At 61.5% G+C, this 41,490-nt stretch carries 36 protein-coding genes, 4 tRNA genes and 1 pseudogene; 18 read left to right on the top strand and 23 right to left on the bottom strand.

Translation table 11 applies throughout. From position 1 onward, the window contains the following. Positions 1-252: 252 nt before the first annotated feature. From sugE to rdgC, 3 genes are all read right to left on the bottom strand, one after another. Positions 253-570 carry a quaternary ammonium compound efflux SMR transporter SugE gene (sugE, locus tag M5B99_RS26690; protein WP_248806864.1) on the bottom strand — a complete coding sequence of 106 codons (318 nt, stop codon included), beginning with the start codon at positions 568-570 and terminating at the stop codon, positions 253-255. 116 nt (positions 571-686) lie between these two features. Continuing rightward, positions 687-1,652: a bile acid:sodium symporter family protein gene (locus M5B99_RS26685; protein WP_248806863.1), complete on the bottom strand. Its 966-nt coding sequence runs from the start codon at positions 1,650-1,652 to the stop codon at positions 687-689. Between the two features lie 293 nt (positions 1,653-1,945). Further along, positions 1,946-2,866, bottom strand: a complete 921-nt coding sequence (gene rdgC / locus M5B99_RS26680; protein ID WP_103499789.1) for a recombination-associated protein RdgC — start codon at positions 2,864-2,866, stop codon at positions 1,946-1,948. Positions 2,867-3,026: 160 nt separating this feature from the next. On the opposite strand from rdgC, the gene M5B99_RS26675 reads away from it, so the two are divergent. From M5B99_RS26675 to M5B99_RS26650, 6 genes are all read left to right on the top strand, one after another. Beyond that, positions 3,027-3,102: transfer RNA gene (locus tag M5B99_RS26675), tRNA-Val, on the top strand. A gap of 19 nt (positions 3,103-3,121) precedes the next feature. Beyond that, positions 3,122-3,198: transfer RNA gene (locus M5B99_RS26670), tRNA-Asp, on the top strand. A 316-nt stretch (positions 3,199-3,514) separates the two neighbouring features. After that, positions 3,515-4,654, top strand: coding sequence for a mandelate racemase/muconate lactonizing enzyme family protein (locus M5B99_RS26665; protein WP_248806862.1), 1,140 nt, complete (start codon positions 3,515-3,517; stop codon positions 4,652-4,654). A 46-nt stretch (positions 4,655-4,700) separates the two neighbouring features. After that, complete coding sequence (locus M5B99_RS26660; protein WP_248806861.1) at positions 4,701-5,996, top strand: MFS transporter; 1,296 nt, start codon at positions 4,701-4,703, stop codon at positions 5,994-5,996. Positions 5,997-6,162: 166 nt separating this feature from the next. Continuing rightward, positions 6,163-6,238: transfer RNA gene (locus tag M5B99_RS26655), tRNA-Val, on the top strand. A 19-nt stretch (positions 6,239-6,257) separates the two neighbouring features. Beyond that, a tRNA-Asp gene (locus M5B99_RS26650) sits at positions 6,258-6,334 on the top strand. A 151-nt stretch (positions 6,335-6,485) separates the two neighbouring features. On the opposite strand, the gene M5B99_RS26645 is transcribed toward M5B99_RS26650, so the two are convergent. Both M5B99_RS26645 and M5B99_RS26640 read right to left on the bottom strand, forming a co-directional pair. Further along, on the bottom strand, positions 6,486-7,622 hold the full coding sequence (locus tag M5B99_RS26645; protein WP_248806860.1) for a catalase family protein: 1,137 nt from the start codon (positions 7,620-7,622) through the stop codon (positions 6,486-6,488). Between the two features lie 37 nt (positions 7,623-7,659). Then, positions 7,660-9,465, bottom strand: coding sequence for a di-heme-cytochrome C peroxidase (locus tag M5B99_RS26640; RefSeq protein ID WP_248806859.1), 1,806 nt, complete (start codon positions 9,463-9,465; stop codon positions 7,660-7,662). Between the two features lie 267 nt (positions 9,466-9,732). Between M5B99_RS26640 and M5B99_RS26635 the strand changes: the two genes are divergently transcribed. From M5B99_RS26635 to M5B99_RS26620, 4 genes and pseudogenes are all read left to right on the top strand, one after another. Next, positions 9,733-10,464 (top strand): FKBP-type peptidyl-prolyl cis-trans isomerase, encoded by a 732-nt coding sequence (locus M5B99_RS26635; RefSeq protein WP_248806858.1) that lies wholly within the window; start codon positions 9,733-9,735, stop codon positions 10,462-10,464. A 279-nt stretch (positions 10,465-10,743) separates the two neighbouring features. Further along, positions 10,744-10,923, top strand: a pseudogene (locus M5B99_RS26630) (hypothetical protein); the annotation flags it as partial. A 113-nt stretch (positions 10,924-11,036) separates the two neighbouring features. Further along, positions 11,037-11,378: a helix-turn-helix domain-containing protein gene (locus tag M5B99_RS26625; protein WP_248806857.1), complete on the top strand. Its 342-nt coding sequence runs from the start codon at positions 11,037-11,039 to the stop codon at positions 11,376-11,378. Beyond that, positions 11,375-11,746, top strand: coding sequence for a hypothetical protein (locus M5B99_RS26620; protein ID WP_040065236.1), 372 nt, complete (start codon positions 11,375-11,377; stop codon positions 11,744-11,746). Before M5B99_RS26625 ends, M5B99_RS26620 begins: the two co-directional genes overlap by 4 nt. 194 nt (positions 11,747-11,940) lie before the next feature. Here the strand turns inward: M5B99_RS26620 and M5B99_RS26615 are convergent, their stop codons facing one another. Together M5B99_RS26615 and M5B99_RS26610 are read right to left on the bottom strand one after the other, a co-directional pair. Continuing rightward, positions 11,941-13,743, bottom strand: coding sequence for a bifunctional diguanylate cyclase/phosphodiesterase (locus tag M5B99_RS26615; protein ID WP_248806856.1), 1,803 nt, complete (start codon positions 13,741-13,743; stop codon positions 11,941-11,943). Positions 13,744-13,878: 135 nt separating this feature from the next. After that, positions 13,879-15,963: a carboxy terminal-processing peptidase gene (locus tag M5B99_RS26610; protein WP_248806855.1), complete on the bottom strand. Its 2,085-nt coding sequence runs from the start codon at positions 15,961-15,963 to the stop codon at positions 13,879-13,881. Positions 15,964-16,145: 182 nt separating this feature from the next. On the opposite strand from M5B99_RS26610, the gene M5B99_RS26605 reads away from it, so the two are divergent. Continuing rightward, positions 16,146-17,108, top strand: a complete 963-nt coding sequence (locus tag M5B99_RS26605; RefSeq protein WP_248806854.1) for an NAD(P)H-quinone oxidoreductase — start codon at positions 16,146-16,148, stop codon at positions 17,106-17,108. A gap of 169 nt (positions 17,109-17,277) precedes the next feature. On the opposite strand, the gene M5B99_RS26600 is transcribed toward M5B99_RS26605, so the two are convergent. From M5B99_RS26600 to M5B99_RS26575, 6 genes are all read right to left on the bottom strand, one after another. Then, positions 17,278-17,931 carry an HAD family hydrolase gene (locus M5B99_RS26600; RefSeq protein WP_248806853.1) on the bottom strand — a complete coding sequence of 218 codons (654 nt, stop codon included), beginning with the start codon at positions 17,929-17,931 and terminating at the stop codon, positions 17,278-17,280. 34 nt (positions 17,932-17,965) lie between these two features. Next, a complete protein-coding gene (locus M5B99_RS26595) occupies positions 17,966-18,955 on the bottom strand; it encodes an ABC transporter ATP-binding protein (protein WP_248806852.1) in 990 nt (329 codons plus the stop codon). Then, entirely contained in the window at positions 18,952-19,752 is an 801-nt protein-coding gene (locus tag M5B99_RS26590; protein ID WP_248806851.1) for an ABC transporter permease, read from the bottom strand. Before M5B99_RS26590 ends, M5B99_RS26595 begins: the two co-directional genes overlap by 4 nt. Continuing rightward, positions 19,739-20,602 (bottom strand): ABC transporter permease, encoded by an 864-nt coding sequence (locus tag M5B99_RS26585; RefSeq protein WP_248806850.1) that lies wholly within the window; start codon positions 20,600-20,602, stop codon positions 19,739-19,741. Before M5B99_RS26585 ends, M5B99_RS26590 begins: the two co-directional genes overlap by 14 nt. Continuing rightward, entirely contained in the window at positions 20,581-21,387 is an 807-nt protein-coding gene (locus M5B99_RS26580; RefSeq protein WP_248806849.1) for an alkaline phosphatase family protein, read from the bottom strand. Before M5B99_RS26580 ends, M5B99_RS26585 begins: the two co-directional genes overlap by 22 nt. A 134-nt stretch (positions 21,388-21,521) precedes the next feature. Next, positions 21,522-22,589 carry an ABC transporter substrate-binding protein gene (locus M5B99_RS26575; protein WP_248806848.1) on the bottom strand — a complete coding sequence of 356 codons (1,068 nt, stop codon included), beginning with the start codon at positions 22,587-22,589 and terminating at the stop codon, positions 21,522-21,524. 373 nt (positions 22,590-22,962) lie between these two features. Between M5B99_RS26575 and M5B99_RS26570 the strand changes: the two genes are divergently transcribed. Then, positions 22,963-23,676, top strand: coding sequence for a UTRA domain-containing protein (locus M5B99_RS26570; RefSeq protein ID WP_248806847.1), 714 nt, complete (start codon positions 22,963-22,965; stop codon positions 23,674-23,676). Between the two features lie 443 nt (positions 23,677-24,119). Here M5B99_RS26570 and M5B99_RS26565 read toward each other — a convergent pair whose 3' ends face one another. From M5B99_RS26565 to minC, 7 genes are all read right to left on the bottom strand, one after another. Beyond that, positions 24,120-26,291 (bottom strand): mechanosensitive ion channel family protein, encoded by a 2,172-nt coding sequence (locus tag M5B99_RS26565; protein WP_248806866.1) that lies wholly within the window; start codon positions 26,289-26,291, stop codon positions 24,120-24,122. Between the two features lie 63 nt (positions 26,292-26,354). After that, positions 26,355-26,531, bottom strand: coding sequence for a hypothetical protein (locus M5B99_RS26560; RefSeq protein WP_248806846.1), 177 nt, complete (start codon positions 26,529-26,531; stop codon positions 26,355-26,357). Between the two features lie 267 nt (positions 26,532-26,798). Then, complete coding sequence (locus M5B99_RS26555) at positions 26,799-28,088, bottom strand: M18 family aminopeptidase (protein ID WP_248806845.1); 1,290 nt, start codon at positions 28,086-28,088, stop codon at positions 26,799-26,801. A gap of 211 nt (positions 28,089-28,299) precedes the next feature. Beyond that, a complete protein-coding gene (locus M5B99_RS26550) occupies positions 28,300-28,935 on the bottom strand; it encodes an RluA family pseudouridine synthase (RefSeq protein WP_248806844.1) in 636 nt (211 codons plus the stop codon). A 185-nt stretch (positions 28,936-29,120) separates the two neighbouring features. Continuing rightward, complete coding sequence (minE, locus tag M5B99_RS26545; protein ID WP_007898843.1) at positions 29,121-29,375, bottom strand: cell division topological specificity factor MinE; 255 nt, start codon at positions 29,373-29,375, stop codon at positions 29,121-29,123. A 3-nt stretch (positions 29,376-29,378) separates the two neighbouring features. Beyond that, positions 29,379-30,191: a septum site-determining protein MinD gene (gene minD / locus M5B99_RS26540; protein ID WP_100940886.1), complete on the bottom strand. Its 813-nt coding sequence runs from the start codon at positions 30,189-30,191 to the stop codon at positions 29,379-29,381. 202 nt (positions 30,192-30,393) lie between these two features. Next, a complete protein-coding gene (minC, locus tag M5B99_RS26535; protein WP_100940885.1) occupies positions 30,394-31,131 on the bottom strand; it encodes a septum site-determining protein MinC in 738 nt (245 codons plus the stop codon). A 121-nt stretch (positions 31,132-31,252) separates the two neighbouring features. Here minC and M5B99_RS26530 point away from each other — a divergent pair, with 121 nt between their 5' ends. Next, positions 31,253-32,185, top strand: a complete 933-nt coding sequence (locus tag M5B99_RS26530; protein WP_248806843.1) for a lipid A biosynthesis lauroyl acyltransferase — start codon at positions 31,253-31,255, stop codon at positions 32,183-32,185. Positions 32,186-32,255: 70 nt separating this feature from the next. Then, complete coding sequence (locus M5B99_RS26525) at positions 32,256-33,437, top strand: patatin-like phospholipase family protein (RefSeq protein WP_248806842.1); 1,182 nt, start codon at positions 32,256-32,258, stop codon at positions 33,435-33,437. 179 nt (positions 33,438-33,616) lie between these two features. Here the strand turns inward: M5B99_RS26525 and M5B99_RS26520 are convergent, their stop codons facing one another. Together M5B99_RS26520 and M5B99_RS26515 are read right to left on the bottom strand one after the other, a co-directional pair. Continuing rightward, a complete protein-coding gene (locus M5B99_RS26520) occupies positions 33,617-34,405 on the bottom strand; it encodes a VacJ family lipoprotein (protein WP_248806841.1) in 789 nt (262 codons plus the stop codon). Further along, on the bottom strand, positions 34,398-35,696 hold the full coding sequence (locus tag M5B99_RS26515) for a serine/threonine protein kinase (protein WP_248806840.1): 1,299 nt from the start codon (positions 35,694-35,696) through the stop codon (positions 34,398-34,400). Before M5B99_RS26515 ends, M5B99_RS26520 begins: the two co-directional genes overlap by 8 nt. A gap of 237 nt (positions 35,697-35,933) precedes the next feature. Here M5B99_RS26515 and M5B99_RS26510 point away from each other — a divergent pair, with 237 nt between their 5' ends. Continuing rightward, a complete protein-coding gene (locus tag M5B99_RS26510) occupies positions 35,934-36,314 on the top strand; it encodes a hypothetical protein (protein WP_248806839.1) in 381 nt (126 codons plus the stop codon). A gap of 7 nt (positions 36,315-36,321) precedes the next feature. On the opposite strand, the gene M5B99_RS26505 is transcribed toward M5B99_RS26510, so the two are convergent. Continuing rightward, positions 36,322-37,881 (bottom strand): beta (1-6) glucans synthase, encoded by a 1,560-nt coding sequence (locus M5B99_RS26505; protein WP_248806838.1) that lies wholly within the window; start codon positions 37,879-37,881, stop codon positions 36,322-36,324. 331 nt (positions 37,882-38,212) lie between these two features. Here M5B99_RS26505 and M5B99_RS26500 point away from each other — a divergent pair, with 331 nt between their 5' ends. The 3 genes from M5B99_RS26500 (at position 38,213) to M5B99_RS26490 (ending at position 41,312) form a co-directional block, all read left to right on the top strand. Beyond that, positions 38,213-39,061 carry a glycine betaine ABC transporter substrate-binding protein gene (locus tag M5B99_RS26500; protein ID WP_248806865.1) on the top strand — a complete coding sequence of 283 codons (849 nt, stop codon included), beginning with the start codon at positions 38,213-38,215 and terminating at the stop codon, positions 39,059-39,061. A gap of 284 nt (positions 39,062-39,345) precedes the next feature. Further along, a complete protein-coding gene (locus tag M5B99_RS26495) occupies positions 39,346-39,657 on the top strand; it encodes a DUF485 domain-containing protein (protein ID WP_248806837.1) in 312 nt (103 codons plus the stop codon). Next, on the top strand, positions 39,654-41,312 hold the full coding sequence (locus M5B99_RS26490; RefSeq protein ID WP_248806836.1) for a cation acetate symporter: 1,659 nt from the start codon (positions 39,654-39,656) through the stop codon (positions 41,310-41,312). Before M5B99_RS26495 ends, M5B99_RS26490 begins: the two co-directional genes overlap by 4 nt. Positions 41,313-41,490: the final 178 nt, after the last annotated feature.

Raw genomic sequence — 41,490 nt, 5'->3', positions numbered from 1 at the left:
CGAAGCTTTTGGTGGTATCGAGGGCCTCTTCGCGGATGAATCCTGCTCCCACAATGGTGTGTCTAGCCGAGAGTTTGCTTACGACTGGATATCCGATGTGGGAGCGGAGCTTGCCCGCGAAGCTTTTTGCGGCCCCTCGGGCCCCACATTTTTGCGATTGAAGGAGCCGGCTTGCCGGCGATGGCGGCCGATCAGGTAATGCAAAGCCCACTGACCTCATCGCCGGCAAGCCGGCTCCCACAAGGGATCATGTCAGGCGGCCGAGATCTTCAGGCCGACCAGCCCGGTAATGATCAAGGCCACGCTCGCCAACCGGAACAACGCCATGGACTCGCCGAACAAGATGATCCCGGCGATCACCGTGCCCACCGCGCCGACCCCGGTCCAGATTGCATAGGCGGTGCCCAGCGGCAATTCCTTCATGGCCAGGCCCAGCAGGCCGAGGCTGATGGCCATGGCCGCGACGGTGAGGGCAGTGGGCAGCGGCCGGCTGAAGCCGTCGGTGTACTTGAGACCAACAGCCCAGCCGACTTCGAAGAGACCGGCGAAAAACAGAATGATCCAGGACATGAAAACCTCCATCTATGGATGGGGTCGTCCCCGGATGGATACTGCGCTCAAGCCGCAAGGTCGTCCCTGCGCTGCGCACTATAGTGCCCATTCCTGTCCGGAGGATCAAGTTTCCTTCAGTCCAGGACACGGTCAGCGGCTTGTTCGCGGTCCTGCTTTTCGCTCATGCGGCGGAACCAGGTCGAGAGCAGGGCGCCGGAAATATTGTGCCAGACACTGAACAGCGCGCTGGGTACCGCCGCCAGCGGTGAGAAGTGTGCGCTGGCGAGGGCGGCACCCAGCCCCGAGTTTTGCATGCCGACTTCCAGCGCCAGCGACTTGCGCTGGGCCAGTGGCAGCTTGAACAGGCGCCCGGTGAAGTAACCCAGCAGGTAGCCGAAGCTGTTGTGCAGCATCACCACGATCATGATCAGCAGGCCGGATTCGGCGATCTTCGCCTGGCTGGCGGCGACCACGGCGGCGACGATGATCACGATGCTCACCACCGACACCAGCGGCAGGAACTCCACCGCATGGCGGACCCGCTCGCCCAGCAGGCGTTGGGCGACGACGCCGAGCACAATCGGCAGCAGCACCACCTGCAGGATCGACCAGAACAGCTCGCCGAACGATACCGGCAACCAGGCCGAGGCCAGCAGCCAGATCAGCGCGGGCGTCAGCAGCGGGGCGAGCAGGGTGGTGACGGCGGCGATGGCCACCGACAGCGCGAGGTCGCCGCGGGCCAGCCAGGTCATGACATTGGACGAGGTGCCGCTGGGACAGCAGCCGACCAGGATCACCCCGACGGCGATTTCCGCCGGCAGTTGGAAGGCCCGGCAGAGCAGCCAGGCGACGCCGGGCATGATGATAAAGTGGGCGATCACGCCCAGGGCCACGCGCCAGGGATGGCGGGCGACTTCGGCGAAATCGTCAAGTTTGAGGGTCAGGCCCATGCCGAACATCACCAGGCCGAGGAGCGGCACGATGGCGAATTTCAAGGCGATGAACCAGCTGGGTTGGAGGAACGCCAGCACGGCGAAAACCAGCACCCAGTAGGCGAAGGTATTGCCGACGAAGCGGCTGAGTGTGGCCAGTGCGCGCATGGGGGTTTCCTTGTTATGTGTGTGATGCTGAGCGAACTTGTCCCAACCACCCGATCTCAAGCCAGGCCGAAATTTGTGGCGAGCGGGTTTGTCGGGACGCCGCGCCGCCGCTCTCGGCTGCGAAGCAGCCGTAAACCGGTTATCTCGGTCTACCTGATAGATCACATTCGCCGGTTTTAGGGCCGCTTCGCGTCCCAGCGCGGGCAAGCCCGCTCGCCACAAGACCGTGCTCGGTTTCAAGTTTCCTTATCGATCGAGCGGGTCTCTGTGGGAGCGGAGCTTACCGCGTGCGATCAGATACCCTGCGGCATTTCCTCGCCACCCAGGGCCTCGAACAGCTGCGGCAGGAACTCGCCGAAGGTCAGCATCATCAAGGTAAAGCTGGCATCCAACTGGCCCAGGGCTTCTTCGCCGCCGTCCTGTTCGGCCTGATCCTGCAGCAGGTCTTCGAACTTCAGGCGCTTGACCACCATCTTGTCGTCGAGCACAAAGGACAGCTTGTCCTGCCAGGCCAGGGACAACTGAGTCACCACCTTGCCGGTGCTCAGGTGCAACTGGATTTCCTCGCCGGTCAGGTCCTGGCGCTTGCAGCGCACAATGCCGCCGTCTTCATGGGTGTCACGCAGCTCGCATTCGTCGAGGACGAAGAAATGCTCCGCGGTCACCTGGGTCTTGACCCAGTCGGTCATGATCGCGCTCGGCGCGGTTTTCACCGTCAGTGGACGCACCGGCAGCGTGCCGAGCACTTCACGCAGGGTCGACAACAGGTCTTCGGCGCGTTTCGGGCTGGCCGAGTTGACCAGGATCAGGCCCTGTTTCGGCGCGATAGCGGCAAAGGTCGATGAGCGACGGATAAACGCCCGCGGCAGGAACGCCTGGATGATTTCATCCTTGAGCTGGTCACGCTCCTTCTTGTAGACCTTGCGCATCTGTTCGGCTTCGATCTCCTCGACCTTTTCCTTCAGTGCATCACGCACCACGCTACCGGGCAGGATGCGTTCTTCCTTGCGCGCGGCCACCAGCAGGAAATCGCCGCTGACATGCACCAGCGGGGCGTCTTCTCCTTTGCCGAAGGGCGCGACGAAACCGTAAGTGGTCAACTCCTGGCTTGCACAGGGGCGGGCCGGCTTGCTCGCCAGTGCGGTCTCCAGCGCCTCGGCATCAAAAGGCAGATCTTGGGTCAGGCGGTAGATCAGCAGGTTCTTGAACCACATGGGGTGCATCTCTCCTTTATACAAAGGAGGGCATTATTCTCTTCATGGCCCCATAGGCCAACCCTCAGCTAAGTCTTTGGAAGACCTGAGAAAAATATTAAAAAAAGTGCTTGCCAGAGTGGGGCGTGCTCCGTAGAATGCGCGCCACACCGAAAGCGAAGGGTGATTAGCTCAGCCGGGAGAGCATCTGCCTTACAAGCAGAGGGTCGGCGGTTCGATCCCGTCATCACCCACCATTCGTGATCAGTGTTACGCGCAGCGGTAGTTCAGTCGGTTAGAATACCGGCCTGTCACGCCGGGGGTCGCGGGTTCGAGTCCCGTCCGCTGCGCCATATTCGATGATCTGGACCACTGAACGCCAGGTCATCACAGAAAGCCCGCCTAGTGCGGGCTTTTTTTTTCCGAATGTCTTTCGGAACCCTCATCCGTCGTGGTTTCAAGTGCTTATTCAAGTACGCCACCGGCTCGCGCTTTTCGATTCCTACGTGCTCAACCCTGACCTGTCCGCCAATGCTGGCCTTTCCGATTCCATTATTCGGATAACTCGCATGATCCATTCCTTCTGGTCTTCTTGATGTTGTACGATAACGTAACACTGCGCCTCGCCAGTTTATAACATCAACAAAAAAAGCTTTGGGAGACCTGCCTGTGATTATTCGCAGTATCGAGATCATTCGCCTGAGCATTCCGTTCTCCGCGGGCACCACCGAGCGCAAGAACCTTGGGCCGGCCAGGGATGACGATGTCTTCAATGCCGCGTCGCCACGACATCGGCGCATGGAAAGCCTGATGCTCAAGGTCACCACCGACACGGGCCTGAGCGGTTGGGGCGAGGCTTTTGGCCATGGCGCCAATCCGGTGACCTTCAGGGCATTGACTGAGGTGGTGGCGCCGATGTTCATCGGTACCGCGCTGGCTGACCGCGTACAGAGCCTGGAAGTCGCACGTCGCGCCTTGCATGGTTTCGGCTCGACCGGGCCGATGGTGTATGCCTTGTCCGGTATCGACATCGCCTTGTGGGACCTGGCCGCGCAGGTGGCCGGCCAGCCCCTGCATCAGTTGCTGGGCGGCACGCCGCGCGAGCTTGAGCTGTATGCCAGCCTGGTCAGTTATGGCGGCGATCCCGACGAAGTGTTTGCTCAGGTCAAGCGCGCCCAGCAGCAGGGCTTTGCCAAGATCAAACTGCATGAAACCACCTATGCGGCCATCGCGGCGGCCCGTGCGGCGTTGCCTGTGTCGGTCGGCGAGTTGATGGTGGATGTCAATTGTCCCTGGACCCGTGCCCAGGCGTGCGACATGGCCGAGCAGTTGCGTGTGCTTGAGCTCGGTTGGCTGGAGGAGCCCGTCTGGCCGCCCGACGATGTCAGTGGCCTGGCTCAGGTGCGTTGTCATGGCGTGGCGATTTCCGCGGGTGAAAACGCCGCCGGGGTGAACGGTATTCGCGCCCTGGTCGAGCAAGGCGCGGTGGATGTCTTGCAGCCCAGTGTCGCCAAGGTCGGGGGCATCAGCGCGATGCTGGAGATCTTTGCGATTGCCCGCGAACACGCTGTCCGAGTCGTGCCCCATTGCTTCTACTTCGGCCCCGGGCTGCTCGCTGTCGCCCACCTGTGCACGCTGTTGCCGGCGGACGTGGCGTTGGAAGTCCCCTTCATCGAGTTCGAACGCCTGCTGTACCCCGAACTCGCTTTCAAGCCACGTATGAGCCTACCCGACGTGCCAGGCCTTGGCTTTGTGCCTGACGTCGAGGTGCTTCGGACCTATTGCACGGACCACGCGCTGATCAGTTGAACCGCCAAACGCAGTCACCTTCCAAAAATAATAAAGGCCATAAAAAATGAAAGGCAACTATCGCTGGAAAATCGCCGGGCTGCTGTTTTTTGCCGGCATGCTCAACTACCTGGATCGCGCCGCACTGTCGGTGGTGGCGCCACTGTTGAAAACCGAACTGCACATCGACGATGCCCAGATGGGCTTTATCTTCAGCAGCTTTTTCATCGGCTACTGCGCCCTGTGTTTTGTCGGCGGTTGGGCGGCTGACACCTACGGCCCGAAAAAGGTCTTCGCCTGGGCGGCGGGCGTCTGGTCGTTGTTCTGTGGTTTGACTGCGGTCATTACCGGGTATGTCCACCTGCTGATTTTCAGGGTGTTGTTCGGCATGGGCGAGGGCCCGATGGGCACCACCACCAACAAGGCGATCACCCACTGGTTCCCGCGGGAAGAGGCCGGGCGGGCGCTGGGGTTCACCAACTGCGGCCAGCCACTGGGCGCTGCTTTGGCCGGGCCGATTGTCGGCCTGGTGGCGTTCAATTATGGCTGGCGCGTATCGTTCGTGGTAATTGCGCTGCTGGGAGCGCTGTGGCTGCTGGCCTGGCTGTTGATGTTCAAGGACACGCCCGAGCAGCACCCGAAGGTATCGGAGGCTGAGCGCGAGTTGATTCGTGTCAGCCGTACCGAGGTCCTGGTCGAAGGCGTGCAGGAAGGCCGCAGCCTGCTCAGCTACATTTTTTCCGCTCCGGTGCTGGCCGTTGCGACCGCATTTTTCTGCTTCAACTATGTGCTGTATTTCTTCCTGACCTGGCTGCCCAGCTACCTGATGGACTTCCAGCACCTGGACATCAAGCGCATGAGCATCATTGCCGTGATCCCCTGGCTGGGGGCGGCCTTGGGTTTTCTGGGCGGTGGTTTTGTCACCGATGCATTGGCCAGGAGGCTGGGTAACGTGATCCTGGCGCGCAAGTGCGTGTTGATCGTTGGTCTTGGGGTAGCGGCCGGCTGCGTGATGATCACCACCCAGGTGTCGTCGTTGAGCATGGCGGTCGCCAGCATCACGGTGTCGAGTATTTTCCTGTTCGTCACCCCGCAGATCTGCTGGGCACTGATCCAGGATATCGTGCCGAAGAATCGTGTTGGCGGTACCGGTGGTTTTGTTCATTTGCTGGCCAATCTCGCGGGCATCATTGCGCCGTCCCTGACCGGCCTGGTGGTCCAGTACGGCGGTGGTTACAACGTCGCGTTCGTGATCACCGCCGGGGTGTGCGGGTTGGGCATGCTGGTGGTCATCCTGGCGGTACGCGGGCATGCTCCGGCAACCGGAAGCTTGCGCGCCGGCCCTTCGGCCGCATTGAAATAAGGTATTGGCGACCAGGTCCGGCAGGGCGCTGGCCTTCGGGTTGCGCCGGTCTTGTCCGGGTTTTTTTCCGGTCCGGGCTGCGAAAAATCCAGGTACTGAAAAAAGATTATCTAAATCAGTGCGTTATGATTTTTTTGTGGCATAATGCGCCGGCACCGAAACGAAAGGGTGATTAGCTCAGCTGGGAGAGCATCTGCCTTACAAGCAGAGGGTCGGCGGTTCGATCCCGTCATCACCCACCATTTCGCTTCAACGCTACGCGCAGCGGTAGTTCAGTCGGTTAGAATACCGGCCTGTCACGCCGGGGGTCGCGGGTTCGAGTCCCGTCCGCTGCGCCATCTTCAAATGATCTGGAGCACTGAACGCCAGGTCATCACAGAAAGCCCGCCTTGTGCGGGCTTTTTGTCGTCTGGCGTTTGTAGAGGGCATCCGGCGAACACCATTTGTGGCAAGCCCGTTCGCCACAGGGACGTGTCAGCAGGGAAGCTTTCATTGCTCGGCGTTGCGGCTATGCCGGTAATCGCTGACCGCGTCATACACCGCTTTACGCAGCCGGTTGATCCCACCAATCGGCCGGTGCGCCTCCAGCCCGTGCCAGGGGCTGAACGACTGGTTGTCACAGGCGATATTCTGTTCCAGCGTATCGAAATCCTGGGCCGGAATCCGGATCCGCGCCACGGTCTGGAACGGCGCATCGCTCTCCTTCCATTCGATGCTGGTGTCTTCGATCGGCATATACAGATGGGTATTCTGCCGCTGGATCTGCAAGACGAAACAGGCCGGCACACGGTCTGTGGATAACTGTTGGGCCAGGGCGCTGCGCAGGAAGTTCGGCAGGTCCTCATTCTGTTTCGGTAGGGCATATTCCGGGCAGCTCTGCGGATCTGGGGCCACGCGGAACTTGGCGTTGTCGTTGCCGAACTTGTACGGTGAGACCGAAAAATAGGTGGTCTGCGTCGGACTGGCCGGCGCCGGTGCCAAGGTCGCCAGGGCGATAAACAGATGGCGCACCTGCCAGGTGCTCGGCTTCCAGCTCGGGAAAAACGCCAGCACCTGTTTGCCGTCCGCCTGGGCGCCGATGTTCTGCTGGTACTCGGCGACATCGCTGACGAAGAAGTTCGGATGACTGAACATCACGAAATCCTGTTCGTTGCGTCCCTGTTGTCCCGGCAGCAATTGTTTGCCCGGTACATCGAGCAACTTCAGCGCCATGCCCCGGGCATCGCGAATGCTGTCGAACTGCGGATAGGCGTTGCCATTGGACAGGCGGATCAGCGCCTGCCAGGTCTTGCCCGGTTCGGCAAACACGCCCTGGCGCAGGTCGTTGCTCAGATCAGTCGGCACCTGGACCTCGGCCTTCACGCAGCCGTGGGCCTTGGCATGGGCATCGCGCAGGTAACGGGTGCCCTCGCGATGTTGGTCGACGATGCGCACGGCAGTCTGGATGATGTCCTGGGTCATGGCCGATTCGCCGGGCGGAATCTGCTCCTCGGCGGACACCGGGCCACTGTGGCGCCAGGCGTACCAGCCGCTGGCCAGGGCCCAGCCGACCAGGCCGAGGCCGATCAGGGTCAGCAGGCTCTTGCCCAGAAAGGCGCCGAGGCGCAGCCAGAGTCGGGTCAGCATGTAGACATCCTTTTGATGTGAATGCGAGGGGGAGGGGTCATGGCAGTTGCGACTCCAGCGGGCCGCCCAGTACTTTCAGGTATTCGAGCAGGGCCCAGCGCTCTTCGGGCTGCAGCAAACGACCGATCACACCATTGCCACGCTTGCCGGCGCGGAATTCGTGGCCGCTGTTGTGGTTGCCGCTGATTCGGGTGTCGTACAGGAATCCATTGGCAAAGGCCTCCTGGCGATAACCGAGATGACGCGGGTCGTATTCGAAGGTGCCGCGATAGAAGCTGCTGGCGCGCTCGTCCTGGGGTGAGAGCAGTTGATACAGCGTAGGCACCGAGCCGTTGTGCAGGAACGGCGGAGTGGCCCATACGCCGGCCAGCGGCCGGGCCTTGTAGGCGCGTTGTTCGAGTACGCCGATGGGCAGGCCGAAGCCGTCCATGGCCGGGCGTTCTTCCGGCGTGACCTTGGCCTCGCGATAGGCGCGCTCTTCGACGAAAGCGGTGACATAGGCCAGGCCCTTGGCCACCGACAACTGCGTCAGGTCCAGCGGCGCCTCGGGTGTCGGGTGCAACTGCACCGGCAGTTTGGCCAGCTCGGCCGGGTTCCATTGCAGTGCGCTCAGGTCGTAGCGATTGTCGGCGATGTTATTGGCGGTATTCGGGTCGGTGCCGATCGTCGCGACCGGGATGGACACCAGGTGTTTCACCGGGCGACCGTTCTCCTCGGTCAGGGGGGGCACGTGGCAGCCGGCGCAGTTCTCCGCGAACAGCCCGCGGCCCTTGGCGGCCAGCACCAGGTCGACCTTGCCGAACAGATCCTCCGGCCAGTGCGGTGGTTGCAGGTGCTTGAGGGTTTCCTCGATCCGTTGCAGGTCTCGCACGCGCACGCCGGAAGGGTAGCGATCCGCCCCTTGTAGCGGCTGGCCGTTGCCGTCGAAGAAATTCAGGGTCGCACCGACTCCCAGCGCTTCACCGATATTACGTGCCATGGGCTGCTGCGCCGAGGCGGTCCACTGCACCCAGTCGAAGGTCCAGATATCCCAGAGCTGCGGGTAATCCACGGGGGCGTTGGCGATACGGTAGTTCTTCTCGGAAATGGCATCGCCGAAGCTGGCGTTGGCGATTCGGCCGAAGGCGTCGGTACGGCCCGGGCCTTCCTGGGTCGGATAGAGGCCGCGATGGGTATCGTTCCAGGCGGTCTTCAGGAAGGTGTCCAGCGACTGCTTGAAGTCCCCGCGCAACTGATCGTACTGGGCGTCATAGTTCTCCCCCAGGACCTTGTGGGCAAAGCGCTTGAACTTCCAGGGGTTGTAATAGGTGGCGGCGAGGCTCGCCACCATGGCCTGGCCGAAACTGCCGCCGCGCACCGTCGGTACGCTGGAAGGCAGCACATGCTGGGCCGAGCCGCCGTCGATCCGCAGCGCCTGGCCTTGGTAGCGCAACTCGCCGGTATGGCAGGCGGCGCAGGTGATATCCAGGTACTGCTCGTGGCTGCCGGGGTTCTGGTGGCGGGCGAAACCCACCGGCAGATTACCGAGGTTGTTCGCGCTGGCCTTGCGCTTTGGGTCGATCAGGAAGCCGAACCGCGCCAGATACGCGGGCTCGGCAAAGCGCTGTTCGGAAAACGGCAGTTCCAGCGCCGTGAACCAGTCATAACGCAGTCCTTTGACCTGGGTCCCCTGGGGGGTGTAGTAGTAGGTTTGCCGGTCGGCCTCGCTCCATTGCTCCAGGTAGCGCACCTGGGCCGGTACGTAAACCGGCAATTTCGGATTGACGATGTAGTACAGGATCACCGCGATGCCGAGGCAAAACAGGAGAATCACTGCCAGTAATACACGGTAAAAAATGCGCAAGATAACCATCCTTGTCGAGTTGTTTCCTTCTTATGCCTGAGCCGTTGCCTAGCATCAAGTAGCCATGATGGCCGTGACTGCTGGCCCGTGGCGCCGCGGCCATCTCCATGCAGACGTAAGCAGACTGTCAGGGTTTTGTAAAATGGCTCAAACACCTGAACTTATTGGCTGTTTGCCGCTCTCATGCCGGTAGCCATTGGTCGTGGCGGCCTGATAAGCTCGCGGCTTTATACGATTGCCCTTTAGGCGCATGAACAAGGAAATAGCATGAAACAGCATCGGTTGGCGGCGGCGGTAGCCCTGGTAGGCCTGGTACTCGCGGGTTGCGACTCGCATTCCAGCGTAGAGCTGAAAACCCCGGCGCAAAAAGCCTCCTACGGTATCGGCCTGAACATGGGCAAGAGCCTGGCCCAGGAAGGCATGGACGACCTCGATTCCAAGGCCGTGGCCCAGGGTATCGAAGATGCCGTCGGCAAGAAGCCGCAGAAGCTCAAGGACGACGAACTGGTCGAAGCCTTTGCCGCCCTGCAGAAGCGCGCTGAAGAGCGCATGGCCAAGTTGAGCGAAGAGTCGGCGGCTGCCGGCAAGAAATTCCTCGAAGAAAACGCCAAGAAGCCAGGTGTCGTCACTACCGCTTCCGGCCTGCAGTATGAAGTCGTCAAGAAAGCCGACGGTCCTCAGCCCAAGCCGACCGACGTAGTCACTGTTCACTACACCGGCAAGCTGACCAACGGCACTACTTTCGACAGCTCCGTGGATCGCGGCAGCCCGATCGACCTGCCGGTCAGCGGCGTGATTCCAGGTTGGGTCGAAGGCCTGCAACTGATGCACGTCGGCGAGAAGTACAAGCTGTATATCCCGAGCGACCTGGCCTACGGTGCACAAAGCCCAAGCCCGGCAATCCCGGCCAACTCGGTTCTGGTCTTCGACCTGGAACTGCTGGCCATCAAGGATCCCGCCAAGGATCCCGCCAAGGAAGATGCCGCCGCCAAAAAATAAGGCGCCGGCTCATGACAACGCCCCGTTTTCGGGGCGTTGTCGTTTCTGAACAAGACACGCTGTAAGAAAACGAACATCTATAGGTCGGTATAGTCTTAATATTCAGCTAGCCGGCCTAATCGTAGACTGACGCCAAGTCAATGAAATAATGGCTTTTTTTCAGTGAGTAAAAAACGCCCGATCTGAGCTGGGCCCTTGTAAAGCGGGGCTTTCAGCGTTGAAAAGTGGCTCTGTTCACAAGGTTATCCACAAGTTGTGTGGATAACCTGGCGTCGCTGTCCGGTGTTGGGCATGCTCGACGACATCGCGCTACTGGCCTGGGTGATGAATAGCCTGGACCAGGAGCTGACGGCTTTGCGCCGCTGGCTCGAACGCCAGGCGCCGCAACAACTGCGGGCGATCGAGCATTTGCCGGACACGCCCGAGCAGTTGCAGCTGCAACGTCACGAAAAGAATTGATCTCGATCCATTCCCTTGAAGAACACACACCCTAGCGACCTTGGTGGCTGTTAAGATTAAGCTACAAGGAAAGCGCCGACTCGCTATGTGTAAAAGTCCTACGGGGTATGGTGATGGATCTTCAAATAATTACACGTGACGGAGAACCGGAATATGCGGTTCTACCTTGGGTTCAGTATCAAACGTTACTCCAGGCTGCCGGTTTGAGCAGCCAGCAAGCTCCTCAATCTCCCCCAGCAAGCCCGGCGCCGCCGGCTGATACCTTGCCGGCCTTCGAGCAGTTGCGCAGCCTGCGCGAAGCCAAGGGCCTGGCGCTGGAGGCCCTGGCACGCACGGTGGGCATCAGCCCTTCGTACCTGGGGATGATCGAAAGCGGTGAGCGTGAGCCCGACGCCGCGATTCGTCGCAGTCTGGCCTGGGAATTGGGTGTGGCGGGTTGGAGGGATGCATCGTGAGCGTGCGCATCAGTCGTCAGCACTGGGATGGGCTGCTGGGTGAGCTTGACCAGGCGCGTCGCCAGCGGCATCTGTTGACCTATCGTGCCTTGCTGGAGCGCTTGCAGTTGCCCAGCCCGGCCATGCAAACCCTGACGGCGGCCCTGGAGCACCTGGCGGCCCTGGATGCCAAGGCCGAACAGCCGTTGCGCAGTTCGCTGGTGATCAGTCAGGGCGCGAGCCGTTTGCCACGTACCGGTTTCTTCGAGTGTGTCGAGCGGTTGGGGCGTTTTTCCGGCCCGTCCGACGGCGTGGCCGCGGCGTCCTGGCATGCTTCGGAAGTGGTGCGGGTGTTCGAGTACGATTACCCCGAGTCGGCCGAGGCCTGACCCTAAAGGTATTTGAGACGAGCACGCCCCCCTGTGGTGAGCGGGCTTGCCCGCGCTGGGGGGGGCGAAGCGCCCCTGAAACCTGCATACGCGGTGTATCAGAAGTACCCGGGACTCTGGTTTTGCGACTGCTTCGCAGTCGAGCGCGGGCAAGCCCGCTCGCCACAAGGTGGATCGCGTGAGCCGGAGGCGACTTAGGGCTTGGCCCAGGTCGGAGCCGTCTGCAAGTCAGCCGCCGGGGCGATGATCGTCTCGCTGTCGATCACATGAATGCTGTAGCCCGGCACATTTTTCGCGTGATGCTTGGCCTGGGAGGCCAGCTCGGCCAACTGCGCGGCATCCAGTCGCCCACAGGATTCGGGCTTCAGGTGCACCACGCCGATGGACAGTGACAGCAGTGGGAACTCCTGGCGCTGACCCTGGCGGTTCGAGGCGATGAAGCAGCCGGCCTCCAGGTGCTCGGCGCGGTAGAAGCGCCGGCACTGGTTCTGGAAGTCCTCCAGCAACTGATTCAGACGTTTGCGCCAATCCTCTTCACCCAGTACCAGCAGGAAATCATCGCCGCCGATATGCCCGACGAAATCCCGGCTCGGGTCGACGCGGTCGTTCAAACACTGCGCCAGGCACAGCAGCACCTCATCCCCACGACCGTAGCCGTAGATATCGTTGAACGGCTTGAAACTGTCGATATCCACATAGCAGATCACCGATTCGCGCGCCTGTTGCAGCAGCCGGGTCAGGCATTGCTGGATCGGCACATTACCCGGCAGCAGGGTCAGCGGATTGGCATAGCGGGCTTGCTGGATCTTCAGTTCGGTAATCAGTTTCAATACATCGATGACCCGGCCCAGGCCCAGGTACTGGCCGTTCTGGGTGATGATGAAGTCTTCTTCGATCCGCTGCCGGGCCCGGCTGGTGAGCAAGCGGCTGACCTGCTGCAAGGACTGGCTCGACTCGACCGCCAGGAAGTCATCGCTCATCAGCCGACTGATCGGCTTGCGGGCAAACAGCTCGGTGGCGAAGGGCTTGAGCAGGGCCTCCGAGAGCGAATGCCGGTGGACGATACCGCACGGGTGATTGTGCCCATCCAGCACCGCCAGCGAGTTGAGATTGGCCTGGCGGCGGAAGGCTTCCAGCACATCCGCCGTCGAGGTGCTCAGGGCCACCGCCGGTTGTACGCTGAGCAGGGCACTGAGGTCGCCGGCCTCTTCGTTGAGGGCCAATGAGGTCGCCTCGAGCTTGGGCAACAGCGTGCGTGCTTCCTGTGGCGGCTGTTCCTGGGGCCGGCAGAGCAGGTAGCCCTGGACCAGGTCGACGCCCATCTCGGTGAGCACCGCCAGCTCCTCCGGCAGCTCGATGCCTTCGGCGATCACCAGGGCCCGTGAGGCCTTGGCGATTTGCAGGATCGAGCCGACGAATTCGCGCTTGAGCCCGTCCTGGTGAATGCCGTCGATAAAGTGCCGGTCGATCTTCACATAGTCCGGGCGCAGCTCCGACCACAGGCGCAAGCTCGAATAGCCGGCCCCCAGGTCGTCCAGGGCGATGGAGAAACCCATGGCGCGATAGTGATGCAGGGCGTTTTGCAGCAGTTGGAAATCGTCGGTCGGGGTCTGCTCGGTGAGCTCGATCACCACATTGCTCGGGTCGATGCCGAAGTCCTGCAACAGCTGCAGTGTGCGCCCGGGTTGGTGGGTCGGTTCCAGCAAGGATTCCGGCGATACATTGAGAAAGAGCTTGCCCGGCAGTTTCTGTTCGCTGAAACGTCGGCAGGCGCTGAGGCGGCAGAGCATTTCCAGCTCGCTGAGGCGACCGGCCTGGCGGGCCACGGCGAACAGGTTGATAGGCGAGTGCAGCGGACTGTTGGACGGGCCGCGACTGAGGGCCTCATAGCCGATGATCCGTCGTTCGGACAGCGAGATGATCGGTTGGAACAAGCTGTGCAGACCATTCTGAGCCAGGATTGAACTCAGGGCGTTCAGCTGTTCGGTCATGGTCATGGCTGTCTCGGTCGATAAAAAAAGGACCGGGCCCGACTCTTTTACAAGAGCCATGCCCAGTCCTTTATTTCACGACAGAATGATGACTATTTGATGACGCTCAGAAGCGCCTTCGCATTAAATCGCCATCATCTTTCAATGTTTCGCCACCGCCGTGTTCAAACGCAGGTAGTCCAGCAGAATACGCCCGGTTTCGCTCAGGTAGGCGTCGTCTTCCGGCTTGGTTTTCTTGTCCGGATCTGGCGGCAAGGCGTCCTCGTCTTCTTTCTTCAATTCCTTGAGCGGGTCTTCGCCCTTGGCCTTGCGACGGGCGTTCTCCATGGCCAGTTGCTTGGCGTCGATGTCGGTGCGCTGGGCACGACGCTCGGCCTCGTTCAGGCTCACGGTTTTTTCCTTCATCAGCTTCTCGGCCAGGGCCAGCTTGTCGCGAATGAAGATGAACTCCGCATCCTTGGACGCGCGCGCCTCGTGGTCAGCCTTGAGCTGGGACAGGAACGGTTTGAACGGATCCATCGCCGGCTTGATCGAAGGCCGGATGGTGTCCCATGGCATGGCTTCCGGCAGCGCGCTTTCGCCGATTTCCTTGGTGTCGATGATCGACGGGAAATTCACGTCCGGCAGCACGCCCTGATGCTGGGTGCTCTGCCCGGAAACCCGGTAGAACTTCGCCAACGTCAGTTTCAGCTCGCCATGGTTGAGCGGCTGGATGGTCTGCACGGTGCCTTTGCCGAAGGTCTGTCCGCCGATGATCAACGCGCGGTGGTAGTCCTGCATGGCGCCGGCGAAGATCTCCGAAGCCGACGCGGACAAGCGGTTGACCAGCAACGCCATCGGACCTTTGTAGAAGGCGCCCGGGCTTTCGTCCTCGAGCACGTCGACCTTGCCTTCGGCGTTACGCACCAGCACGGTCGGACCCTTGTCGATAAACAGGCTGGTCAGCTCGGTGGCTTCCTGCAGGGAACCGCCGCCGTTGTTGCGCAGGTCGATGACCACGCCGTCGACGCCTTCCTTCTGCAACTCGCCGAGCAGTTTCTTCACGTCGCGGGTGGTGCTCTTGTAGTCCGGATCGCCGGCGCGGAACGCCTTGAAGTCCAGGTAGAAGGCAGGGATATCGATCACCCCGAGCTTGTATTCCTTGCCATCCTGCTTGAGGTGCAGGATCGACTTGCTCGCCGCCTGGTCTTCCAGCTTCACCGATTCGCGGGTGATGGAGACGATCTTGCTGGTCTGGTCGTTTGGCGCATTGCTGGCCGGAATCACTTCCAGGCGTACCACCGAACCTTTCGGCCCGCGGATCAGCTTGACCACTTCGTCCAGGCGCCAGCCGATCACGTCGACCATTTCCTTGTCACCCTGGGCGACACCGATGATCTTGTCGGCCGGCGCGACCTGCTTGGTCTTGTCCGCCGGGCCCGACGGCACCAGGCGCACGACCTTGACCAGGTCATTGTCGCTCTGCAGCACGGCGCCGATGCCCTCCAGGGACAGGCTCATGTTGATGTCGAAGTTTTCCGCGCTATCCGGAGACAGATAGTTGGTGTGCGGGTCGTAGGACATCGCAAAGGTGTTGATATAGGCCTGGAAGATATCTTCGGAGCGGGTCTGGTCGAGGCGCGCCAGCTGGTTCTTGTAGCGCTTGACCAGCAGGTCCTGGATCGCCTTGGGATCCTTGCCGGCGATCTTCAGGCGCAGCACTTCGTCCTTGACGCGTTTGCGCCACAGGTCGTCGAGCTCGGCGGTGGTCTTCAGCCACGGGGCGTCCTTGCGATCGATCAGCAAGGTTTCCTGGGTGGTGAAATCCATCTTGTCGACGCCCTTGCTCAACTCGGCAAGGCTGAAGTCCAGACGCGATTTGACCCGGTCCAGGTAGCGCTTGTAGATGGTGAACCCGGCATTCAGGTCGCCGCTCTTGAGGAAGTCGTCAAATTGGGTTTTCCATTTGTCGAATTCGGCGATGTCGCTGGCCAGGAAATAACTGCGCGACGGGTCGAGCAGCTTGAGATAGCTCTCATAGATGATCACCGAGCGAGCCTTGTCCAGCGGCGGCTTGCTGTAGTGATTACGCTTGAGCAACTCGACGACGTTCAGGCTGGCAATCACCTCGTCGCGGTCAGGCTGAAGATTGTCCCAGCTATTGGCTGCGAACGTATTGGCCGAGAACGTGGAAATGCCAAGGCCAATGAAAAGAGCGAGTGCGGTGCTGGGGAACAGATGCTTCATGCTGATTCGACGCGGGGGCAATTGATAACGCATATTAGGCCGTCTTTAAAGTCGCCGGTTCCGTGGGGCTGCGTACCAAAACTGCGTTTGCGAGTTTTCGTACAAGCCTCGGGCCGGTCGCATAATGCAAAAAGCCCGGCGCTACAGCTACGGGCTCAGTCCAGACTCACTATGGAGGCACTGTGAAAGCATTGCAAGGCGTTGAAGGTCAAGTGGAGTGGGTTGAAGAGCCGAGTCCGACGTGCGACGTGGGGCAGGTTCGGATCCGGGTGGCGGCCGCAGGGCTCAACCGCGCCGATTTGTTGCAAAAAGCCGGGCTCTATCCGCCGCCGCCCGGGGCCAGCCAGGTCCTGGGACTGGAGTGTTCCGGGGTGATCAGCGAAGTCGGGCCGGGGGCGTCCTGGCAGGTCGGCGACCGTGTCTGCGCACTGCTGGCCGGCGGCGGCATGGCCGAGGAAGTGGTGGTCGACGGGCGGCATGTGCTGCCGGTGCCGGAAGGCCTGAGCTTGCTGGAGGCGGCGGCGCTGCCTGAGGTCTATGCCACGGCCTGGTTGAATCTGTTCCAGTTGGCCGGGCTTAAACCGGGTGAAAAAGTGCTGTTGCACGCCGGTGCCAGTGGTGTCGGTTCGGCGGCGATCCAGCTGTGCAAGGCCTTCGGCAACCCCTGCTGGGTGAGTGTCGGTTCGGCCGAGCGGCTGGCCTATTGCGAGGCGCTGGGGGCCCAGGGTGGGGTGGTGCGGGGTGACGATATCGAGGGTTTGAGCGACTTCGGGCCCTTCGATGTGATCCTCGATCCGGTGGGCGCGAACTACGCCGCGCTGAACGTGAAACTTTTGTCAGCTGACGGGCGGTGGGTGCTGATCGGCCTGATGGGCGGGCGCGAAACCCAGTTGGACCTGGCGAAGATCCTCGCCAAACGGATCCAGTTGCTGGGCTCGACCTTGCGCAGCCGCGACGATCAGTTCAAGGCCGATCTGTTGCGTGACCTGGGTGAGCATGTCTGGCCATTGTTTGCCGAGAAGCGCTTGAGCCCGCAGTTGGCCAAGGTCTTCCCGATCAAGGATGCCGAGGCGGCGTTTGAAGCGCTGGCGAGTAATCAGGTGGCGGGGAAGCTGGTGCTGGCGATCGACGCGGCGCTGGGCTGAGCCGCTACCTTTCCCCGATGCGTATTGCCGTGGGAACTGGGCTTGATGGATATACTGTGGGAGCCGAGCTTGCCCGCGAAGCTTTTAGCGATCTCGCGGCCCCCTTCGCGGGCAAGCTCCGCTCCCACATAAGCTCCTTCCCACCCAGGCCTGCACTCACAAGGAGCGCCTATTTCCAGTGATGCACCGGCCAACCGGCCTTTTCCGCCTGCTCGCGCAGCACCGGGTCCGGGTTGACCACATTCGGGTAGTCAACCTTGAGCAACAACGGCAGGTCGTTGCGTGAGTCCGAATAGAAACTCGCGCCTTCCAGATTCTCACCTTCGGCATCCAGCCATTCCAGCAAGCGCACGATCTTGCCTTCGCGGTAGGTCAGGGTGCCGACGGTATGGCCGGTGTAGACGCCGTGCAGTACATCGAGGTCGATGCCCAGTACTTCGTCGATGCCAACGCGATCGGCGATCGCCTTGACCAGGTGAATACCGGACGCCGAGATCACCAGGATCCGGTCACCTGCCGCACGGTGGGCGGCAATGGCCTTGCACGCATCGCTGTAGATCAGCGGCTCGATCACATCCTCGACCCAGGGCTCTACCAGGTGCGCGATTTCTTCCGGGGTGCGCCCGGCCATCGGCTCCAGGCTGAACAGCATGTAGTCTTCCATGGCCAGTTCGCCCCGGCTGTAGGCGTCCATCAGCTCGTTGTTGCGCTGCATGAACGTCTCCGGGTCGACCCAACCCAGGCGAACCATCTGCTCGCTCCAGAGCGTGGCGCAGTCACCGTGGATCAGGGTGTCGTCCAGATCAAAAATTGCCAAGGCCATCAGTACCGCTCTCTCTTCAAACGCTCCAAGGACATCAGGCTACCTCACATAGCGCACTGGGATCGATAGACAGCGACAAACGCCGGCCTTCGGGGTGCAGGTCGGCGGCCGAGCGATTGAGCACGTCCACCACCAATTCCACGCCGCGGGCCTCGATCCGATACCGGATAACGTTGCCCAACAGGCTGTGACCGCGGATCAGCGCGTCCAGCTCACCCTCGGCCCGCAGCTCGATGGCTTCCGGACGAATGGCGATGCGGCTGTTGATCGGGCGCTGCAACAGACGGCTGGCCGCATCGGCATCGAGCAGGTTGTAGTTGCCGATAAAGCCGGCGGCAAACACGTCGACCGGCGCGGTATAGAGCGATTCGGCATCGCCGCTCTGGACGATCTTGCCCTGGTTCATCAGGAAGATCCGGTCACTCATGGTCAGGGCTTCTTCCTGGTCATGGGTGACGAAAATCGTGGTCAGGCCCAGTTCGCGCTGGATTGCCCGGATCTGTTCGCGCAGGTGTTTGCGAATCCGCGCATCCAGGGCCGACAGCGGCTCATCGAGCAGCAACAGGCGCGGGCGGGTCACCAGCGAGCGGGCCAGGGCCACGCGCTGGCATTGGCCGCCGGAGAGTTGATGCGGGTAGCGCGCGGCAAAGTCGTGCAGTTCCACCAGCTTGAGGGCCTCGATGACGCGCTTGTGGCTGTCGTCGGCATTGACCTTCTGCATCTTCAGGCCAAAGGCGACGTTCTGCTCCACGGTCATGTTGGGGAACAGCGCGTAGCTCTGGAACACCATGCCGATCGCGCGTTTCTGCGGGCTCAGCGGGACGATGTCCTGGCCGTCGAGGAGGATCTTGCCGCTGTCCACCGGGGTCAGGCCGGCGATGCAGCGCAGCAGGGTGGATTTGCCGCAACCGGACGGGCCGAGCAGGGTGACGAATTCACCCTTGGCGATCTCGCAGTTGATGTCGCTGAACACCGTGGTGCCGGCGTAGGTTTTTTTCAGGTTCTGGACACTGATGAAGCTCATTGGCTTTTGTCCTTGTTCAAGCGGTTGGCAACCCAAGTGAGCACCAGCACGAAAAGAAAGTAGGAGATCACCAGGGCACTGGTGAAGTGGCCGCTGCTGTTGCGCATGTTGTTCAGGTACACCTGCAGGGTTTCATAGCGGGTACCGACCAGGATGTTGGCGAACACGAACTCGCCGAACAGGAAGGAGAACGACAGCAGCAACGCGACCATCAGGCCCTTGCGCAGGTTCGGCAGCACCACCAGGAACGCCGCCTGCCAGGTGCTGGCACCGAGCAGGTGGGCGGCGTCCATCAGGTCGCGCAGGTTGATGGCTTGCAGGTTGTTGGTGATCGCCCGGTACATGAACGGCAAGGCCACGGTGAAGTAGCAGCCGATCAGGATCCACGGCGTGCCGACCATCGCGAATGGTCCGGAACCGTACAGCTGCAGCAGCCCCACCGAGGACACCACCGGCGGCACCGCGAAGGGCAGCAGGATCAGGATGTTCATCAGCGCGTCGAGCCGGGGGAAGTGGTAGTGGACCACGAACAGCAGCGGCAGGATCAGCACCACCGACAACACCAGCGAGCCGACGCAGACGATCAGCGACTGGCCGAAGGCATTGAGGAAGCGCGGATCGCTCCACAGTTGCAGGTACCACTTGAAAGTGAAACCGCTGGGCAGGATGGTCGCCGACCAACTGCTGGCCATCGAGTACACCAGGGTGCCGGCCAGCGGCAGCAGCAGAATCAGGAACAGCAGGTAGACCACCGCGCGGTGGTACAGGGCGGCGGAGCCGGGTTCAGCGCGAGACATGGTAGCTCCTCTTCAACAACCACTGGTGGATCACGGTCACGAAGGTCATCAGGCCCACCAGCACCACCGCCAGCGCGCTGGCCATGTTCGGGTCGAGGCTGATGTCGCCGGAGACCATGGCGGCGATACGGATCGGCAACACGTTGAAGTTGCCGGTGGTCAGGGCATACACCGTGGCGTAGGCGCCGAGGGCGTTGGCCAACAGGATCACGAAGGTCCCGAGCAACGCCGGGGTCAGCACTGGCAGGCCGATATGTCGCCAGAACTGCCAGCCGTCGGCACCGAGCAACGCGGCGGACTCGCGCCAGTCTTCGCGCAGGGCGTCGAAGGCCGGGTAGAGCAGCAACACACCGAGGGGAATCTGGAAGTAGGTGTAGAGGATGATCAGGCCGGTTTTCGAGTACAGGTTGAAATCCTGAATGATCCCGGCCTGTTTCAACATGATGGTGATGGTGCCGTTGAAACCCAGCAGGATGATGAAGGCGAAGGCCAGCGGCACGCCGGCGAAGTTGCTGGTCATGTTGGCGAAGGCGTTGACGAAGTCCCGCAGGCGCGAGTCGACCCGGCGCAGGGAGTAGGCCCCGAGCACGGCGATGAGCATGCCGGACATGCTGGACCAGAAGCTGATTTCCAGGCTGTACTGGATTGCCTGGAGGTAGAACTTGGAGCTGAAGATCTTGCTGAAGTTGGCCAGGCCCCAGCCGTCGTCTTCCGATTGCAGGCTGTTGATCAGCACCCACACCAGCGGCGCGATCTCGAACACGATAAAGAACAGGGCAAAGGGCACCAGGCAGAGCACCGCCAGCCATTTGCCACGGGTGAGTGAATTCACTTCAACAACTCCCGGCATACAGGTTTGTCATGGGGAACGCCGAGCAGTTCGCAGATCGTGCCGCAGAGCTGTGTCTGCCGGGGCGTGGCGTCGGGATTGAAACTGAAGGCAGCGCCGAGGACGAACAGTGGCACTTCGCGTTCTTCGGCCAGCAGGCCATTGTGCGAGCGGTCGTTGTTCATGCCGTGGTCGGCGGTCACCAGCACCTGGTAGCCGGCGTCGAGCCAGCCTTGCAGGTAGTCGGCGAGGATGATGTCGGCCGAACGCGCGCTGTTGCGATATTGCGCGGTGTCGAGGCCGTGCTTGTGGCCGGCGTCGTCGATGTTCATCGGGTGCACCAGCAGGAAGTTCGGCGCGTGCTGCAGGCGCAGGCTTTCGGCATCGGCGAACAGGTGGGAATCGGGGTAGTGGTCGACCCAGTAGAAATGGCCGTGCTGGATCGCCAGGTTGTCGTCCCGGGTGTGACGGTCACGGGCGGCGACGAAGGGCGTGCGGTTGTACAGCTCGCTGACCCAGTGATAGGCCGCCGCCGCGGTGGTCAGGCCGGCGTCGCGGGCGTAATGGAACACGCTGCGCTGGTTGGACAGTCGCGCGACGTGGTTGTGCACGATGCCGCTGCTGATCGGAGCCACACCGGTAAGAATGCATTCGTAGAGCGGTCTTGAGAGCGAGGGCAGCTCGCATTCCAGTTTGTACAGCGCCGCGCGTCCTGCGCCTGCGTAAGCCTGGAGATGGCCCATGGCATGGCGGGCGACCTCGTAGTTCAGGCCATCGAGCACGACCAGGATAACGTTGTGCTGCATAAGCCGGGTCTCCATCTGGGATAAAAGCCTAACGATCAGTCAAGCCGCTGTGGGAGCCGGATTTATCCGCGAAGCTTTTGGCGGCCTTGAGGACCCCTTCGCGGATGAATCCGGCTCCCACAGGGGAGATGGCGTTATTGCATGTTGATGATGACTTCTTCCTGCCACTTCTGTGGCAGCGCCTTGGAAGTCTTCTCCCAGGCATCGGCATCCTTGATCGGCGTGACTTTCTTGTACTGCTCGTTAGGCAGCAGCTTGGCTTTCACGTCTTCCGGCAGGGTCAGGTGCTCGGCACGGATCGGACGGGCGTTGCCGCGCGCCAGGTTGATCTGGCCGGCGTCGCTGAAGATGTACTCACGCGCCAGCTTGGCCGCGTTCGGGTGCTTGGCGTATTTGTTGATGATGGTGGTGTAGCCGGAGATCACCGAACCGTCCGATGGGATCAGCACCACATAGTCATCCGGGTTGGTCATCTTGGCCTTGTAGCTCAGGCCGTTGAAGTCCCAGACCACACCCACTTCGACTTCACCCTTTTCCATGGTGGCGATGGTCGGGTTGGCGAGCGACAGGCGACCCTGCTTGGCGATCTCGGCAAACATCAGCAGTGCTGGCTGGATGTTCTTCTCGTCGCCACCGTTGGCCAGGGCAGCGGCCAATACACCGTTGGCGGCCTGGGCAGCGGTGCTCACGTCACCGATGGAGACCTTGTATTTACCGGTCTTGAGGTCAGCCCAGCTTTTCGGGGCGTCGGAACCGTGCAGCAGCTTCTTGTTGACGATGAAAGCGATGGTACCGGTGTAGGCCAGCGCCCAGTTGCCGTCCTTGTCCTTTGCCCAGGCCGGAACCTGTTCCCAGGTGCTGGGCTTGTACGGTTGGGTCACGCCCTGCTTGACCGCGATCGGGCCGAAAGCGGCACCGACGTCGCCGATGTCGGCGCTGGCGTTGTCTTTCTCAGCCGCGAACTTGGCCACTTCCTGGGCCGAGCTCATGTCGGTGTCGATGTGCTTGAGGCCGTACTTGTCGCTCAGGTCTTTCCAGGTGCCGGCCCAGTTCGCCCAGTCATCGGGCATGCCGACGCTGTTCACGGCGCCTTCTTGCTTGGCGGCGGTTTCCAGTGCTTTCAAATCGGTGCCAGCAGCCATGGCCGAGGTGCACAGGGCAATGGTCGAGCCTAACAGTGATGCCAGGAAAAGCTGTTTCATCCGAAGCTCCTTTGGGCGTTTTCAACGCGGCGATTTTTATCGAGGTAGTGCGGTGGTTTGGATCGTTATTGGTCTAGGTCAGCAATACCTGAGCCAATTTAAGCTTGCTGGATGACACTTTGATGTCGGCATCAGTCCTGCAAGGTTTTTTTGCGGCAGTCTTCATGGCTGTCGAGTTAAGCGTAGACCATTGTTAACTGTCTGATATTAAAGGGATTGATCCTAGTGGAACGAGCGTCCATATGCACCGTTTCGTCGCTTTGTCACATATCAGTCATCTGTATTGCCTAGGCTTGAGGCAACCCACGGAAGCCGTGATCTACTGCGCTTCTGCCCTGAAACAGTGCTGGTCTAGTCCAGATAGGTAACGTTGATGCGTGATGAGGCACCAAAGGCGGTGAAAGCCATCGGTCAGGCCCTGTATGAGCAGATCGGACACGGCTTGTTGCCACCGGGGAGCAAATTGCCCGCCGAGCGCAAACTCAGTGAGTTGTTCGGTACCACCCGGATCACCGTGCGGGAGGCCTTGTTGCAACTGGAGGCCCAGGGGTTGATCTATCGCGAGGAGCGTCGCGGCTGGTTTATTTCACCGCCGCGCCTGGCCTATAACCTGATGCAGCGTAGCCACTTTCACGCAATGGTCAGCGCCCAGGGGCGGGTACCGTCGACCCAGGTGATTTCGGCGCGCTTGCAACCGGCGTCAGCGGCGGTGTGTGACTGGTTGCAACTGCCGGCGTTGTCCAGCGTGATCCAGATCTGCCGGGCACGCCGGATCGACGAGCGACTGGTGCTGTATGTCGAGCATTACCTGAATCCGCAGTACTTCCCGGGGATTCTGGAGTTCGATTTGAACCAGTCGATCACCGAGCTGTATGCGCGGCATTACGACCTGCATTACGGGCGGGTCAGGTTCGAGATCGTGCCGACTTCCTTGCAGGTGGAGGCTGCGGCGGCGTTGCGAGTGTCAGTGGGTAGCCCGGGGTTGCGGATTGCCCGGGTCAACTATGACCAGCATGGGCGGCTGATTGACTGCGATCTGGAGTTCTGGCGCCATGATGCGATTCATGTCGGGGTGGATGTGGTCTAGCCCGCAGGCGGGCGGGCTTGTGTGGGAGTGGAGCCAGGGTGGGAGTGGAGCTTGTGTGGGAGCGGAGCTTGCCCGCGAAGCTTTTAGCGATCTTACGGTCCCCTTCGCGGGCAAGCTCCGCTCCCACAGGTTCAGTTGTGTGCTCAGGATTTCAACTGAGTACTCAGGATTTCAGTTGTGTGCTCAGGATTTCAACTGAGTACTCAGGATTTCAGTTGTGTGCTCAAGATTTCAACTGAGTACTCAGGATTTCAGTTGTGTGCTCAAGATTTCAACTGAGTACTCAGGATTTCAGTTGTGTGCTCAGGATTTCAACTGAGTACTCAGGATTTCAGTTGTGTGCTCAGGATTTCAACTGAGTACTCAGGATTTCAGTTGTGTGCTCGGGATTTCAACTGAACGCTCAAGATTACAGCTGTGCCTTCAAGATTTCTGTGGTGGTTTCAGGATTTGGGCGGCAGTTCCGTTTCCGGACCGCTCCCGGTAGTCACCACCTGCACACTCAACCGCGGCGTCGCCAGGTCCAGCCCGGCTTCGTCCATGGTGCGTTTGAGCGCCAGGTTGAAGGCCCGTGAAACCTCCCACTGCTTGATCGGCGCGGTCTTGAAGCGGGCGCGCAGGATCGCGCTGCCGGACTCGAAACTCTCCACCCCCTGGATCTCCAGCGGCGACCAGATATTGCGCCGTTGCAGCGGATCGGTGCGCATCTTCTGGCCGACATCGCGCATCAGCTTGATCGCGTTGTCGATGGCCATGTTGTACGGGATCGCCACCCGGAAGATCGCGTAGCCGAACTCCCTCGAGTAGTTCTTGATGCTCTTGATCTCGCTGAACGGAATGGTGTGGACGATCCCGTCGATGTCTCGCAAGCGCACCGTGCGGATGGTCAGCCCCTCCACCGTGCCGAGGTGGCCGCCGACATCGACGTAGTCGTCGATGGCCAGCGAGTCCTCGATGATGATGAACAGGCCGGTGATCAGGTCCGCCACCAGCGACTGCGCACCGAAACCGATCGCCAGGCCGATCACGCCGGCACCGGCCAGCAATGGCGTGACGTTCATGCCCATGTTCGCCAGGGCGACGATCAGCGCGATGATGAAAATGGCCACGAACAGTACGTTGCGGATCAGCGGCATCATGGTCTGCGCCCGGGCATTCGCCAGGCCCTTGCGCGAGCGGGTCAGGGCGTGGTGCACGGCGGTGTCGCTGAGAATCCACACCAGCCAGGCGAAGATCAGCGTGCCGCCGAGGCTGAACAGCTTGACGCTGACATCATGCCCTTCACCCTCGGTGAAGCGGAACAGCGACATGCCCCAGACCCGCAGACCCAGTTCGATAAACACCAACCACACCAGCAGGTGCGCCAGGGTGTAGCCGAAGTTGGTCAGGCGCTCGGAGTACAGGGCGTGGCGCTTGTGGCCGCGATGGGGCTTGAGGGCGTGGCGGCGCACCAGCCCGTTGATCACCATGCACAATACCACCAGCACGGTGCAGATCAGCGACTGGCGCAGGGCGGTGCTGGTGTCACCGGCGGAGAGGAAGGTGGCGAACAACGAGATCACCACCAGGATCAGTGCCGGGACGAACCAGAAGGTGCCGAGGATCGACAGGGTGTCGCTCAGGGCGCGGCGGTTCAGGCGCCGGGACAGCGGCTGGTTGCGGATCAGGTGGGCGATGGGCCGGCGGAAGCGCATGATGAACAGTCCGCTGGACAGCGCCGCCATGACATTGGCGAAGGTCGCGGCGGTATGGGCCAGGTGGCCGCCGAGGCTGGCGATCATCCGTGGGTCGCTGAGGGCCTCGCCAAAGGCGGCGAAGCTGCCGATCAGCCACAGCGGTCGGAATGCTCGACGGCGGAGGATATACAGGGCCTGATGGCGATGCTGGCCGTCGAGCACGGAGAAGGCGATCACGCAGATGGCCGAGAAGCAGGTGCCGACCACCAGGGCATAGGCCAGCACCATCGCCAGGTTCTTGCCCAGGGACGAGGGCAGGGCGTAGCTCATGTAGACGGTGATGATCAGGGCGATCAGCCAGGGCCCGAGCTTGCGCAGGGCGAAACGCAGCAGGTCGACGGTACGTGGGTGTTGCGGCAGTTCTTCGCTGAGGCCGAAGCGCAGGCGGACCTGGCGCCCGAGCCAGATCATGGCCCAGGCGAGGAAACTCCAGAGTGCGAGGATCAGGGCGAAGGCAAAGACCATCGGCAGCCATTCGCTGGCCGGTAGCATCAGGTCCATCAGTTCGCCCTTGGCCAGGTCGAATTCTTCCGACCAGCGATTGATCGGGCTGTCGTCCCCGGAGAACTGCTTTTCGAAGCCGGAGAGAGTGCTGCCGATCAGCCCCAGCACGCCTTCCTGGGTGGCCGGTTGGGCTTTCCTGGTGCTGTCGCGCAGCTTCTTCAGATCACTCAGCAACTTGCTGCGCTGCTGGTCGTTTTCCAGATTCTTGATCACTTCATCCAGCGATTGCGCCAGGGGTTCGCTGGGGGCCGGTTGGGTTTTTTCCGCGCTGGCCAGGAGACTCGGCAGGCCGGCCGCGTCAGCGCTGACCAGCGGCAGGAGTGTCATCAGGCAGATGAAGAAAACGGCGGGCAAGGCGAGGAGGCGGGCAAACACTGGGCAGTCAACCATGGATGATACGGGTCGACGAAGTGTACGTCAGGCGTGGGGGCAATGCATTTAATCGCTCAGTTGGGCGAGGATCTTGTAGACCACGGTGGCGAGGATGAACAGCATGCCGACCCAGATCAACAGGACCCCGGCGTTGCGCTCGCGAAAGTTGAAGCCGATGGCCAACATCAACATACCGCCCACGATGGGAATGAGCATGGTGTGGAAAGCGAAGGGTGTGATCATGGCGACGACCTGGTCGAGGGGAATACCTTGAGTCTAGGTCGGTTTGGCGGGGGGAGGGGTGGATGTGTATTAGAAGAAATACAGGAGGTGAATGAGATCGTGAGTGAGGCTGTGTGGCGAGCGGGCTTGCCCGCGCTGGGGGGCGAAGCCCCCCCTAAGACCGGTCACCGCGATATACCTGATATGACGCGGTCGCGGGTTTTTTGGGTTGCTGCGCAACCCAGCGCGGGCAAGCCCGCTCGCCACAGGGGGCGCCAGGTCGAGCGATCAGGGCAGCTCGCGGCTGGCGTAGAACGCGCTCAAGACTTTCACCAGGTGCGCGAGGTCGTGGCTGCCGGCCAGTTCGCGGATCGAGTGCATGGCGAAGGTCGGCAGGCCGATGTCCACCGTGCGCACCCCCAGATGGCTGGCGGTGATCGGGCCGATGGTCGAGCCGCAACCCATGTCGCTGCGCACCACGAAGCTCTGCACCGGCACTTCCTCGGCCATGCACAGGTGGCGGAAGAACCCGGCGGTTTCGCTGTTGGTGGCGTAGCGCTGGTTGCTGTTGACCTTGATCACCGGGCCGGCATTGAGCTTCGGACCATGGTTGGCATCATGCTTGTCGGCATAGTTGGGATGCACGCCGTGGGCATTGTCCGCCGAGACCAACAGGGATTTCTGGATGGTCCGCACGAACTCATCACCTTCCGGCAGCAGGCGGCGCAAAGTCTGTTCCAGCATCGGGCCGTCGGCACCGCAGGCGGAGCAGGAACCGACTTCTTCATGGTCGTTGCAGACCAGTACGCAGGTTTCCTCGCTGTCGGCGGTGAGCAGCGCCTGCAGGCCGGCGTAGCAGGACAGCAGGTTGTCCAGGCGCGCGCCGGCGATAAAGTCGCCGTTCAGGCCGATGACCGCGGCGGCCTGGGTGTCGTAGAAGCTCAGCTCGTAATCCAGCACCACGTCGGCGTTGAGGCCGTGCTCGCGGGCCAACTGTTCGGTGAGCACGGCACGGAAGTCCACTCGCTCATCGCCGGCAAACTGGGCGAGGATCGGCGGCAGTTCGTTCTGCGCATTGATCGCCCAGCCCTGGTTGGCCTCGCGGTTGAGGTGGATCGCCAGGTTGGGGATGGTGGCGATGGGCAGCTTGAAGTCGATCAGTTGGCTTTCGACCTTGCCGTCGCGGCGGAAGGTCACGCGTCCGGCCAGTGACAGGTCGCGGTCGAACCAGGGGGCGAGCAGGGCGCCGCCGTAGACTTCGACCCCCAGTTGCCAGAAGCCCTGACGTTGCAGTTCCGGCTGCGGCTTGACCCGCAGACACGGGCTGTCGGTGTGGGCGCCGACCAGGCGGATGCCGCCGAGCAACGGCGAGGCCCGGCCGAGCTTGATGGCGACAATCGAAGAGTCATTGCGGGTGACGTAGTAGCGACCGTTGGCCTCGGTGTGCCAGGTCTCGCGCTCGTCGAGACGCTGGTAACCCGCCGCTTCCAGGCGCTGAACCAGGCTGGAAGTGGCATGGAACGGGGTAGGGGAGGCCTTGAGGAAGTCGATCAGGCCTTGGTTCAACTCTTCGCGCATAAATAGCTCCAGACAGCAGTGCCGGAAGTTTACCGTATCTTGTAGGAGCCGGCTTGCCGGCGATGAGAGCCTTGAGGTTTGCATCGCCCTCACGGGCCCCATCGCCGGCAAACCAGCGCCTACAGGGGCCGGGGCACTACCGAAAATGTGTGCCGGGGCGCCGAAGCAGGGCTTGCCCCGATGCCGTTCCCAGGGAAGGGAGGCTAGGGTTTCAGAACGGGGCCGGGCACTCGAAGCGCAGGCGTTCGCCGCTTTGCGGGTGAGTGAAGCTCAGCATGCTGGCGTGCAGGCACAGCCGTGGCCAGGCGGCCAGGGCCTGTGGATGGGCATACAAACCATCGCCCAGCAGGGGGTGGCCGATGGACAGCATGTGCACACGCAACTGGTGCGAACGCCCGGTGATCGGGGTCAGTTCCACGCGACACCAGTCGCCGCAACGCTCCAGGATTTTCCAGTAGGTCAACGCGTGTTTGCCGAACTCGTGGTCGACCACGTGGCGTGGCTTGGTCGGCGGGTCGTAGCGCAGGGGCAGGTCGATGCTGCCGCTGTCCAGTTCCGGTTGGCCCCAGCAGAGTGCGGTGTAGGCTTTTTCGGTTTCCCGGTCGTGGAACTGTCGCGACAGTTCGCGGTGGCTGTCCGGATCGCGGGCCAGCAGGATGATCCCGGAGGTTTCCCAGTCCAGTCGGTGGACGATACGGGCTTCGGGGTAGCCGTTCTCCTGCAGGCGGGTAATCAGACAGTCCTTGTTGTCATCGGCCCGGCCCGGGACGGAGAGCAACAAGGTTGGCTTGTTCACCACCAGTACGGCGGCGTCCTGATGGAGGATGTGGATATTGGACAGCGGCATTAAAACAGTCTCGTAACAAACGCCAACGGCGGCCCGGAGCCCGCGCCTTCCTGCAGGAGCAGAGCTTGGCTCGCGAATGGATTTCACAGTCGACTCAAGTGACGACTGATTGACCGCTTTCGCGAGCAAGCTCTGCTCCTACAAAAAGCACAGGCTCCGGGCCGCCGTGGCTCCGGCCGGATCGATCAACGATCGGGCAGGGTGATATTGAGTTCCAGGATCGAGCAGCTGCCCTGGTTTTCCAGCGCCACATGCACGTCGTCGGACCCGATATTGACGTACTTGCGGATGACTTCCACCAGTTCCTTTTGCAAGGCCGGCAGGTAATCCGGGGTGCTGCGTTGGCCGCGTTCGTGCGCCACGATGATCTGCAGACGCTCTTTCGCGACCGACGCGGTGCTTACTTTTTTGCTGGCACGAAAGAAGTCAAAAAGGTTCATTGCTTAGTTGCCTCCAAACAGGCGCTCGAAGAGTCCTTTCTTCTTCACATCGAGGAAGCGATGTTCCACGGTCTTGCCCAGCAGGCGGTCGACCGCGTCGCTGTAGGCCTGGCCGGCATCGCTCTGGTCGTCGAGAATCACCGGCACACCCTGGTTGGAGGCCTTGAGCACCGCCTGGGATTCGGGGATCACGCCCAGCAGGGTCACCGCGAGGATGTCCTTGACGTCTTCGACGCCGAGCATCTCGCCGTTGCTGACGCGCTCGGGGTTGTAGCGGGTCAGCAGCAGGTGTTCCTTGATCGGCTCTTCGTTGTTCTCGGCGCGGCGCGATTTGCTCGCCAGCAGGCCGAGCATACGGTCGGAGTCACGCACCGAGGACACTTCGGGGTTGGTCACGACGATGGCTTCGTCGGCGAAGTACATGGCCAGATGGGCACCGGTCTCGATACCCGCCGGGGAATCGCAGACGACGAACTCGAAATCCTCCTTGAGGGCCATCAGGACCTTTTCCACGCCTTCCTTGGTCAGCGCGTCCTTGTCCCGGGTCTGGCTGGCGGCCAGCACGTAGAGGTTTTCCAGGCGCTTGTCCTTGATCAGGGCTTGCTGCAGGTTGGCTTCGCCCTGGACGACGTTGACGAAGTCATACACCACGCGACGCTCACAGCCCATGATCAGGTCGAGGTTACGCAGGCCGACGTCGAAGTCGACGATCACTGTCTTGTGGCCCCGCAGCGCGAGGCCGGTACCGATGGCGGCGCTGGTGGTGGTCTTACCCACACCACCCTTGCCGGATGTAACCACGAGAATCTTGGCCAAGGTGTATCACCCCTAAGGAATAAAGGACTTTCAGCCCCTGAAGAATGTCACTAAAAAATAACTGTAGCCGTGTAGCGTCGGTTGGAAATCGAGGAAAAGTCTGAAGAGCCTCGGGTTATTCTTACCTTTCGCGATTTCCCACGTCGTTCGAGCTGTTTTCGCTACGAGAAGGAGACATTTTGGAAATGGCGGCAAGTATCCGTTAAAGCCGGATGATGTTCAACACGTCCCCGGACAAGCTGACTTGAACGCCGGCGCCCCACAAGGGATCGCGGCGCAAATCTTCGGAAACCTTGTACTGGCCTGCAATCGAGACCAACTCGGCGCTCAGTTGCTGGCAGAAAATCCGTGCTTTGGTGTCACCCTTGATGCCGGCCAGGGCGCGACCGCGCATGGGGCCATAAACATGGATGTTGCCATCGGCCAGAAGTTCCGCGCCGGGGCTGACGGAAGCGATGACCACCAGGTCGCCACCCTGGGCATAGACCTGCTGGCCACCACGGACTGGTGAGGTGATGATTTTCGTCGGTTTGATAGTAGGCTCTGGTGGTTTTTCCGGTTTTTTCTTTTCCAGGCCTTCGGTCGGGTCGACCGGTCGTTCGCGGGCGCCGGACGGCGGCAGCACCGGCAGGTCAATGGCAATCGCGGCGGCAATGTCTTCGATGCGGTTGGCGCGGATCGCCAGGGTGCGCAGGCCGTGCTGGCGGCAGACGCGCATCAGCCCGGGCAGGTCGATGGGACCCTGGCCGTCCGGCAGTTTGTCCAGCGCCAGCACCAGCGGGGTGTTGCTGAAGAAGTTCGGGGCCTGGGCGACCTTGGCCGCCAGTTGCCGATCGAGGGCGTCGAGGTTGTTCTGCGCCAGTTCCAGCACCGTGATGGCGAGCATGCTGCCCTTCAGCTGAAACACGGGATCCTGGTCTAGCAGTTCGGTTTGGCTCATGGTCGGGATAACGCAGCTTGTCACTAAAAGTGCCGAGACTTATAACGAGAACGCCCTCGGGCCGCAAGCCGCCGCGAACCGTTGTAGAATGCGCGGCCTTGTTGTCTGTCCGGAATCACCCATGGATCGCCCGCGTTTTCGAGCTGCTTTTCTTCATCCCCGTTACTGGCTGCTATGGCTGGGGTTGGGCTTGCTGTGGCTGATTGTCCAGTTGCCCTATGGGTTCTTGTTGCTGCTGGGGCGTTTTCTCGGCGCCGTGATGTATCGGGTGTCCGCCGACCGACGGACGATCGCCGCGCGCAATCTGCAATTGTGTTTCCCGGCGTTGTCCGACGCCGAGCGCGAGCAGCTGTTGAGGAAAAACCTCGCATCCACCGGGATCGCCTTCTTCGAAATGGCCATGAGCTGGTGGTGGTCCAAGCCGCGTCTCGCGCGCCTGGCCCATATCGAGGGCCTCGAACACCTGCAGCAGGCCCAGCGCGAAGGCAAGGGCGTGATCCTGATGGCCCTGCATTTCACCACCCTGGAGATCGGCGCGGCCTTGCTCGGTCAGCGCCACACCATCGACGGCATGTACCGCGAGCACAGTAATGCGCTGTTCGATTTTATCCAGCGCCGTGGCCGTGAACGGCACAACCTCGATTCCCTGGCAGTCGAGCGCGACGATGTGCGTGGCATGCTCAAGTTGCTGCGTGCCGGTCGGGCGATCTGGTACGCGCCGGACCAGGACTACGGCATCAAGCAGAGCGTATTCGTGCCGTTGTTCGGCATCCAGGCGGCCACCGTCACCGCCACCAGCAAGTTCGCCCGCCTGGGCAAGGCGTTGGTGGTACCGTTCACCCAGGAGCGCCTGGCCGACGGCAGCGGTTATCGGTTGGTGATTCATCCGCCGCTTGTGGATTTCCCGGGGGAAACCGAAGAGGCCGACTGCCTGCGGATCAACCAATGGGTCGAGGTGGCGTTGCGGGAATGCCCGGAGCAATATCTCTGGGCTCATCGCCGCTTCAAGAGTCGGCCGCCGGGTGAACCCAAGCTCTACCCGAAACGCGGATAAACCCACCCGGGTGTTGCGACAGGGGGGGCGGTGGTGTATCAGGATGTTACCTGATTGATGGAGTGTCGCGATGAGCCCAGCTGAACCGGTCACCGGTCTGATTCTTTCCGGAGGGGGCGCGCGCGCGGCTTACCAGGTGGGTGTGTTGGCGGCGATTGCCGAGCTGCTGCCGGCGGGGGCGGCCAACCCGTTTCCGGTGATCGTCGGGACCTCGGCGGGTGCCATCAATGCGGTCAGTCTGGCCAGCGGGGCGATGGATTTCACCGCGGCGATCGAACGCCTGACCGCGTTCTGGCAGGGTTTTCGCAGCCATCTGGTGCTGCGTAGCGACTGGCCGGGAGTGATCCGCCAGGCCAGCCGCTTTGTCAGTCATAGCCTGCTGGGGCTGGGCGCGCAGGTACCGGTGGCGCTGCTCGACAGTTCACCCTTGCGTGACCTGCTCAGTGACAAGCTGCATCTGCCGGGTATCGACCACGCCATTGAGCAACAGCAACTGCACGCGGTGGCGATCACCGCGTTTGGCTATGAGTCAGGCCAGGCGGTGACCTTCTATCAGGGCAAGGGGGCCATCGATTCCTGGTTGCGTCACCGGCGAGTCGGCATGCCGACCCGACTGACCGTCGAGCACCTGCTGGCCAGTTCGGCGATCCCGCTGCTGTTCGCCCCGGTCAAATTGGGCGAGGAGTATTTCGGTGACGGTGCGGTGCGCCAGTCCGCTCCGATCAGCCCGGCGTTGCACCTGGGGGCTACCCGGGTGCTGGTGGTGGGCGTCAGTGGCAACCTGCGGGGTGTCGATGCCGGCGCTGAGCGGACCTATAGCGGGCAGCAGCCGAGCCTGGCGCAGATTGGTGGGCATATGCTCAACAGCACGTTCATTGACAGCCTGGAAAGCGATATCGAGCTGTTGCAGCGTTTGAACCAGTTCAGTCGGATGGTGCCGCCGCAGCCGCGCAGCCTGGGTTTGGCGCCGGTGGATGTGCTGGTGATTGCGCCGAGTCAGCCGATCGATGAAATCGCCGCGCGCCATCGCCATGAGTTGCCGGCGGCGTTGCGCTTTTTCCTGCGTGGTCCGGGGGCGACCCGGACCAGCGGGGCCGGGGTGTTGAGTTACCTGCTGTTCGAGGCGTCCTATTGCAGCGAATTGATCGAGCTGGGGCGTCGCGATGCCCTGGCCAAGCGCGAGGAGTTGTGTCGGTTCCTGGGGTTGCCGCAGGTTTCGATGGTGGCGCAGGCGGCGTCGGTGCTGACCTGAGAACACCCCGGATCTTGTAGGAGCCCGGCTTGCCAGCGATGGCGGCCGTAAGGGCGATGCAAGACTTAAGGATCTCATCGCCGGCAAGCCGGGCTCCTACAGGTTTTGTGGCGTTTTAAAGAATCCGTTGTCTCAGCAGACCGGCAGCGCGGCAAGCCCGGCACCTGTAGTCTCCGGGCTTATTCGGCGATCTGCAATTTGCGGGCCTCGGTGTACACGTAACGGACTTTCTCGTATTCGAACGGCGAGTTCAACTGGCCATAACGGAAGCTGGTGGTGTAACGCTTGTCGATGGCCTCCAGCAGGTAGATCTCCGGATGGTCGGAGCTGACCTGCGAGACGTTGAGGAAGTTGATCTGCGATTCGGCGGCAAAGTCGAACACCAGGCCGCCGGTGTCACGCAGGTTCGATGGCCCGAAGAACGGCAGCACCAGGTACGCCCCGCCCGGTACGCCGTAGAAGCCCAGGGTCTGGCCGAAGTCTTCGGTCTGCCGTGGCAGGCCCATCTTGGTCGCCGGGTCCCACAGGCCGGCAACGCCGATGGTGGTGTTGAGCAGCAGGCGTCCGGTGGTTTCCAGTGCCCGCTTGCCCTTGAACTGGAACAAGCTGTTGAGCAGGTTGGAGACATCTCCCAGGTTGCTGAAGAAGTGGCTCACGCCCTCGCGCAGGAAGGTCGGCGTGACGTAGCGGTAGCCGTTGACCGCCGGCAGGAACACCCACTCGTCGAAGCGGTAGTTGAAGTGGTAGACCCGGCGGTTCCAGGACTCCAGCGGGTCGTAGACGCTCAGGGCGTTGAGGGTCGAACGCTCGAATTCACGCTGGTCCAGGCCCGGATTGAACTTGAGCTTTTTCAACGGCTCGGTGAAGCCATCCGGGTCCGTTACCACGGGGTCGTGGGCCTTGCTGTTGTCGGCCAGGGCAGGGGTTGCGCAGAGCAAGGCTGCGATCAACAAAAGAGATTTAGCCACGGAAGAACTCCAGCATGGCGTCGGCGTTGACGCGGTAATTGAGGTTGCCGCAGTGGCCGCCATGGGGGTAGACCGTCAGGCGATCGCCAAAGGTTTTGCGCAGGAATCCGAGGTCGCCAGGGCCGAGGATGACGTCGTCGGCGTTGTGCATCACGGCGATTTTCGGGCTGTCGTGCAGGTAGTCCTTGAGTGCGTAGAGACTGACCTGGTCGATCAATTGCAGCAGGCTGCCGCCGTCGCTACGGGCGCGCCACATCGGGATCACCTGTTCGGTCAGGTAACAGTCGAAATCGCATTGCAGGGCGCGCTTGAACATCGGCGTCAGGCTGGTGCCCTCGCTGATCGGGTACTTCGGCGGTGTGATCAGGCCGCGGCGGTTGATCAGGTCCGAGGTGAAGGCGATGTCGGCCGCGGAAAAGCGGAAGGTGGTGCCGATCAACATGGCCATCTGTTCATTGGTCAGGTGTTGCTTGGAGTGTTGGAAGTCGTAGAGCAGGGCATCGTTGAGGTCGATGTAGCCCTTCTGCTGGAAGTAGCGGGTCAGCTTGGCCAGCACCAGTTCATAGAAGGTGGTGGTGTTGTTGATGCCCTTGACCTCGGTCTGCACCAGCTTGTCCAGGTTGGTCACCGAGGTGTAGAGGTTGACCGGCGGGTTGAGCAGCAGGACTTTCTTGAAGTTGAAGCTGCGCCGGGTTTCATCCAGTTTGCTGACAAACGCCGCGTCGAGGGCGCCGAGGCTGTAGCCGGTGAGGTAGTACTCGGTGACCGGCAGTTTCGGGTGCTGGGCGCGTACGGCCTGCATGACCCGGTACATGTCCTCGGCGTCTTCCTGGCTGATGCCGGGGGTGGCGAAGCGCGAGGCGGCGCTCATGAAGTCGAAGCTGGTGGGCGACGACAACTGCACGACGTGGTAGCCGGCCTGGTAATAGAGCTTCTTCAGGTACTCGTTGATGCTGCTGTCATAGCGTGCGCCGGTGCCGGAAATCAGGAAAATCAGTGGCGCCGGGTGATCCTGCCGGGCCAGGCGGTAGGTGAGTTTCTTCACCGCCCAGAAATTGTCCGGGAGGATGAAGTCGCGCTCGGGGCGCAGCTTTAGGCTGTAGTCGGCCTGGTGGATGCTGTCGTCGTCGGGCAGTTTCGGTCGCAGCGCCGGCGGCGTGGTGGCGATAGTCGCTTCGAACGGGTTGGTCAACGGGTAGCCATAGCTGGCGGCATCGACATCGACTGCCAGGGCGGACGCACTCAGAATGAGACCGCCGATAAAGGCAGCGAGGCGCAGAGAACGGAGCATGACTACATCCCTTTGAAGGAAAGCACTGAATGAGGTTCGCAGGCTATGACCACTGGGGTACTGCCGAAGTGCCATGTCCCGACGCTAAAAAAAGCATTTTAGATGGGGTTGCGACGGGTAATTGCCCGGCAACGATACACGTTGCCGCAGTTTGCCGAACAGTTATGTGTGGCGAGCGCTTGCATAGGCGCTTCTGGCGATTATGCTGGGCGCCGTTTTCGCTTATCGGAGTTGTCCATGTCTCGCCGTTTACCGCTGGTTCTACTGCTTGTTCTCCTGCTGTTGTGGCTGGCTGCCAGTTATGGCGTGCGTTATGGATTGATGGAGGACGGGCAGTGGGTCGGGCTGTGCCTGGATGAGGCGTCGCGCTGGCAGTGCCAGGCGCGTTCCAGCCTGGGGTGGTTGATCCACTTCAAGGCCCTGGGCTGGACGGCGTTGGTCGCGGCGTTGCTGGCTTTTGTGGTGCCGGGACGTTTGGGGCGGGGCTTGGCGGTACTGGCGCTGTTGGCCGGATTTCCGGCGCTGGCGCTGTACAACACCACGTTGGCGGTGTTTGCGCTGGTGATTGCCGGGTTGCGGTTGGTGCGGGCACCGCGTGATTCAGTGTCCGCCAGTTAAGGCGATCTCAAATCTGAAAGGACATTTGACGCCTGGCGCGCCACAGCGCGGCCACCATCAGCACGCTGACCAGCGCCCAACCCCAAGCCTGCTGGTTTGCCAGGCCCTCGCGATACAGCTGCGGAGCAATACCGGCGCCGATGATCAGTGCCAGCAGTCCCAGCTCCCGACGCGGACCGCGCACCGGACGCACCAGGAATACCAGCGCCGGCAAGAGCAAGGCCGCGCTCGGGAAGCTGCGATAACGTGGATCGAACACCAACTCCAGCATCATCACCGCCGCGGCAAAGCCCGCCCCCGCCAGCAGCCAGCCGGCGCGTCGCTCCAGCAATCTGAACAGGCCGACGCGCCAGCCCGCCTGGCTACCCAGGGCCAGCGCCGCATACGCCAGCACCAGCAGGTTCAACACCACCAGCAAGCCGGCCCAGATCCACTCACCGGTAAATCGGCTGGTCACCCGCGCCAACTCGCCCCAGGCACCGATGGAACAGCCGGCCAGCGCCCCCAGCAGTGGCAACAACAGCGCCGCCCGCGTGCTGCGGGCTCGCCCGGCCAGCAGCAAGGTACCCAGGAAAATCAGCCCGCCGAAGCCCAGCCAACGCGGCCATTGCGGCAGGTTCGAAACCGGCCCGGCCAACACGGCCTTGTCCTGGCGGTCGGCATCGAACAGCCCCCAGTAGCCGCCGACCGCGCCTTCGCTACCGCGTTTCCACGGTTGGTCGAATGCCTCGATCAGGTTGTAGTGCCAGCCGTTCTGCTCGGCCAGGCTGACAAAGCCGCGAATGAACTTCGCTTCGTTGACCCGGCTCGGCAGGGCGGTTTCGCGCTGGCGGCCTTCGCTCGGCCAGCCGGTTTCACCGATCAGGATGTCCTTGGGCGCGAACCGCTTGCCGAATATTTCGCGTACCTGGGCGACATGTTCGAGGGCGCGGTCGATACCGGCAGGCTCATCTTCCCAGTACGGCAGCAGATGAATGGTCAGGAAGTCCACGGCCGGGGCGACCTGCGGATGCTTGAGCCAGAACTCCCAGACATCGGCGTAGGTCACCGGTTGCTTCACGTTGGCCTTGACCTTGTGGATCAGCTTGACCAGTCGGTCGCCGGTGACCTCCTTGCGCAGCAGGGCTTCGTTACCGACGATTACCGCACTGACCACATCGGCGTTGGCGTTGGCCGAGGCGATCAGGGCGTCGACTTCCTTCTCGGTGGCCAGCGGGTCACTGCTGACCCAGGCGCCGATCATCATCTTCAAGCCGTGCTTGCGCGCCAGATCCGGCAGGGCCTCGAGGCCGGTCATGGAGTAGGTGCGAATGCACTCGAAGCGCGTTGCCAGCAGTGCCAGGTCGGCGTCCATGCGTTCCAGGCGCGGGGTGAACGGCTGGTCGAAGGGCGATTGGTCCTTGGCGAACGGGGTATAGGAGGCGCATTGCAGCTTGTGGGTCGGGGTCGCCGCATCGGGCAGGATCACCGGCTGGCCGAGGCCATACCAGAAGCCACCGAGTGCAAGAAGCCCGAGCAGGCAGGCGAACAGATAAGGCTGGAGCGGGAAACGGGCAGTGGCGGACATGGTCGGGCCGTATGGGAACAAAGCCGCGCATATTACCCGGATTTCCCCCGTCCCAGGGCCCCAGCAGTATTTTGTCATGCAAAGTTCGAGCGCAATAAAATGAGGGGATTTCCCAAGCCTCCGATTGCTGGCGTTCTGATGTCGTTTCTCGTTGTCTTGAGGTCGCTGTCAGAGCAGGTCGATGGGCGAGGCAGGTTGATGATCGGGGCGTCAGAACTCCGCTGATGATCGTACGGGTTTACGGGTGAGGCGTGATGGGGGCGCCATGCACTATAACAATACGTTGACGTCGCCCGGCAGTCGTCGGGTGCAGCATTTCGGGGAAGTAATGATGAAGATGCGACGACTCTTAGGCGCTGGTGCGGTTCTGGCGCTGGCGATCAGCTCTACCATGGTAAGTGCTGCTGGCAAGGAAGTGACCATCGGTTATGTCGATGGTTGGTCCGACAGTGTTGCGACCACCAATGTCGCGGCCGAGGTGATCAAACAGAAGTTGGGCTATGACGTGAAGCTGGAGGCCGTGGCGACCGGGATCATGTGGCAGGGCGTTGCCACGGGCAAGCTTGATGCCATGCTCTCGGCTTGGCTGCCGGTGACCCACGGTGAATATTGGGCCAAGAACAAGGATAAGGTGGTCGACTATGGCCCCAACTTCAAGGACGCCAAGATCGGCCTGATCGTACCGGAGTATGTCACGGCCAAATCCATCGCTGACCTGAAGGGTGACGCCACCTACAAGAACAAGATCGTCGGCATCGACGCGGGTTCAGGCGTGATGCTCAAGACCGACCAGGCGATCAAGGATTACGGTCTGGACTACAAGCTGCAAGCCAGTTCGGGTGCGGCGATGATTTCTGAATTGGCCCGGGCCGAGAAGAAACACGAATCCATTGTCGTGACCGGTTGGGTGCCGCACTGGATGTTCGCCAAGTGGAAGCTGCGCTTCCTGGATGACCCGAAAGGCGTCTATGGCGCGGCTGAAACCGTCGACAGCATCGGCAGCAAGGAGCTGGACAAGAAAGCGCCGGAAGTGGCGGCGTTCCTGAAGAAGTTCCAGTGGGCCTCCAAGGATGAGATCGGCGAAGTCATGCTGGCCATCCAGGATGGTGCCAAGCCGGATGCTGCGGCCAAGGATTGGGTTGCCAAGCATCCGGATCGCGTAGCCGAGTGGACCAAGTAACCCACCTGCCAGCATAGTCCCACCGAAAAGCCGCATGACTCCGTGTCATGCGGCTTTTTTGCGTCTAGTCTCCGTGGGAGCCGGCTTGCCGGCGATGAGGCCCCTGAGCCTTGCTGCGTTCATCCTGCCGCCATCGCCGGCAGGCCAGCTCATGCAAAGGGTCTTTCAGACAAGAACTGGCGAAACGGTAATGTCGTTCTAATACTAAGGTCGTCTGGTTTCGCTTCCCCAGCCGCCTAAAGTGAAAAACGTTTCATCTCATCTGTGCTGCGAGGATAAAAACAATGAACGACAGCATTTACCTCTCGATTCAAAACAGCCCCCGCTTCAAGGAGCTGGTCAGGAAACGGGAACGCTTCGCCTGGACACTGTCGGCGATCATGCTTGGGCTTTACTCGGCTTTCATTCTGTTGATCGCCTACGGGCCGCAGATTCTGGGCGCCAAGCTCAGTCCTGGCTCTTCCATCACCTGGGGTATCCCGTTGGGTGTCGGACTGATCGTTTCGGCGTTCGTCCTGACGGCCATCTATGTGCGTCGCGCCAATGGCGAATTCGACGACCTGAACAAGGCGATTCTCAAGGAGGCCCAACAATGATCCGGCGTCTATTGGCAGTATTGGCCGGCTCGGCCTTCGCGCCCCTGGTCCTGGCGGCTGACGCCCTGACCGGCGAAGTGCACAAGCAACCTCTCAATGTGTCGGCCATCGCGATGTTCGTGGTGTTCGTCGGCGCCACCCTGTGCATCACCTACTGGGCCTCCAAGCGCAACAAGTCGGCCGCCGACTACTACGCGGCGGGCGGCAAGATCACCGGTTTGCAGAACGGCCTGGCGATCGCCGGTGACTACATGTCGGCGGCGTCCTTCCTGGGGATTTCCGCGCTGGTCTACACCTCGGGCTATGATGGCCTGATCTACTCCATCGGCTTCCTGGTGGGCTGGCCGATCATTCTGTTCCTGATCGCCGAGCGCCTGCGCAACCTGGGCAAGTACACCTTTGCCGATGTGGCGTCCTATCGCCTCGGGCAGGCCCAGATCCGCTCTCTGTCGGCCTGCGGGTCGCTGGTGGTGGTGTCCTTCTACCTGATCGCCCAGATGGTCGGCGCCGGCAAGCTGATCCAGCTGCTGTTCGGCCTGGACTACTACGTGGCGGTGATCCTGGTGGGGATCCTGATGTGCCTCTATGTGCTGTTCGGCGGCATGCTGGCGACCACCTGGGTACAGATCATCAAGGCGGTGCTGTTGCTGTCCGGTGCCTCGTTCATGGCGCTGATGGTGATGAAGCACGTCAACTTCGACTTCAACGTGCTGTTTTCCGAAGCGATCAAGGTTCACCCCAAGGGTGAGGCGATCATGAGCCCTGGTGGCCTGGTGAAGGATCCGGTCTCGGCCTTCTCGTTGGGGCTGGCGCTGATGTTCGGTACTGCCGGCCTGCCACACATCCTGATGCGCTTCTTCACCGTGAGTGATGCGAAGGAAGCGCGCAAGAGCGTGTTGTATGCCACCGGTTTCATCGGCTACTTCTACATTCTGACCTTTATCATCGGTTTTGGCGCGATCCTGCTGGTCAGCACCAACCCGGCGTTCAAGGATGCCGCGGGTGCGTTGCTTGGCGGTAGCAACATGGCGGCGGTGCACCTGGCCAACGCGGTCGGCGGCAACCTCTTCCTTGGCTTTATCTCGGCGGTGGCCTTTGCCACCATCCTCGCGGTGGTGGCCGGTCTGACCCTGGCCGGTGCCTCGGCGGTGTCCCATGACCTGTATGCCAGCGTGATCAAGAAGGGCAAGGCCAACGAAAAGGATGAGATCCGTGTCTCGAAGATCACCACCATCGCCCTCGGCGTGTTGGCGATCGGCCTCGGCATCCTGTTCGAAAGCCAGAACATCGCGTTCATGGTCGGCCTGGCGTTCTCGATTGCTGCCAGCTGCAACTTCCCGGTGCTGCTGCTTTCCATGTACTGGAAGAAGCTGACCACCCGTGGCGCGATGATCGGCGGCTGGATGGGCCTGGTCAGTGCGGTAGGGCTGATGATCCTGGGGCCAACCATCTGGGTGCAGATCATGCATCACGAGAAGGCTATCTTCCCGTATGAGTATCCGGCGCTGTTCTCGATGGCCATTGCGTTCGTCGGGATCTGGTTCTTCTCCATTACCGACAAGTCGACGGCGGCCGATAACGAGCGGGCGCTGTTCTTCCCGCAGTTCGTGCGTTCGCAGACCGGTTTGGGGGCGAGTGGGGCGGTTGCTCACTAAGGGTTGTACGGGTTTCTATAGATAAGCTGCATCCAGGAAATGCCCCGGTCGAGAGACCGGGGCATTTTTGTTCGAGTGTCACTGTACTGGCCGGGTGGTGCGTTGAGTCTTCTGTTGTCTGGCAGGGCCTCTTCGCGGGCAAGCTCCGCTCCCACAGGGAGTGGCGTGCGCCGTGGGT

Source organism: Pseudomonas sp. MWU13-2100, assembly GCF_023242365.1.
Classification (GTDB): domain Bacteria; phylum Pseudomonadota; class Gammaproteobacteria; order Pseudomonadales; family Pseudomonadaceae; genus Aquipseudomonas.
Note: the sequence above shows the minus strand (reverse complement) of the source record. Positions and strands in the feature narration are given on the sequence as shown.

Coding starts and splice junctions, on each gene's coding strand:
- sugE (WP_248806864.1), bottom strand. CDS start 570: ATGTCCTGGATCATTCTGTTTTTCGCCGGTCTCTTCGAAGTCGGCTGG.
- M5B99_RS26685 (WP_248806863.1), bottom strand. CDS start 1,652: ATGCGCGCACTGGCCACACTCAGCCGCTTCGTCGGCAATACCTTCGCC.
- rdgC (WP_103499789.1), bottom strand. CDS start 2,866: ATGTGGTTCAAGAACCTGCTGATCTACCGCCTGACCCAAGATCTGCCT.
- M5B99_RS26660 (WP_248806861.1), top strand. CDS start 4,701: ATGAAAGGCAACTATCGCTGGAAAATCGCCGGGCTGCTGTTTTTTGCC.
- M5B99_RS26645 (WP_248806860.1), bottom strand. CDS start 7,622: ATGCTGACCCGACTCTGGCTGCGCCTCGGCGCCTTTCTGGGCAAGAGC.
- M5B99_RS26635 (WP_248806858.1), top strand. CDS start 9,733: ATGAAACAGCATCGGTTGGCGGCGGCGGTAGCCCTGGTAGGCCTGGTA.
- M5B99_RS26625 (WP_248806857.1), top strand. CDS start 11,037: ATGGATCTTCAAATAATTACACGTGACGGAGAACCGGAATATGCGGTT.
- M5B99_RS26615 (WP_248806856.1), bottom strand. CDS start 13,743: ATGACCATGACCGAACAGCTGAACGCCCTGAGTTCAATCCTGGCTCAG.
- M5B99_RS26610 (WP_248806855.1), bottom strand. CDS start 15,963: ATGAAGCATCTGTTCCCCAGCACCGCACTCGCTCTTTTCATTGGCCTT.
- M5B99_RS26600 (WP_248806853.1), bottom strand. CDS start 17,931: ATGGCCTTGGCAATTTTTGATCTGGACGACACCCTGATCCACGGTGAC.
- M5B99_RS26595 (WP_248806852.1), bottom strand. CDS start 18,955: ATGAGCTTCATCAGTGTCCAGAACCTGAAAAAAACCTACGCCGGCACC.
- M5B99_RS26590 (WP_248806851.1), bottom strand. CDS start 19,752: ATGTCTCGCGCTGAACCCGGCTCCGCCGCCCTGTACCACCGCGCGGTG.
- M5B99_RS26585 (WP_248806850.1), bottom strand. CDS start 20,602: ATGCCGGGAGTTGTTGAAGTGAATTCACTCACCCGTGGCAAATGGCTG.
- M5B99_RS26580 (WP_248806849.1), bottom strand. CDS start 21,387: ATGCAGCACAACGTTATCCTGGTCGTGCTCGATGGCCTGAACTACGAG.
- M5B99_RS26575 (WP_248806848.1), bottom strand. CDS start 22,589: ATGAAACAGCTTTTCCTGGCATCACTGTTAGGCTCGACCATTGCCCTG.
- M5B99_RS26570 (WP_248806847.1), top strand. CDS start 22,963: ATGCGTGATGAGGCACCAAAGGCGGTGAAAGCCATCGGTCAGGCCCTG.
- M5B99_RS26560 (WP_248806846.1), bottom strand. CDS start 26,531: ATGATCACACCCTTCGCTTTCCACACCATGCTCATTCCCATCGTGGGC.
- M5B99_RS26555 (WP_248806845.1), bottom strand. CDS start 28,088: ATGCGCGAAGAGTTGAACCAAGGCCTGATCGACTTCCTCAAGGCCTCC.
- M5B99_RS26550 (WP_248806844.1), bottom strand. CDS start 28,935: ATGCCGCTGTCCAATATCCACATCCTCCATCAGGACGCCGCCGTACTG.
- minE (WP_007898843.1), bottom strand. CDS start 29,375: ATGAACCTTTTTGACTTCTTTCGTGCCAGCAAAAAAGTAAGCACCGCG.
- minC (WP_100940885.1), bottom strand. CDS start 31,131: ATGAGCCAAACCGAACTGCTAGACCAGGATCCCGTGTTTCAGCTGAAG.
- M5B99_RS26530 (WP_248806843.1), top strand. CDS start 31,253: ATGGATCGCCCGCGTTTTCGAGCTGCTTTTCTTCATCCCCGTTACTGG.
- M5B99_RS26525 (WP_248806842.1), top strand. CDS start 32,256: ATGAGCCCAGCTGAACCGGTCACCGGTCTGATTCTTTCCGGAGGGGGC.
- M5B99_RS26515 (WP_248806840.1), bottom strand. CDS start 35,696: ATGCTCCGTTCTCTGCGCCTCGCTGCCTTTATCGGCGGTCTCATTCTG.
- M5B99_RS26510 (WP_248806839.1), top strand. CDS start 35,934: ATGTCTCGCCGTTTACCGCTGGTTCTACTGCTTGTTCTCCTGCTGTTG.
- M5B99_RS26505 (WP_248806838.1), bottom strand. CDS start 37,881: ATGTCCGCCACTGCCCGTTTCCCGCTCCAGCCTTATCTGTTCGCCTGC.
- M5B99_RS26500 (WP_248806865.1), top strand. CDS start 38,213: ATGAAGATGCGACGACTCTTAGGCGCTGGTGCGGTTCTGGCGCTGGCG.
- M5B99_RS26495 (WP_248806837.1), top strand. CDS start 39,346: ATGAACGACAGCATTTACCTCTCGATTCAAAACAGCCCCCGCTTCAAG.
- M5B99_RS26490 (WP_248806836.1), top strand. CDS start 39,654: ATGATCCGGCGTCTATTGGCAGTATTGGCCGGCTCGGCCTTCGCGCCC.